General features: G+C 69.5%; 48 protein-coding genes and 2 tRNA genes (1 of these 50 running past the window's edge). 30 read left to right on the forward strand and 20 right to left on the reverse strand.

The features are described from left to right. The 3 genes from ASD59_RS07980 to ASD59_RS07990 all read left to right on the forward strand — a co-directional run. A protein-coding gene (locus tag ASD59_RS07980; protein WP_055830569.1) for an autotransporter outer membrane beta-barrel domain-containing protein crosses the window boundary here: on the forward strand, nucleotides 1-2,985 show its 3' portion. Its footprint begins 201 nt before the window's first position; 2,985 of the gene's 3,186 nt are visible here — the last part of the coding sequence; the start codon falls outside the window, past its left edge; its stop codon occupies nucleotides 2,983-2,985. Nucleotides 2,986-3,001: 16 nt separating this feature from the next. After that, nucleotides 3,002-3,078, forward strand: a tRNA-Val gene (locus ASD59_RS07985). Between the two features lie 24 nt (nucleotides 3,079-3,102). Next, nucleotides 3,103-3,363 (forward strand): hypothetical protein, encoded by a 261-nt coding sequence (locus ASD59_RS07990; protein WP_055830571.1) that lies wholly within the window; start codon nucleotides 3,103-3,105, stop codon nucleotides 3,361-3,363. 1 nt (nucleotide 3,364) lies between these two features. On the opposite strand, the gene ASD59_RS07995 is transcribed toward ASD59_RS07990, so the two are convergent. The 3 genes from ASD59_RS07995 to queC are packed head-to-tail and all read right to left on the reverse strand — an operon-like array spanning nucleotide 3,365 to nucleotide 5,078. Next, nucleotides 3,365-3,733, reverse strand: coding sequence for a 6-pyruvoyl trahydropterin synthase family protein (locus tag ASD59_RS07995; RefSeq protein WP_055830573.1), 369 nt, complete (start codon nucleotides 3,731-3,733; stop codon nucleotides 3,365-3,367). Then, nucleotides 3,730-4,365 carry a 7-carboxy-7-deazaguanine synthase gene (gene queE, locus ASD59_RS08000; RefSeq protein WP_055830727.1) on the reverse strand — a complete coding sequence of 212 codons (636 nt, stop codon included), beginning with the start codon at nucleotides 4,363-4,365 and terminating at the stop codon, nucleotides 3,730-3,732. The genes ASD59_RS07995 and queE overlap by 4 nt, the downstream gene beginning before the upstream one ends. Then, nucleotides 4,362-5,078 (reverse strand): 7-cyano-7-deazaguanine synthase QueC, encoded by a 717-nt coding sequence (gene queC, locus ASD59_RS08005; RefSeq protein ID WP_055830575.1) that lies wholly within the window; start codon nucleotides 5,076-5,078, stop codon nucleotides 4,362-4,364. Before queC ends, queE begins: the two co-directional genes overlap by 4 nt. Nucleotides 5,079-5,272: 194 nt before the next feature. On the opposite strand from queC, the gene ASD59_RS08010 reads away from it, so the two are divergent. Continuing rightward, entirely contained in the window at nucleotides 5,273-6,904 is a 1,632-nt protein-coding gene (locus tag ASD59_RS08010) for a response regulator (protein WP_055830729.1), read from the forward strand. Here ASD59_RS08010 and ASD59_RS08015 read toward each other — a convergent pair. Further along, complete coding sequence (locus ASD59_RS08015) at nucleotides 6,901-7,932, reverse strand: ligase-associated DNA damage response exonuclease (protein WP_055830733.1); 1,032 nt, start codon at nucleotides 7,930-7,932, stop codon at nucleotides 6,901-6,903. The genes ASD59_RS08010 and ASD59_RS08015 overlap by 4 nt on opposite strands. A gap of 83 nt (nucleotides 7,933-8,015) precedes the next feature. On the opposite strand from ASD59_RS08015, the gene ASD59_RS08020 reads away from it, so the two are divergent. The 7 genes from ASD59_RS08020 (at nucleotide 8,016) to ASD59_RS08050 (ending at nucleotide 11,452) form a co-directional block, all read left to right on the forward strand. Continuing rightward, nucleotides 8,016-8,489, forward strand: coding sequence for a PaaI family thioesterase (locus tag ASD59_RS08020; RefSeq protein ID WP_055830577.1), 474 nt, complete (start codon nucleotides 8,016-8,018; stop codon nucleotides 8,487-8,489). Next, nucleotides 8,486-8,884, forward strand: a complete 399-nt coding sequence (locus ASD59_RS08025) for a PaaI family thioesterase (RefSeq protein WP_055830579.1) — start codon at nucleotides 8,486-8,488, stop codon at nucleotides 8,882-8,884. Before ASD59_RS08020 ends, ASD59_RS08025 begins: the two co-directional genes overlap by 4 nt. A gap of 64 nt (nucleotides 8,885-8,948) precedes the next feature. Next, nucleotides 8,949-9,362 carry a hypothetical protein gene (locus ASD59_RS08030; protein ID WP_055830581.1) on the forward strand — a complete coding sequence of 138 codons (414 nt, stop codon included), beginning with the start codon at nucleotides 8,949-8,951 and terminating at the stop codon, nucleotides 9,360-9,362. 38 nt (nucleotides 9,363-9,400) lie between these two features. After that, a complete protein-coding gene (locus tag ASD59_RS08035; RefSeq protein ID WP_055830583.1) occupies nucleotides 9,401-9,742 on the forward strand; it encodes a hypothetical protein in 342 nt (113 codons plus the stop codon). 88 nt (nucleotides 9,743-9,830) lie between these two features. After that, the gene (locus ASD59_RS08040) at nucleotides 9,831-10,262 is read left to right on the forward strand and encodes a hypothetical protein (RefSeq protein WP_156389184.1); all 432 of its coding nucleotides are present in this window, start codon (nucleotides 9,831-9,833) and stop codon (nucleotides 10,260-10,262) included. A gap of 37 nt (nucleotides 10,263-10,299) precedes the next feature. Then, nucleotides 10,300-10,728 (forward strand): hypothetical protein, encoded by a 429-nt coding sequence (locus ASD59_RS08045; RefSeq protein ID WP_055830587.1) that lies wholly within the window; start codon nucleotides 10,300-10,302, stop codon nucleotides 10,726-10,728. Nucleotides 10,729-10,816: 88 nt separating this feature from the next. Beyond that, nucleotides 10,817-11,452: a S24 family peptidase gene (locus ASD59_RS08050; RefSeq protein WP_055830589.1), complete on the forward strand. Its 636-nt coding sequence runs from the start codon at nucleotides 10,817-10,819 to the stop codon at nucleotides 11,450-11,452. 129 nt (nucleotides 11,453-11,581) lie between these two features. Here the strand turns inward: ASD59_RS08050 and ASD59_RS08055 are convergent, their stop codons facing one another. Together ASD59_RS08055 and ASD59_RS08060 are read right to left on the reverse strand one after the other, a co-directional pair. Beyond that, nucleotides 11,582-12,058, reverse strand: a complete 477-nt coding sequence (locus ASD59_RS08055) for an SH3 domain-containing protein (RefSeq protein ID WP_055830592.1) — start codon at nucleotides 12,056-12,058, stop codon at nucleotides 11,582-11,584. A 133-nt stretch (nucleotides 12,059-12,191) separates the two neighbouring features. Continuing rightward, on the reverse strand, nucleotides 12,192-13,862 hold the full coding sequence (locus ASD59_RS08060; RefSeq protein ID WP_055830593.1) for a lysine--tRNA ligase: 1,671 nt from the start codon (nucleotides 13,860-13,862) through the stop codon (nucleotides 12,192-12,194). Between the two features lie 161 nt (nucleotides 13,863-14,023). On the opposite strand from ASD59_RS08060, the gene ASD59_RS08065 reads away from it, so the two are divergent. Next, the gene (locus ASD59_RS08065) at nucleotides 14,024-14,293 is read left to right on the forward strand and encodes a hypothetical protein (RefSeq protein ID WP_055830595.1); all 270 of its coding nucleotides are present in this window, start codon (nucleotides 14,024-14,026) and stop codon (nucleotides 14,291-14,293) included. A 20-nt stretch (nucleotides 14,294-14,313) separates the two neighbouring features. On the opposite strand, the gene ASD59_RS08070 is transcribed toward ASD59_RS08065, so the two are convergent. Continuing rightward, nucleotides 14,314-15,753, reverse strand: a complete 1,440-nt coding sequence (locus tag ASD59_RS08070; RefSeq protein ID WP_055830597.1) for a response regulator — start codon at nucleotides 15,751-15,753, stop codon at nucleotides 14,314-14,316. Between the two features lie 81 nt (nucleotides 15,754-15,834). Here ASD59_RS08070 and queA point away from each other — a divergent pair, with 81 nt between their 5' ends. Both queA and tgt read left to right on the forward strand, forming a co-directional pair. Continuing rightward, nucleotides 15,835-16,926: a tRNA preQ1(34) S-adenosylmethionine ribosyltransferase-isomerase QueA gene (gene queA, locus ASD59_RS08075; protein WP_055830599.1), complete on the forward strand. Its 1,092-nt coding sequence runs from the start codon at nucleotides 15,835-15,837 to the stop codon at nucleotides 16,924-16,926. 146 nt (nucleotides 16,927-17,072) lie between these two features. Further along, entirely contained in the window at nucleotides 17,073-18,188 is a 1,116-nt protein-coding gene (gene tgt, locus ASD59_RS08080) for a tRNA guanosine(34) transglycosylase Tgt (RefSeq protein WP_055830601.1), read from the forward strand. Here the strand turns inward: tgt and ASD59_RS08085 are convergent. Continuing rightward, nucleotides 18,185-18,739: a hypothetical protein gene (locus ASD59_RS08085; RefSeq protein ID WP_055830602.1), complete on the reverse strand. Its 555-nt coding sequence runs from the start codon at nucleotides 18,737-18,739 to the stop codon at nucleotides 18,185-18,187. The two genes, tgt and ASD59_RS08085, sit on opposite strands and share 4 nt — an antisense overlap. 284 nt (nucleotides 18,740-19,023) lie before the next feature. Beyond that, nucleotides 19,024-19,100, reverse strand: a tRNA-Lys gene (locus tag ASD59_RS08090). Between the two features lie 109 nt (nucleotides 19,101-19,209). Here ASD59_RS08090 and ASD59_RS08095 point away from each other — a divergent pair. The 4 genes from ASD59_RS08095 (at nucleotide 19,210) to ASD59_RS08110 (ending at nucleotide 26,744) form a co-directional block, all read left to right on the forward strand. After that, nucleotides 19,210-20,292, forward strand: coding sequence for a CaiB/BaiF CoA transferase family protein (locus ASD59_RS08095; protein WP_055830604.1), 1,083 nt, complete (start codon nucleotides 19,210-19,212; stop codon nucleotides 20,290-20,292). A gap of 132 nt (nucleotides 20,293-20,424) precedes the next feature. Next, nucleotides 20,425-20,685, forward strand: coding sequence for a hypothetical protein (locus ASD59_RS08100; protein WP_055830606.1), 261 nt, complete (start codon nucleotides 20,425-20,427; stop codon nucleotides 20,683-20,685). Between the two features lie 147 nt (nucleotides 20,686-20,832). Continuing rightward, nucleotides 20,833-22,524: an autotransporter assembly complex protein TamA gene (locus ASD59_RS08105; RefSeq protein WP_235561759.1), complete on the forward strand. Its 1,692-nt coding sequence runs from the start codon at nucleotides 20,833-20,835 to the stop codon at nucleotides 22,522-22,524. Further along, nucleotides 22,521-26,744, forward strand: a complete 4,224-nt coding sequence (locus tag ASD59_RS08110; RefSeq protein ID WP_055830610.1) for a translocation/assembly module TamB domain-containing protein — start codon at nucleotides 22,521-22,523, stop codon at nucleotides 26,742-26,744. The genes ASD59_RS08105 and ASD59_RS08110 overlap by 4 nt, the downstream gene beginning before the upstream one ends. Before the next feature lie 3 nt (nucleotides 26,745-26,747). Here the strand turns inward: ASD59_RS08110 and ASD59_RS08115 are convergent, their stop codons facing one another. Next, nucleotides 26,748-27,281, reverse strand: a complete 534-nt coding sequence (locus ASD59_RS08115; protein ID WP_055830612.1) for a hypothetical protein — start codon at nucleotides 27,279-27,281, stop codon at nucleotides 26,748-26,750. A 109-nt stretch (nucleotides 27,282-27,390) separates the two neighbouring features. Here ASD59_RS08115 and ASD59_RS08120 point away from each other — a divergent pair, with 109 nt between their 5' ends. From ASD59_RS08120 to ASD59_RS08145, 6 genes are all read left to right on the forward strand, one after another. After that, nucleotides 27,391-28,641, forward strand: a complete 1,251-nt coding sequence (locus ASD59_RS08120; RefSeq protein ID WP_055830734.1) for a hydrolase — start codon at nucleotides 27,391-27,393, stop codon at nucleotides 28,639-28,641. A gap of 5 nt (nucleotides 28,642-28,646) precedes the next feature. Beyond that, nucleotides 28,647-29,654, forward strand: coding sequence for an arginine N-succinyltransferase (locus ASD59_RS08125; RefSeq protein WP_055830614.1), 1,008 nt, complete (start codon nucleotides 28,647-28,649; stop codon nucleotides 29,652-29,654). An 11-nt stretch (nucleotides 29,655-29,665) separates the two neighbouring features. Continuing rightward, nucleotides 29,666-31,084, forward strand: coding sequence for a succinylglutamate-semialdehyde dehydrogenase (gene astD, locus ASD59_RS08130; protein WP_055830735.1), 1,419 nt, complete (start codon nucleotides 29,666-29,668; stop codon nucleotides 31,082-31,084). A 151-nt stretch (nucleotides 31,085-31,235) separates the two neighbouring features. Then, on the forward strand, nucleotides 31,236-32,573 hold the full coding sequence (astB, locus tag ASD59_RS08135) for an N-succinylarginine dihydrolase (protein WP_055830617.1): 1,338 nt from the start codon (nucleotides 31,236-31,238) through the stop codon (nucleotides 32,571-32,573). A gap of 3 nt (nucleotides 32,574-32,576) precedes the next feature. Next, nucleotides 32,577-33,107 carry a GNAT family N-acetyltransferase gene (locus ASD59_RS08140; RefSeq protein WP_055830619.1) on the forward strand — a complete coding sequence of 177 codons (531 nt, stop codon included), beginning with the start codon at nucleotides 32,577-32,579 and terminating at the stop codon, nucleotides 33,105-33,107. 30 nt (nucleotides 33,108-33,137) lie between these two features. Further along, nucleotides 33,138-34,457 carry an MFS transporter gene (locus ASD59_RS08145; protein WP_055830621.1) on the forward strand — a complete coding sequence of 440 codons (1,320 nt, stop codon included), beginning with the start codon at nucleotides 33,138-33,140 and terminating at the stop codon, nucleotides 34,455-34,457. Here ASD59_RS08145 and phhA read toward each other — a convergent pair. Further along, nucleotides 34,424-35,299 carry a phenylalanine 4-monooxygenase gene (gene phhA, locus ASD59_RS08150; protein ID WP_055830623.1) on the reverse strand — a complete coding sequence of 292 codons (876 nt, stop codon included), beginning with the start codon at nucleotides 35,297-35,299 and terminating at the stop codon, nucleotides 34,424-34,426. The two genes, ASD59_RS08145 and phhA, sit on opposite strands and share 34 nt — an antisense overlap. 81 nt (nucleotides 35,300-35,380) lie before the next feature. Then, nucleotides 35,381-35,695: a heat shock protein HspQ gene (hspQ, locus tag ASD59_RS08155; RefSeq protein ID WP_055830625.1), complete on the reverse strand. Its 315-nt coding sequence runs from the start codon at nucleotides 35,693-35,695 to the stop codon at nucleotides 35,381-35,383. Nucleotides 35,696-35,840: 145 nt separating this feature from the next. On the opposite strand from hspQ, the gene ASD59_RS08160 reads away from it, so the two are divergent. Further along, nucleotides 35,841-36,983 carry a Ppx/GppA phosphatase family protein gene (locus ASD59_RS08160; protein ID WP_055830628.1) on the forward strand — a complete coding sequence of 381 codons (1,143 nt, stop codon included), beginning with the start codon at nucleotides 35,841-35,843 and terminating at the stop codon, nucleotides 36,981-36,983. Here ASD59_RS08160 and ASD59_RS08165 read toward each other — a convergent pair. The 5 genes from ASD59_RS08165 to gyrA form a co-directional block, all read right to left on the reverse strand. Beyond that, nucleotides 36,976-37,869 (reverse strand): peptidylprolyl isomerase, encoded by an 894-nt coding sequence (locus tag ASD59_RS08165; protein ID WP_055830630.1) that lies wholly within the window; start codon nucleotides 37,867-37,869, stop codon nucleotides 36,976-36,978. The two genes, ASD59_RS08160 and ASD59_RS08165, sit on opposite strands and share 8 nt — an antisense overlap. 21 nt (nucleotides 37,870-37,890) lie before the next feature. Beyond that, complete coding sequence (locus ASD59_RS08170) at nucleotides 37,891-38,745, reverse strand: peptidylprolyl isomerase (protein ID WP_055830632.1); 855 nt, start codon at nucleotides 38,743-38,745, stop codon at nucleotides 37,891-37,893. Nucleotide 38,746: 1 nt separating this feature from the next. Beyond that, nucleotides 38,747-39,229 (reverse strand): pantetheine-phosphate adenylyltransferase, encoded by a 483-nt coding sequence (gene coaD, locus ASD59_RS08175; protein ID WP_055830634.1) that lies wholly within the window; start codon nucleotides 39,227-39,229, stop codon nucleotides 38,747-38,749. Between the two features lie 48 nt (nucleotides 39,230-39,277). Next, on the reverse strand, nucleotides 39,278-40,078 hold the full coding sequence (locus ASD59_RS08180; RefSeq protein ID WP_055830636.1) for an aminotransferase class IV: 801 nt from the start codon (nucleotides 40,076-40,078) through the stop codon (nucleotides 39,278-39,280). Nucleotides 40,079-40,224: 146 nt separating this feature from the next. Continuing rightward, nucleotides 40,225-43,014: a DNA gyrase subunit A gene (gene gyrA, locus ASD59_RS08185; protein WP_055830638.1), complete on the reverse strand. Its 2,790-nt coding sequence runs from the start codon at nucleotides 43,012-43,014 to the stop codon at nucleotides 40,225-40,227. A 125-nt stretch (nucleotides 43,015-43,139) separates the two neighbouring features. Between gyrA and ASD59_RS08190 the strand changes: the two genes are divergently transcribed. Continuing rightward, the gene (locus ASD59_RS08190; protein ID WP_055830641.1) at nucleotides 43,140-43,715 is read left to right on the forward strand and encodes a superoxide dismutase family protein; all 576 of its coding nucleotides are present in this window, start codon (nucleotides 43,140-43,142) and stop codon (nucleotides 43,713-43,715) included. Between the two features lie 3 nt (nucleotides 43,716-43,718). Here the strand turns inward: ASD59_RS08190 and ASD59_RS08195 are convergent, their stop codons facing one another. Then, nucleotides 43,719-44,276, reverse strand: coding sequence for a hypothetical protein (locus ASD59_RS08195; protein WP_055830642.1), 558 nt, complete (start codon nucleotides 44,274-44,276; stop codon nucleotides 43,719-43,721). A gap of 57 nt (nucleotides 44,277-44,333) precedes the next feature. Here ASD59_RS08195 and ASD59_RS08200 point away from each other — a divergent pair, with 57 nt between their 5' ends. The 3 genes from ASD59_RS08200 to ASD59_RS08210 all read left to right on the forward strand — a co-directional run bounded on the left by ASD59_RS08200 (nucleotide 44,334) and on the right by ASD59_RS08210 (nucleotide 45,240). After that, nucleotides 44,334-44,729 carry a DUF5990 family protein gene (locus ASD59_RS08200; RefSeq protein ID WP_235561760.1) on the forward strand — a complete coding sequence of 132 codons (396 nt, stop codon included), beginning with the start codon at nucleotides 44,334-44,336 and terminating at the stop codon, nucleotides 44,727-44,729. Nucleotides 44,730-44,801: 72 nt separating this feature from the next. Further along, a complete protein-coding gene (gene rpmG / locus ASD59_RS08205) occupies nucleotides 44,802-44,969 on the forward strand; it encodes a 50S ribosomal protein L33 (RefSeq protein ID WP_055830646.1) in 168 nt (55 codons plus the stop codon). Between the two features lie 76 nt (nucleotides 44,970-45,045). Then, complete coding sequence (locus ASD59_RS08210) at nucleotides 45,046-45,240, forward strand: hypothetical protein (RefSeq protein ID WP_055830649.1); 195 nt, start codon at nucleotides 45,046-45,048, stop codon at nucleotides 45,238-45,240. A 6-nt stretch (nucleotides 45,241-45,246) separates the two neighbouring features. Here the strand turns inward: ASD59_RS08210 and ASD59_RS08215 are convergent, their stop codons facing one another. Together ASD59_RS08215 and ASD59_RS08220 are read right to left on the reverse strand one after the other, a co-directional pair. After that, complete coding sequence (locus ASD59_RS08215; RefSeq protein WP_055830651.1) at nucleotides 45,247-46,611, reverse strand: PleD family two-component system response regulator; 1,365 nt, start codon at nucleotides 46,609-46,611, stop codon at nucleotides 45,247-45,249. A 6-nt stretch (nucleotides 46,612-46,617) separates the two neighbouring features. Next, nucleotides 46,618-46,983 (reverse strand): response regulator, encoded by a 366-nt coding sequence (locus tag ASD59_RS08220; protein WP_055830736.1) that lies wholly within the window; start codon nucleotides 46,981-46,983, stop codon nucleotides 46,618-46,620. A gap of 294 nt (nucleotides 46,984-47,277) precedes the next feature. Between ASD59_RS08220 and ASD59_RS08225 the strand changes: the two genes are divergently transcribed. Next, a complete protein-coding gene (locus ASD59_RS08225; protein WP_055830737.1) occupies nucleotides 47,278-48,522 on the forward strand; it encodes a DNA polymerase IV in 1,245 nt (414 codons plus the stop codon). The last annotated feature ends 205 nt before the right edge of the window (nucleotides 48,523-48,727 follow it).

The raw sequence follows: 48,727 nt of genomic DNA on the forward strand, positions 1-48,727 counted from the left end.
AGCGAAAACTTCACCCTCGACTCGGGCGGGGGGATCAACATGACCCCGGCGGCCGACGGAGCGACCGGGCTTCTGGTCAATCCCGGGGTGACGTCCAATGTGACGATCAACGGCTCCATCGCCCTCATCGACACCATCGACACCTATCCGGACACCGACAGCGACGGGGACATCGACGGTCCCTGGGCGACGGGAAGCGGCCGCTATGGCGTCCGGTACGCGGCGGGCGCGCCCGTCACCGGCGATCTGGTCGTCGGCTCGACCGGCGTCATCAGCGTGGACGGGAACAACTCGTACGGGATCTCGATCGAGTCCGGACTGAGCGGAAAACTCCAGACCCAGGGCACGATCCGGGTGTTCGGAGACAATTCGGTCGCCATCCGCACGCAGGGCCCGATCAACGGCCCAGTGACCCTGTTGGGGACGATCAGCGCTCGCGGGGCAAACACCTCCGCCATTTCAATCGGCGGCGACGTGGGCGGCCGTGTGTCCCTCCAGGGCGAGATCAGCGCTTCCGGCTATCGTTATACGACGCTGGGGAACGACACGTTCGAAGGCAAGCTGGACGCCGATGACAAGCTGCAGGGGGGCGCGGCCGTAATCATCGCCGGCAACGTCGCCGGCGGAGTCATCGTTGATCGCGCGCCCGTGGACGCCGATACCGCCAATGCGGACGAGGACGGCGACGGCATTCCCGACGTCAACGAGACCCAAGGCACGATCAACAGCTATGGCGCGGCGCCGGCGATCCAGGTCGGGTCCGTGACCCGGTCGATCACGCTCGGAGCGGTGGGGACGGGCGACAACCAATTCGGCTTCATCAACCGCGGAACGGTCAACGGCCAGGGCGTCTACGCCGGCGTAGACGCCAACGCCATCGTGTTCGGCGGCAACCCCGGCCAGACGGTCACTATCACGGGCGGCGTCCGAAACGAGGGCACGGTGGCGGCTCTCGCCTCCGACGCCAACGCCACCGCGATCCGGCTCGGCACGGGAACCACGGCGCCCCAGATCTTCAACTCCGGCGCAATCACCGGCGGCGTCGCCAGCGAACTGGCGTCCGCGACGGCCACGGCGATCCGGATCGACGCCGGCGCCTCGGTCTCGAGCTTCGTCAACAATGGCTCGATCCTGGCCTCGGCCGGCGGCGGTACGGCGACCGTCACAGGCGTTCTGGACCTGAGCGGCAGCCTCACCTCCATCAACAACACCCGGTCGATCCAGGCGACGCTCAATCCGAATGCGGCCGGCGATCCGCTGACGGGCACGACGACGGCCATCGACGTGAGCGCGAACACGACCGGCGTGACCCTGATCCAGACCGGCGTCGCCGCCACGGCGACCGCGGCGAACCCGGACACCGATGGCGACGGCGTGCCCGATGGCAATGAACCGATCATCGCGGGTGCGATCAAGCTGGGATCGGGAGCGGACACGGTCGACATCAGGAACGGCCTGGTCCTGGGCGACATCGCATTCGGCGCCGGCGCCGACCGTCTGTCGATCTCCGGGGGCGGCGTCGTGCGCGGCGCTCTCGCCGACGCGGGCGGCGATCTCGCCATCGACGTCTCCAACGGCACGCTCGACGCGCGCCAGGTGACGCGGACGAACATCACCAGCCTGAACGTCGGCGCGGACGGCGACCTGATCGTGACCATCGATCCGGCGAACAGCACCGCGGGCGGGTTCAATGTCGCGGGAACGGCCACCCTGGCTAACGGCGCCGGCCTTGGCGTTCGCTTCACCTCGCTTCTGGCGGCGCCCAACCGGTTCACCCTGATCGACGCCGCAACGCTGAATTTCGGTGCGATCGATCTGGATTCGATCGAGTCCAATTCCCCGTATCTCTATGTGGTCGAGGCGGGCGCCAATGTCCCCGCCGGCGAGGTGTTCGTCGATGTCCGTCAGCGGACCGCGGCCGAAGCCGAGCTGATTCCGGTCGAAGCCGCATTCTACGACGCCTTCTATGCCGCGATCGGCGACGCCGATGCGCTGAGCATCCGCAACGCCTTCCTGGCCCAGGCCGGCCGCGAGGAGTTCATCAACCTGTACGAACAGCTGCTGCCCGACCATTCGGGCGGTCCGCTGGTTTCCCTGGCCTCCGGCGTCGACGCCGTGACGCGGGCCCTGACCGGCCGCAACGCCTCGGCCGCGCCGGGCGAGACCAGCGCCTGGGTGCAGGAGATCAATTTCTACGCCGACAAGGACAAGACCGACACCTACGGCTTCCGTTCCGAGGGCTTCGGCGTCGCTGGCGGCATCGAGCGGGGCAGCGGTCTGGGCAATATCGGCATCTCGGCGGCCTTCACCTCGTCGGACCTCGAGGATCCCGAGGCCGAGGCTGAGGAAGTGCTGTCGGCGAACCTGCTGGAACTGGGCCTCTACTGGCGGGCCCAGGGCCAGTACTGGACGACCTGGGCGCGCGCCGCCGCCGGCTATGCGACCTTCAACTCGGAGCGCCGTTTCGTCGGGGCTGGCCTGAACCTGTCAAATGAATCGGACTGGAACGGATTCACCCTCGCCGCGGCCGGCGGCGCTTCCTACGAGCGCTCCTATGGACGCTTCAGCATCCGCCCCGAGATCTATGCCGAGTATTTCTCGCTCAGCGAGGACGGCCACGTCGAAGAGGGCGGGGGCGATGGCTTCGATCTGGAGATCGACGATCGCGAAGGACATCTGTTCTCGGCGACGGCCGCCGTCAATCTCGGCATGGGGATGGGCGAAAACAGCTGGCTGCGGCCGGAGCTGCGCGTCGGCTGGCGTCAGAACATCTCGGTTGATCCGGGCGAGACCATCGCCCGCTTCCGCTCCGGCGGGCCGGACTTCACCCTGGCCGGCGGTTCGATCGAAGGGGGCGGGCCCATCGTCGGCTTCCGCCTGAACGTGGGCAATGAACTGGGCATGCTGTCCATCAGCGCCGACGCCGAGATGATCGAGGACTATGTCCGCTATATGCTGTTCCTGCGGGCCAGCTTCCGGTTCTAGGCCGGCGAAAGGGATCGGGCGGCTAGCTCAGCTGGTCAGAGCACCTCGTTTACACCGAGGGGGTCGGGGGTTCGAACCCCTCGCCGCCCACCATTCCGCCGATATCAGGAGGCCCAGATGACGACCCTGTTCAAACGCTCCGTCGCCCTTGCCCTCGTCGTCGGCGCGTCGGTGGGGCTGCAAGGCTGTCTTGTCGGCGCCGTGGTCGGGACCGGGGCCGCCGTGGTCGGAGCCGGCGCGGCCGTGGTCGGCGCGGGCGTCGACGCCGTCACCACCTCCGACGAGGAGACGAAGGCCAGGCGGGAGCGTGAACAGCGCGAATACGAACGCGAACAGCGCCGCTGCGAGCAGCGCCAGCGGCAGGGCCGCGACTGCTGACCTAGAGGGTCAGCACGCAGCGTTCGTGAATGGTCGGCCGCGCCACCTGGATGCGGCACAAACCCGGCCACTCGGGTTTGAGGCGGCGGGCGAACCACAGGCAAAGGTTCTCCAGGCTCGGCAGCTCCAGGCCCGGCTTCTCGTTCAGCATGCCGTGATCCAGTTCTTCGGCCGCGGCCTTCAGGGCGCGGTCCAGCGCGCCGAGGTCGGCGACCCAGCCATGCTCAGCGTCCAGCACTTCCGAACGGACGGTCGCCTCGACCGTGAAGGAATGGCCGTGGATGCGGCGATAGATGCTGCCCTCCGGCTCGTGCGGGAAATGATGGGCCGCGTCGAAGGTGGCCGTCTTGGTGATCTCGAAAACGCTCATCTTACGCCGATGTATTTGTGGGTCTGGACGCTGAGCCGCCACTTCGGGTGGGTCAGGCAATAGTCGATGGCCGCCGCCGTATTGGCCGCCTGGTCGGGGCCGTCCATGGGCTGCAACCAGAAGCGTTCGAACGGCAGATGCTCGAACCGGTCCGGCATCGCCTTCGGCTGCGGATAGACCAGCTTCAGCTCCTGCCCCGAGGTCTGGACCACGGGCGCGTCGGCCTTGGGGCTGACGCAGATCCAGTCGATCCCGGCCGGCGCGGGAAGCGTGCCGTTGGACTCGATGGCGACCTCGAAGCCGCGGACATGCAGGGCGTCGATCAGGGCCGGGTCCAGCTGCAGCAGGGGCTCGCCGCCTGTGCAGACGACCAGCCGGGGGTCCCCCGCCCTGCCCCGCCACATCGACTGGACATGGTCGGCCAGGGCGTCGGCGCTGGCGAATTTTCCGCCGCCGTCGCCATCCGTTCCGACGAAGTCGGTGTCGCAGAAGGTGCAGACCGCCGTCGCCCGGTCGCGCTCGAGCCCGTTCCACAGATTGCAGCCGGCGAAGCGCAGGAAGACGGCCGGCCGCCCGGCCTGGCCGCCCTCGCCCTGCACCGTCAGAAAGACTTCCTTGGCGGAATAGGTCATGCGGCCGCCCATTCCGCATGGCCCGCCGCCCGCAGTTCGCAGGCCGGGCAGTCGCCGCAGCCATAGCCCCAGGGATGGCGGTGCGCACGATCGCCGCGATAGCAGGTGTGCGACGCCTCGACGATCAGCTCCACGAGCGCCGGGCCGCCGATACGGTCGGCCAGAGCCCAGGTTTCGGCCTTGGTCAGGGTCATCAGCGGCGTGTCGATCACGACCGGCCTGTCGAGCCCCAGACTGAGCGCCGCCGCCATGGCGTCGATCGTGTCGCGGCGGCAGTCAGGATAGCCGGAGAAATCCGTCTCGCACATTCCGCCGACCAGAACCTCGAGGTTCCGCCGGTCCGCCAGGGCGGCCGCGCAGGTCAGGAACACCAGGTTCCGCCCCGGCACGAAGGTGCTGGGCAGGCCCCGTGCGTCCATCTCGATCGCCCGGTCCGTCGTCAGGGCGCTCTCGGATATTCGTCCATAGCCGGTCAGGTCCACGACATGGTCGGGGCCCAGACGGGCGGCCCACCGCGGCAGGACCGCCAGCATGCCTTCGCGCACCTTCAGGCGCGCCTCCATCTCGACCGCGTGGCGCTGGCCGTAGTCGAAACCCACGGTCTCGACGCGCGAAAACCGCTCCAGCGCCCAGGCCAGGCAGGTGGCGCTGTCCTGCCCGCCCGAGAACAGGACGAGGGCCGTTTTTTCGCTGGCGGGGCCGGAATCGCTCATGACAAACCTGCGGTCGGCCTGTCGGCCGCGCGCATAAACAAGGGGGATGGGCCGCCATCGTGGCGGGGCGGGCCTTCTACACCAGCCGCGGATACAGAGCAAAGACGGCCCGGAAATGACGGTTTCCGCTCTTAACTCTTCGGCAAAAGCTTGTCGGCCACTGTCTGCCGGTGACAGTGGAGTTGTGGCCGGACATGCCGACCATTGAAGTCTTGACCGAGCGCGCCGAGGCAGTGTCGCCCGAGACGCCCGGCAGCGCTGTCTTCTCGCGCTTCGAGCGTGAACCCGACACCCTGGTGATCGCCGTCGTCGAAGGCGGTCGGCCGGTCGGCCTGATCGAACGCAACGCCTTCCTGCTGAAGATCGCCGCCCCCTTCGGACACGCGCTCTACGCCGGACGGCCGGTGCAGCACCTGATGGACGCCGAGCCCGCCGTGGTCGAGGCGGGCGTCAGCATCGACACCTTCTGCGACATCCTGTTGAAGAGCGGCCCCGGCGCCCTGATGCGCGGCTTCATCGTCACGCGGCAGGGCCGGTATCACGGCGTCGGCACGGCGGTGTCCCTGCTCCGGGCGGTCAATGACCTGCAGCGGAGCCAGAATGCGGAACTGGCCGAACAAACCCGGGTCCTCAGCGACACCCGCAACCAGGCGCTCGCCTCGGCCCGCGCCAAGAGCCAGTTCCTCGCCATCATGAGCCACGAACTGCGCACGCCGATGAACGGCGTGCTGGCCGTGGCCGACCTGTTGCGGCGCCAGCCGCTGAACGCCCAGGCCCAGGCGCACGTCACCACCATCGTGGATTCCTCCGAGACCCTGCTTCGCATCCTGCAGGACGCCCTGGATCTCTCGCGCGCCGAAGCCGGGGAATTGGAGCTGCATCCGGAACCGACGCCCCTGCGCGCCCTGATGGACGACATCCAGGCCCTGTGGACGCCCCGGGCGTCGCAGGACAATGTCACCCTGATGGTGAGCTATGAGGGCGACACCGAGCTGGCCGGCCTTGTTGACGGGGTCCGGCTGAAGCAGGTCTTCAACAATCTGGTCAGCAACGCGCTGAAGTTCGCGCGCAACGGTGTCGTCGAGGCCCGGCTGAAAGCCGTGGCCTCGGGCACCCGCATCCGGCTGGAAGCGCGGGTTCGCGATGACGGTCCCGGCGTGGACGCCGATCGCGTGGACGAGATCTTCGCCCCGTTCGTCCATGGATCCGGCCCCGACGGCGCCGGTCTCGGCCTCGCCATCTGCCGTCAGATCGTCGATCGGATGGGCGGACGCATCTGGGCGGAAAACAATCCCGGCCACGGCGCGACCTTCGCCTTTGACATCGAGGTCGGGCGCAGCGAGGTCGAGGCCGCCGCCCCGTCCAACGTCGAGAGCATCGGCGACGGTGAACTCCTGACCAATCCCCACGTCCTGATCGTGGACGACAACGCCACAAACCGCGTGGTGGCCCAGGCGCTTTGCGAGATGTTCGGCTGCACCTCCGAAACGGCCGAGGACGGCGTCGAGGCCTTGGAGGCCGTGCAGGAACGCCGTTTCGATCTGGTCCTGATGGACATCAAGATGCCCCGCATGGACGGAGTCCAGGCCACCCTGGCGATCCGCGCCCTGGAGGGTCCGGTCAGCGCCCTGCCGATCGTGGCCCTGACGGCCAACGCCGATCCGGACGACGCGCGGAAATATGTGGAAATCGGCATGGCCGCCGTGGTCGAGAAGCCGATCAAGCCGGAACGCCTGCGCATGGCCATGAACCTGGCTCTGGAACAGGCCGCCGCCGCATCCCGGTCCGCCCCCGGACCGGGCGCGGCGAAGCGATCCGCCGCCTAACCGGAATCCGCCGCGCCGGCCTCGTCATCCTCCTCCTCATAGCCAACAAGCCGCAGCGCCCTCGCCGGCTGGTCGTTGAGCTCGCACCAGCGCAACAGGCCTTCCTCGCGGCCATGGGTGATCCACACCTCTTCGGGCTTCAGCTCGGTGAAGGTCGCAACCAGTTCGGGCCAGTCGGCGTGATCCGACAACACCAGCGGCAGCTCCACCCCGCGCTGGCGCGCGCGGGCCCGGACCAGCATCCAGCCCGAGGCGAAGGCCAGGACCGGGTCGGCGAACCGGCGGGCCCACCGGTCCTGGGTCGCCGACGGCGGCGCGATCACCACCTCGCCCCCGAGGGCGTTGGCCTTCAGCCCCGTGGCCGGCAGGATCGGCCCCAGATCGACGCCCTCCCGCTCGTACAGGCGATTCAGGCGCTCCAGCGCGCCGTGAACATGGATCGGCCGCTCCCACCCCGCCTCCCGCAACAGCCGGATGACCCGCTGGGCCTTGCCCAGGGCATAGGCGCCGACCAGATGCGCCCGTTCGGGAAACTGGCCCAGGGACTGGACCAGCCGGCCGATCTCCTCGCCGTCGGGCGGATGGGTGAACACCGGCAGGCCGAAGGTGGCTTCCGAGATGAAGACGTTGCACGGGACCGGCTCGAACGGCGCGCAGGTCGGGTCGCGGCGGCGCTTGTAGTCGCCGGAGACGACCATGGTGATCCCCTTCCAGCGGATCACGGCCTGGGCTGAACCCAGGACGTGACCGGCGGGCGCCATGCCGATCTCGACGCCCCTGTGCGAGGCCGTATCGCCGTAGCCCACGCCCTGCCGATGCGTGGCGAAGGCCTCGCCATACCGTTCAGCCATGATGGCGAGGGTCTGCGGCGTCGCCAGCACCGTTCCGTGCCCCGAACGGGCGTGATCGGCATGGCCATGGGTGATCACGGCGCGATCCACCGGCTGGACCGGATCGACGTAGAAGTCGCCGGGCGGGCAATACAGACCCGCGGGCGTCGGCCGCAGCAGGTCTTCGAACCGGATCATGGAGGGCATATGGCGGTCATGGCGCATCTGACAACGCGCTCGACGGACTTGCGCTCATTCCGTACCCGACCCAGAAGCGGAGCATGACGTCCTCGATCCTCGACATCCTGCCCCAGCTGGCCGGCGGCGCCGCCCACACCCACGCCCTCGGCTTCGTCTACGACGGCGTGGACGGGGACCGCGTCCGCATCCGCGTGCCGTGGCGCGAGGACCTCGTCGGCGATCCCGAAACCGGCGTGCTGTCCGGCGGACTGGTCACCACCCTGCTGGATCATGTGGGAGGCCTGGCGACCTGGGTCGCGCTGGGACGGTTCGAGACCATCGCAACCCTGGACCTGCGGGTCGACTACATGCGCGCGGCCGAGACGCGCCGGGACCTGATCGCCGAGGCGCGCTGCTATCGCCTGACCCGGTCGGTCGCCTTCGTCCGCGCCTGGGCCTTCGAGGACAGGGCCGAGGATCCCGTCGCGGCGGGCCAGAGCGCCTATATGCTGGGTTCGGGCGGCGGCCGGGGCGCGGGCGTCAATCTCCGTCCCGCGGGGGAGGCGCCGCAATGAGCGATCTTCTCGACCGCCTCCCCTATGCGCGGTTTCTCGGCCTGGTCACCGAGGCCGAGGGCGACAGCCTGACCGTCACCATGCCCTTCGCCGAACGGCTGATCGGCAATCCGATCCTGCCGGCGCTTCACGGCGGCGCCACCGCCGCCCTGCTGGAACTGACGGCGGTCGCCCAGGTGGCTGCCCTCTATCCGCGGCTGCGCCTGCCCCGCCCCATCAATGTCAGCGTGGCGTATCTGCGGTCGGGCCGGCCTGTCGACGTCCACGCCAGCGCCCGAATCAGCCGCGCCGGGCGTCGCGTCGCGCACGTGCTGGCCGAGGCCTGGCAGGACGACCGCGCCCAGCCCATCGCCGCCCTGACTGCACACTTCCTACTTGCGGTAGACGACCTGTAGTTGTCTTCTAACGGGCCGCATGTTCGGCTTCCTTCGGTGACGTTTCGGTCACCGGAGGAAGATCATGACCAGACAATCCATCGGCGAAAGCCTGGCCGCCCGGCTGTATGCGGCCGAAACGGCCATCGACCTCGCGCTCATTGAAACGGCGACCCTGGCGGCGATGCTGCCGGCGGCCCGCGCCGACGCCTACCTCTCCGCGGTCACGGGCCAGCGGGCCTTCGACGGCGCCGCCGGGGCCGTCAGCGCCCTGTCGGCCGCTCGCTCCCACATGGTCCAGACCCATACCGCCCTCGCCGCCCTGGCGCGCAAGCTGGGCCTCGACGCCCTCGCCGTTGGGCCCATCGACAAGCCGGGCGACACGCCCCCGGTCGGCGGCGGAGGTGGAGACGGCGGTGGCGTTCAACCCGAAATGGTTAACAATGTGATAGCAGACGTGATGAACAAACCTCTACCGTACATAGCGGAACCATGTTAATAGCTTGTTCACCAGTTTACTCCGTGGGAGAGCTTTCCGTGACCAAGACCGAAGTTATCGCCAGCGTCGCCGGCGATCTTTATGCGACTGAACAAGCCATCGACGCCGCCATCGCGCGGGCCACGACCTTGGTGCAGTCGATGATCGGAGGCCGCACGGCGCTTAACATCTCGCCGGTCGTCGGCGCAGAGTCGCAAGCCCGGGCGCTGGAAGCGATCGCCGCCTTGGGCGTCGCACGCCAGGCCATGATCGCCTGCCATGAGGAACTCGGCAAGGATCACCGGCGCATGGGCTACGGCATCTACGCCGAAGAACCCCAGGACAAGGGTCAGGGCCCGAGGCCAGCGACCATCGGCGAACACCGGCTGCGCGCGGTTTAACTTAACGTAATGTAAGCCGCCGGACATTTCCCCGGCGGCGGGCTTCAGGCATTATCGCCCCCATGCTTTGCGGCATGGGGGCGATTCTGTGTTTGAGACTATTTATTCGCAAGTCCTCACAGGGTTCCTCGTCCTCGTCGTGGGATTTGCGCTGGTCAAGGGCGACGAAACCGAGCGGATAGGCGGCGCGGCCTATGCGCTTGTCATCATCGCCGGCGTCATGACCTCGGACAACAGCAGCTTCAGCCTCTCGCGATGGAGCGCCTTTGCCCTTGACGTGGTGCTGCTGGCCACCTTCCTCGGCCTGGGTTGGCAAAGTCGCCGATCCTGGCCCATGTGGGCCGGCGCTTTTCAGGCCTTGATCGTCACCGGCCACATTATGGTGCTGGCCAATCTCCGCCCCCCGGGCGACGCCTTCGCCGCCGTTAACAACATGGCCAACTACGCACTGCTGATATCCTTGGCCGTGGGGACCTTCTGGGCATGGCAGGAACGACGCGCAGCCGGACTGAAGGCCTGAGCCGCGCGCGTGCGGCCCGTCAGCAAAGGCGAAGCGATTGTTTGACACCCTCTATTCCCAGATCGGGGCGGCGATCTCTGTGGCGGTCGTCGCCTTCGCTTTCCTGAAGGGCGACGAGCCCGAGCGCGTCGGCGCCGGGGCCTATGCGCTGGGCCTGCTCGCCTCGCTGCTGCTGCAGTTTGACGGCGAACTGTCCGGCCCGCAGTGGGGCCTGTTCGCGATAGACGCCGTCATGCTGGGCGTCTATGCGGCCCTCGCCTGGAAAAGCCGGCGGTCATGGCCGGTCTGGGCCAGCGCCCTGCAGGCCCTGATCGTCATGAGCCACCTCCTGATCCTCATCGATCTGCGCCCGCCGCTTGCGGCCTTCTACGCCGTGATCAACCTGGCCAGCTACGGGATTCTGCTGGCGATGGCGGTCGGGACCTTCTGGTCCTGGCGGGACCGGCGCGCCGCCGGACTGGAATAGATTGCCCGCCCCGCGGCCCAGGTAGATATTCCTATCCACCCCTGTAGACTTCATCCGAATCGGCCCCGTCCGGCCCCGGTGAGGCGCCATGCCCCTGTCACATGTCCAGCTGTGGAAGGCGATCGACGGCCTGGCCCGGCGCGAAGGCCTCAGCGCGTCGGGCCTGGCGCTGCGGGCCGGCCTGGATGCGACCAGCCTCAATCCCTCCAAACGGTTTGGCCCCGGGGATCCGCCCCGCCCGCGCTGGCCCTCGACCGAGAGCCTGACGCGCATCCTCCAGGCCACCGGCGTGTCGCTCGGCGATTTCGCGGCGCTGGCCCTGGACGCCCCCGACCGGCCCGCGACCGCCCCCCTGCTCGGCATGGCCCGGGCGGGCGAGGACGGCTTTTTCGACGATGCGGGCCTGCCGACCGGCGATGGCTGGGAAGAGACTGACCTGCCGCGGCCGAAAGACACCCTGTTCAGCCTCCGCATCAACGGGGATTCCATGGCTCCCCTGTACCGCGAGGGCGACCGGGTGCTGGTCGATCGCGACACGACACGGGTGCGCAAGGGCGACCGCGTCGTGGTCCGGACCGCGTCGGGAGAAACCCTGGCCAAGGAGCTGGCGGCGATCACGGCGCGGTCAGTGACCCTGTCGTCGATCAATCCCGCCTATGAGCCCCGCACCCTGCCGCGCGCCGACATCCTCTGGATGGGCCGCGTGCTGTGGGTCAGCCAGTAGGCCGGTCCCCCGCTCGGAACGCCACGACGGAACAAGACCGCGCTCCCGGCCGGCGCCGGCGACGGCGGCTGAACGAAAAAGGCCGCCCCTTTCGGGACGGCCTTCCGCTTCGTTCGTGTCGGATCGCGCCTAGTAGGCGGTGACGTAGTTGGCGTTCACCCACCCGCCGCCGGCGATCTGGACCCATTCGCCCTGCGAGCCGATGGCGGCGAAGGGCTGGCCGGCGCGCAGCGAGCCCGCCTGGCGATAGTTGGTGCCGGGGCCCGAACGGATGCGCAGGTTCGAGGTGGCGCGGTACTGGGCGCCGCTGCTGGCCGTGGATGCAGCCCGGGCGCGCTGCTGGTTGCAGCCGATGTAGGAACCGGCGGCGGCGCCGGCGCCCGCGCCGGCCACGGCGCCGAGGGTGCGTTCATTGGACGAAATCCGGCTGCCGGCGAGGCCGCCGATGACCGCGCCGATCAGGGCGCCGGTGCGCTGACGTCCGCCGGGCGCGTCGCAGTTGGTGATGCCGTTGGCCTGCTGGGCCATCGAAACGGTCGGGACCGCGGTCACCAGCGCAGCCAGGGCGGCGGCGGTAGCCAGGGTGGTGTTCATGAACTTCGACATGGTCTCTCCAATTCATCGAGGTTGGTCGATGACAGGCACAATGCGCCACGCCGGATGAAGGCTCCCGGAGCCTCGCCGTTATATTCGGTTCATTTAGGTTGCCGGCCTTCCCGGGCGACGCGTGGCGGGTCGGCTACGACGCCAGCTCGCCGTTCGCGCCCGCCTCGATCAGCCGGGTCGTCTGCGGCAGGCCGTAGATCGCGGCGAACGAACCGAACCGCGGTCCCTGGGACGCGCCCAGCAGCACCTCGTACAGCGCCCCGAACCACCCACGCAGCGGCTCGAACGCATGCGCCTTGCCCACGGCGTAGACCTCGCCCTGGATCAGTTCGCCGTCGGTCGTGTCGGCCGGCAGGGCCCTCAGCCGCCCCGCCAGGTCGAGCAGCGCCGCCTTCTCCCGGTCGTCCGGCAGGCGGTACGACTTCGTCGGCTTCACGAAGTCCTCGTAATAGTTCAGCGCCCGCTCCATCAGCTGGTCCAGCAGCGGCTCGGTCTGCGGCGTCGCCTCGGGCAGGTATTTGGCGAAATAGGCCCACAGCTGGTCCTTGTCGGACGCATTGGCCACGCCGACCAGGTTCAGCAGCAGGGCGAAGGACACCGGCGAGGTGTGTTCCGGCGGCGCGCCCGAATGGATCGACCAGACGGCGTTGTCGATCCGCTTCGCCGGTTCCTGCGTCTTCCAGGCCTCGATCGCCGCCAGATAGTCGTCGATCGCCCGCGGGATGACGTTGAAGTGCAGGCTCTTGGCCGATTTCGGCGACTGGAACATGTACCAGCTCAGCGACTCCGGCGTGCCGTACCGCAGCCACTGCTCCATCGTCAGGCCGTTGCCCTTGGACTTGGAGATCTTCCGGCCCTCGACGTCGAGGAAGAGCTCGTAGTTGAAGCCCTCGGGCGGCGTGCCGCCCAGGGCGCGGCAGACCTTCGAGCTCTCGCGCACGCTCTCGATCAGGTCCTTGCCCGACATTTCATAGTCGACGTCCATCGCGGTCCAGCGCATCGCCCAGTCAGGCTTCCATTGCAGCTTCACATGGCCGCCCGTGACCGGGACCTCGGTGCGGCCGCCGGCGGGGTCGTCGAATGTGATGGTCCCCTTCTCCACGTCCCGCTCCAGGGTCGGGACCTGCAGGACGTGGCCCGTAAGGGGGCTGACCGGCAGGAAGGGCGAATAGGTCGCGCGGCGCTCCTCGCCCAGGGTCGGCAGCATGATCGCCTGCACCGCCTCGAACCGCTCCAGAAGGGTCAGCAGCGTCGCATCGAACCGGCCGGACCGGTACTGCTCGGTCGAGGACAGGAATTCGTAGTCGAAGCCGAAGCCGTCGAGGAAGGCGCGCAGGCGGGCGTTGTTGTGGGCGCCGAAGCTGTCGTGGGTCCCGAACGGGTCGCGCACCACGGTCAGCGGCTTGTGCAGGTCCTCGGCCAGCATCTCCGGGTTGGGAATGCCCTCCGGCACCTTCCTCAGCCCGTCCATGTCGTCGCTGAACGCGATCAGCCGGGTCTGCCAGTGATCGCCGGTCAGGGCGCGGAAGGCGTTGCGGACCATGGTCGTGCGCGCCACCTCGCCGAAGGTCCCCATGTGCGGCAGGCCCGACGGACCGTAGCCGGTCTCGAAGATCACCGGCTTCTGCAGAGCCTCGAAGGTCGCCAGCGCCTCGTCCGCCTTGCCGGCGTCGATCAGCAGCTTCGCCGTATTGCGCTCGGCGTCCGACAGCCGCTTCTTCAGCACATGGGCCAGAAGATTGCGGGCCTGTTCGAACGGCCAGGACCTGGCTTCGCGCGCGAGGGTTTCGAGGTTCTGCAGCATGGGCGGGGTTTGGCCTGTCAGAGGCCACGGGTCAACGATAGGCTCGATCGCGAAGAAGGCGTCCCGGGGGTGTCCGGAGCCCGAACTGGAGAAAGACTGAGGCGTCTGTTGCAACCGCCTCGGTGTCGGACGGTTGTCTCAGTCCCGGCCCGGAGAGCCCCATGACCGACCAACTGACGTTCAGCCTCGACGAAGCCATCAAGGCCCAGCGCGCCCTGCGTGAGGCGCTCGACCTCGGCGAGGAGCGCTTCGAGGTCTCCGAATTCGTCGAGATGATCAGCGACGAGATCGAGCAGATGCGCGACGCCGGCAAGACCAATGACGACATCGCGGCCATCGTCACGGAGGCCACCGGCCACCGCATGGACCCGTCCGACCTGGATCGCCATTACATCGCACCCGAAGACCGTCACGGCGGCCAGGATCGGTAGGAGCCGACCGGTCGTGGGACTCAGCCCGCGGCGGAGGGCTCCCCGACCAGGGCTTCGCGCCAGCCGCAGCCGCCCCAATAGGCGACCTTTCCCAGCAGTTCCGCCATGTCGACGGGCTTGGCGACCAGATCGTCCATGCCTGCCTCGACATAGGTCTCGACCTGGCCGGCGAGGGTGTTGGCGGTCACGGCGATGATCGGCACCGCGCCCGCCTCGCCGCCGAGGGCGCGGATGTGACGGGCTGCCTCCACCCCGTCCATGACCGGCATCTGGATGTCCATCAACACGACATCCCAGTCACCGGCCGCGGCGGCCGTCAGCCCGAGGGACCCGTTCTCCGCCGTCTCGCAAACCATACCCTGCCCGGACAGCATGGCGGTCAGCAGCATGAGATTGGTCTGGTTGTCGTCGACGCAGAGCACCCGAAGCGGCTTGCCGCCGCCGGGCCCGGCCATCGCTTCGGGATCCGGGGCCGCCGGAAGCTGCACCTCCGTCCCGACAGGCGCGGCGGCCGGATCGCCGTGCTGCTCCGACAGGTCGATCATCTGGTTGACGACCGTCAGCAGCTTCTGGCCCGCCTGATGGATCCGCCGGGCCTGTTCGCCCTGCGCCGGGGCCAGACCGGCGCCGGACAGCAGTTCGGAGAAGCCGATCACCGCGTTCAGCGGCGTCCGCAGCTCATGCGACATGTCGGTGAGGAATTTCTGGCGAGCCTCGGCCATGGCCGTCTTCTGCTCCGCCGTGGCCTGCGCGCCTTCGGCCTCGACGCGGGCGGTGACGTCCTGCTCGTTGAGAAGCACCCCCAGGGCGCCCGTCACCGGATCGGACACCGGGCGGGCATCCACCTCGTGCCAGCGGCGCCCCGCCGTGGTCTCGACCTCGCACAGGCGGCTCGCCACCTTGCCGGTCCGGACCTGGTCCAGGAACCAGCGGCCCCGGTCGGGATCCACGAAGCGCGGCGCCAGCCCGGCGTCGCCGGGGCCGTAGGCGGCGTAGGCCGCCGGGTTGGAGAACAGGATGGCGCCCGCGTCGTCCAGCAGGGTGATCAACGCCGACGTATGCCGCAGGGCCTCGACCGCCCGGGCTTCCTCGGCCTCGACGTCGAGCGGAGCGGCCTCGAACAGCAGGACGGCGCGACCGTCCTCCATCCGGAAGGTCGAGATCGTCGCCTGCACGGTCACGGGCCGACCATTGGGGTAGAAGGTCCAGCGTTCGCTGAGCTCGCTGCCGTCCGCGGTGGCCTCCCTGAGACGGTCGGTGCGGGCCCGGACCGCGGGCGACAGGTTGGAGAAGTCGCGCGCCAGCAGCTCGTCCAGGGTTTCCGCGCCCCACAGCCTCAAGGCCGGGGCGTTGGCGTAGACCCCGCGCGCGCTGACCGGATCGTACATCCAGACCGGACGGCGCAGCCGGTCCCAGCCGCGCACCGCCGATGACAAATCCGAATTGGCCTCAGGGCTCATGCCCGGGTGATAGCGGGATCACCTGAAGCAACGTTTAACCGCCTTGACCCCGCCCCTGCCCCATGGCCTTTGCCCCGCCTGATGAAGACCGCCGATTTCGACTTCGACCTGCCGGACGACCGGATTGCGCTCCGCCCCGCCGAGCCGCGCGATTCCGCCCGCCTGCTGGTGGTGCGGAACGGCGCGCTCGAAGACCGGATCGTCCGCGACCTGCCGGACTTCCTGCGGCCCGGCGACGCCCTGGTGTTCAACGATACGCGGGTGATCCCGGCGCGGTTGTCGGGCGTGCGGGAGCGCATCGGACCCGAGGGCGAGACCCTGACCGTCGCGGTCGAGGCCACCCTGCATCATCGCGACGCCCCCGACGTCTGGTCCGCCTTCATGAAACCCGGCAAGCGCATCAAGGCGGGGGATCGCATCCGCTTCGGCGCCCAGGCCGACGGCGGCTGTCTGCTCGGCCGCCTCGACGCCACCGTGACCGGCAAGGGCGAGGACGGCCTGGTCACCCTGCGCTTCGACCTCGACGGCCCGTTCCTCGACGAGGCCATCCGCGACGTCGGGGTCATGCCCCTGCCCCCCTATATCGCGGCCAAGCGGGCCGAGGACGATCGCGACCGGTCGGACTACCAGACCATGTTCGCCCATTGGGACGGTTCGGTCGCCGCCCCGACGGCGGGACTGCATTTCACGCCGGCGCTGATGGCGGCGGTCGAGGCGAAGGGGGTCTCGACCCATGCCGTCACCCTGCACGTCGGGGCCGGCACCTTCCTGCCGGTCAAGGCCGACGACACGGCGGACCACAGGATGCATTCCGAGTGGGGCGAGGTTTCCGTCGCCACCGCCGCCGCCCTCAACGCCGTACGCGCCGCCGGCGGGCGCATCGTCTGCGTCGGCACCACCTCCCTGCGTTTGCTGGAGAGCGCCACGACGCCCGAGGGCGAGGTCCGGCCCTTCCATGGCGACACGGCCATCTTCATCACCCCCGGCTACCGCTTCCGCGCCGCCGACGTCCTCCTGACCAATTTCCACCTGCCGAAATCGACCCTGTTCATGCTGGTCTCGGCCTTCGCCGGGCTGGAGACCATGAAGGCGGCCTATGCCCATGCGGTGCAGGACGGTTACCGCTTCTATTCCTACGGAGACGGGTCCCTGCTGTTCCGGAACGACGCGTAACTCTATATTCCGCTCATCCCGGCGAAAGCCGGGACCCCGTTCTTCGGGCGATCGGTCCAACCGGTTTCGCCTCCCCGTCAATCCCGACCATCGTGCTCAACGACAGCACTGGGTCCCGGCTTTCGCCGGGATGAGCGGAGCAAGCTTTGCCCTTTCCGTTTCATATCCAGAACACCGAAGGCCGCGCCCGCACCGGCGTGCTGAGGACGCCGCGCGGCGACATCCGCACGCCCGCCTTCATGCCCGTCGGCACCGCCGCCACGGTCAAGGCCATGACCGTCGACCAGGTCGCGCAGACCGGCGCCGACATCATCCTGGGCAACACCTATCACCTGATGCTCCGTCCCGGCCCCGAGCGGATGGAGCGGCTGGGCGGGCTGCACAAATTCATGGGCTGGAACAGGCCGATCCTCACGGACAGCGGCGGCTTCCAGGTCATGTCCCTGGCCGGCATCTCGAAGGTGAAGGAGGACGCCGTCACCTTCGCCAGCCACATCGACGGCTCGAAACACGTGTTGAGCCCCGAACGTTCGATCGAAATCCAGGCCGACCGCATCGGCGCGGACATCTCCATGCAGCTGGACCAGTGCGTCGCCTGGCCCGCCGAGGAGCCTGCCGCCCGCGCCGCCATGGAGCTGTCCGCCCGCTGGGGCGCGCGCTCGAAGGCCGCCTTCGGGACCCGCGAAACCCAGGCCCTGTTCGGCATCCAGCAGGGCTCGACGTTCGAAAACCTGCGTCGCGAATCCTCCGAGCGGCTGCGGGAGACCGGCTTCGACGGCTACGCCATCGGCGGCCTCGCCGTCGGCGAGGGCCATCAGGCGATGTGCGAGGTTCTGGACTACGCGCCCGACATGCTGCCCGCCGACCGGCCCCGCTATCTCATGGGCGTCGGCAAGCCGGTCGATCTGGTCGAGGCCGTGTGGCGCGGCGTCGACATGTTCGATTGCGTCCTGCCCACCCGCGCCGGCCGCCACGGTCAGGCTTGGACGTGGGACGGGCCGATCAACCTCAAGAACGCCCGCTTCGCCGAGGACCAGGACCCGCTGGACCCGGCCCTCGCCTGCCCCGGTTCATCTCAATATTCAAAAGCTTACCTGCATCACCTGATCCGCGCTGACGAGATTCTCGGCAAGGTGCTGCTGAGCTGGCACAACATCGCCTTCTTCCAGGCCCTGATGGCGGCGATGCGGGCGGCGATCGCCGAGGGCCGGTTCGAGGCCTTCCGGCGCGACTTCCACGCCCGGCACACATCGAACGGCTAGCGCTGGCTGCGGCCCCTCGGCCGGAACCAGGCAGGTGCGGCGGGGGGCGGGCAATTGCGCTGCATCCCCGTGCCCTTCAGGAAGGCGCGGCGCATTCGCCCCGCCTGGATCGCTGACTGCACGTGTCGGCTGTGCTGCTCCGCGCCCGACAGCCGGCGGATCCAGCTGCGGCCCGGGATGAAGTCCGTCGTGGCGTCCCGTATGCCGTCCAGCGCCGCCGCCGCCGCCGCATCCGCCGCGCGCTCGCTCAGGAAGGAGCCGTCCGCGGGCGGAGGCTCGTCGGTGTCGGGCCCCAGGGCCTCGTTCAGGCGCGCGATCTCGGCGCCGATGGTCGCGCACTGGTTCAGATTGCGCAGGTCGTAGGGATTGGCCTCGGCCTGCAGAAGGACGGTCGGAATGGCCTGCCGCCTCAGATTCAGATCATCGAGCGGCGCGGTCGCCGCGGCGCCCAGTCCCGCTCCGAACTGGCGCGCGCCGCCCATGGCGGAATTGCCGGCCTGGCACCCGGCGAGGGCGGTCGCAGCGACAAGAATGAGCGAGGTCCGGCGCATGGCCTCTTCAACCACGCCCCACGCGGCGGGGAAAGCCGCCTCATCGCCGATCAGGCTGGCCAGAACAGCGCTTCACCCCGGCGAAAATCCGGCTAGGGTCCGTCCCATGATCGAGTTGCTCAAAACCTGGTTCGCGCAGCAGCGATGCAAGCACGATTTCAAGTACAGCCGCACCAGACCGGGCTCCCTGGTCTGCAAGAAATGCCGTGCCCGCCGGCCAAAGCCCCGCTGACCGCCGCGACGGACCGGCGCGAGCGCTGCGGCCCGGGGTAGCAAAAAAGGGGTGGTACGTCCTCTCGGGCTCGAACCGAGGACCCTCTGATTAAAAGTCAGATGCTCTAACCAACTGAGCTAAGGACGCACACCTGCAGGATCGCGCTCGCGACCCGGCGACGCGCCTTCTCTTGCAATCCGGCGTCCGGGTCAAGCGCCGGGTCGACGGATTGAGGACGTCGGGCTAGGCATCGGTCATGAAACCCTTGTCCGGCCTGCGCATCCTCGAGTTTGACGGCCTGGGTCCCGTGACCTTCGCCGGCATGGTTCTGGCCGACCTGGGCGCCGATGTTCTGCGCCTGACCCGCGGCGCAAGCGCCGGCGCGCCGGTCTTCGCCGACGTGGGCGGCGGAATTCTGCATCGCGGACGGTCGTCCCTGGCCGTCAATCTGAAGGATGCCGGCGACCGGACACGCGTCCTGGACCTGATCGCCGCGGCGGACGGCCTGATCGAGGGTTTCCGGCCGGGCGTCATGGAACGGCTGGGGCTCGGCCCCGAGGACTGCGCCGCGCGCAATCCGCGGCTGGTCTACGGCCGCGTCACCGGCTGGGGGCAGACGGGCCCCAAGGCCGGCGAGGTGGGGCACGACATCAACTATATCGCCCTCAGCGGGACGCTCCACGCGATGGGCGAGCCTGACCGGCCGCCCCGGCCGCCGCTGAACCTGATCGGCGACTACGGCGGCGGCGCCATGATGCTGGTCACGGGGGTCCTCGCGGGCCTGATCGAAGCGCGGCGTACAGGCGCGGGTCGGGTTGTGGACGCGGCCATGACGGACGGCTCGGCCCTGCTGATGAGCCTGTTCCATGCGCTCGGGGCCCGCGGCCTCTGGAGCGACGCGCGCGGGGCGAATCTGCTGGATGGCGGCGCGCCCTTCTATCGCTGTTTCGCCTGCCGCGACGGCCGCTTCGTCGCCGTGGGAGCTCTGGAACCGCAGTTCTACAGCGCCCTGCTGACCGGCCTCGGTCTCGGCGAAGCCGAGGCGCCTCAGTACGACACGGCGAAATGGCCGGCGCTGCACGCGCGACTGGAAGCGGTTTTCGCGACACGGGACCGCGACGACTGGGCCGCCCGGTTCGAAGGAACCGACGCCTGCGTCACGCCCGTGCTGTCGCTCGCGGAGGCCCCAGGCCATCCGCATAACGCGGCCCGGAACACCTTCGTCGGGTCGGGCGGGATCCAGCCCGCCCCGGCCCCGCGATTCGGCGGCTCGGAGCCTCGTCCGGAGCCCGAGGGCGCCGCAATGACGTTCGACGGGGCTCTGGCGCGCTGGCGCTGAGACGCCGTCCATGCGCCGGATCGCAAATTCGTCCCGATCACGCTCTGGCGTGGTGACCATCCGCCCGTTCAGGGTTATGGAACGGGCGAACCGGTCGCGCGTTGGAAGGCCGATCCGGGGGAGACGCCATCCATGAAACGACTGATTGCCTGTCTGGTCCTGTCCAGCGCCCTCGCCGCCGCGGCCTGCGACGATCCGCGCGAGTCGAACGAACCGGAAACCGCGGACGTCGCCATGGAAGCCCCGGTGGCGCCCGCCGCCGAGGACGCGGGCGTCCCCGTCGCAGAGCCCAGCGCCGTAGACACCCCTCCCGCGGACTCGACCACGGTTCCGCCCGAGAAGCGGTCTTCGGAAGAGTCGGTCAAACCCGAGAGCGAAACCCTCTTCTACTGATCTGTCCGTTGATCGGCGGCGGTCGACCGCCCTGACGAAAGTTCCAGTTTGACGCCAAGGCACGCCCTGTTTCTCGTCAGCACGGCGGGTCTCGCTCTTCTCGCGTCCACCGCCCATGCAGACCCGCGCGCACAGATTCGCGGCGAGATGGACGCGGAGCTTCGCGAACAGCTGGTCCGCGCCGTCGGCGAGGTCGATGCGCCGCCTTCCAACCGGTTCGAGGCCCGCCGCCGCGCCCGCGGCGCCATGGAGGCCGCCGAAGCCCTGCTGAGGTCCGAAGGCTACTACCAACCCGTGCTGGAAGATGCGGTCGAGGGCGAGGAAAGCCCGGTCGCCATCGTCAACGTTACGCCCGGGCGGCGGTTCGTGCTGACAGACCCCCGGGTGCAATGGACCGCCCCCGCGCCGGACGCCCTGTCCGAAGCCGCCGCGCTCGACGAGATCAGCGTCAAACCGGACCAGGCCGGACGCGCGAGCGACGTTCTCGCCGCCGAGGGCCGTGTCGTCGCAACCCTGACCCGCCGGGGATATGCCGACGCGGCGGCCGAGCCCCGCCGTGTCGTCGTCGACCATGCGACCTTCACCGTCCAGCCCAACTACCGGATATCGTCCGGCGCCCTTGTGCGTCTGGACGGCGTGCGGCTGGAGACGCGCGGGCCGACCAATCCCGCCTGGGTGACCGGCCTGGCGCCCTGGACCGAAGGCGACGTCTACGATCCGGATGATGTCGCGGAACTGGAGCGCCGGCTGCTCGAGACGGGCGTCTACGACGGCGTGGGCGTGGCCCTCGCGCCGCGCGAGCAGGGTCTGACCAATGGCTACCGGCCGGTCGTCGTCACCCTGACCGACCGGCCACGCCGGATTCTCGAGGCGGGCGCGACCTTCTCGACGGCCGAGGGGTCGGGCCTCGATCTGATCTGGACCTGGCACAACCGTTTCGGACGCGCCGACACCGTGGTCTGGCAGGCCCGCGCGGCCGATGTCGACAGCCGGCTGGGCGTCAACCTCAGCCTGCCGCACTGGCGGCGTCCGGGCGAGACGCTGAGGCTCTCCGCCGCCGTCCTGAACGAGGACACGGACGCCTATCGCCGCACGGCCCTCGCCGTGGCCGCCGACCTTCAGCAGCGCCTCGGCAAGACGTCCTGGATCAGCTACGGCGTCGGCCTGGACGCGGGCAAATACGATGAGAACCGGTTCGATCCGGTCACGCAATTGCCGATCAATTTCGACCGTGACCTGGTCATACTGACCGGACGGGCGAGCGCCTATCTGGACCGGTCGAACGACCCGCTCGATCCGACGACGGGCTGGCGGCTGTCGGCCTGGGCGCAGCCGACCGCGGTGTCGGGCGAGGATACGATCATCTTTCTGCGGAGCGAGGCCCAGGTCACCGCCTATCTGCCGCTTCAGGATGGCGCGAAGACCGTCCTGGCCGGCCGCGCCCGCCTCGGCTCCATTGTCGGCGGCGCGGAACTGACGATACCGTCTGACCGGCTGTTCTATTCGGGCGGCGGCGGTTCGGTGCGCGGCTTCGAATACCAGGGCGTCGGGCCGCGTCTGCCCGACAACACGCCCCGCGGGGGGTTGAGTCTCGTCGAGGCCTCGGTCGAGATCCGCCGCGACGTCTGGCGCAGCTTCCAGGTCGTGGGCTTCGTCGACGCCGGCGCGATCGGGTTCCAGGAGACGCCCGATTTCGGCAACCTGCGGTACGGCGCCGGCTTCGGGGTCCGGTACAAGCTGCCCTTCGGGCCGATCCGGGCCGACATCGCCTTCCCGCTGGATCGCCGGGACGGCGACGCTGATTTCCAGGTCTACGTCAGCATCGGACAGGCGTTTTGACCGGCGCCCCGCCGCCCGTGGAACCGCCCGACACGCCCGCCGAAGCGGCGAAGAAGAAGCGCACCCGGCTGCAGGCCATCGCCTTCTTCGGCGGCATGGCCGCGGCGATTCTCGCCGCCATCCTGCTCGTCGGTCTGGTGGGCGGGCGGATGTATCTCCTGTCCGGCCCGGGACGGGAACTGGTGACCAGTTTCGTCGCCGGCAAGAAACTGGGTCGCTATGGCCGGATCAATGTCGAGGGCGTGCGCGGCGACCTGTTCGACGATTTCACCATCGACCGCGTCACCGTCACCGACGCGAAGGGCGTCTGGCTGGAGGCGCGCAAGGTCCATATCGACTGGGACTGGTGGCCGCTCATGGCCCGCGAGTTCCACGCCACCAACGTCGAGGCCGAGGTCATCCGCCTGATCCGCCGGCCCGAGGTCGAGCCCACGACCACGCCCCCGGGGCCTCAACCCCTTTCGGTGGACATCGACCGCTTCTCCGCCGACGTCGAACTGCTGGAGGGCTTCAGCCGCGAATACGGCCGCTGGCGGCTGTCGGGCGAAGCCGACGCGCCGCGCAAGGGTCCGAAGAAGGCGATCGTGAACGCCGCCAGCAACAGCCGGCCCGGCGACTATCTGCGCGTCAACGCCACGCTCGGGGCGACCATCGCCGATCTGCGCCTTAACCTGCGCGCCGAAGAGGCCCGGGGCGGCCCTCTCGCCGGAGCCTTGGGCTATTCGCCCGACCGCCCGTTCTTCGCGACGGCGATCGTCAACGGCTCGGTCGTCGACGCCCTGGTGCGGACGGGCGACTTCGTGCCGCTGGTGATCAAGGGACGGTACGGGAAGGATCGGACCCGGATCGCCGGCTTCGCCGACTTCTCCGGATCGGACCTGCTGGCGCCGTTCGCGCAGCGGATCGGCCGCACGGCCCGGTTCGGTTTCGCCACCTCGAGCGACAGCGACGACGACGGCCTGCATGGCGTCGGCTGGCGGCTGATCGCGGACAACCTCAACGCCAGCGCCAGCGGGGACGTAAGGCTCAGCGATCGTAGCAGCCCCGACGGGATCGCTGTCGAGGTCTCGACACCGTCCCTGTCGCGGCTCGTCGGCCACAGCGCCGCGGGCCCCTCGGCGTACAAGGGCGTGTTCAGGGGCTCCCCCTCGGACTGGACCCTGACCGGGTCGGCGGACCTGCTCGGGGTCGAGGTTTCAAGCTATCGGGCGCAACGGGTCCGCGGCCCCCTGAATGCGCGCATGCGTGCGGGACGGCTGGATCTGGACGGCGATCTCCGCGCCGCCGGGGGATCGAGCGCCGGGATCGTCGGCGGTCTTCTGGGCGGCCAGCCGCGCATCACGTTTGAAGCCGCCCGGCTGGCGGACGGCGCCATCCTGCTGGAACGGGTGCAGGCGACCGGTCAGGCCCTGACCCTCTCCGGCTCGGGCGGACGCAGCCTGACGGGCGGCCTCGGGTTCCGGGGCCGGGCCGAGATCACCGATGTCTCCCGCCTTCGCAAGGGCGCGCGCGGCGCGTTCGGAGGTCCGATCACGGCCTCGATGACGCGCGCGGGCCAGCCATGGCGAATCACCTTCGATGCCCGCGGCCGCCGGCTGGCGACCGGAATGGCGGAGCTGGACCGCCTCCTCGGGCCCGTCCCGCGGCTCCAGGCGACCGGCGCCCTCAACGGCGGACGGATCGAGGTCGAGCGGGCGCTGCTGACCGGCGCCCAGGGCACCGCCGGCGCGCGCGGCCTCATCGAGGGCGACGGGCGGCTAAGGCTGGCCCTGAACTGGAATGCGCAGGGACCCTTCGGGGTCGGCCCTGTCGCCATTGACGGAGCCATGACGGGCGACGGCGCCCTGACCGGAACCCTGGCCCGACCGCGCGCGGATCTGACGGCCCGGTTCGGCAGGCTGAGCGCGGGGGCGCTGGTTTTGACCGACGCAGACATGGTGCTGAGTTTCCGGCGCGGCGCGGACGCCTCGGACGGACGCATCGCCCTGACCGCCGGATCCAACTACGGGCCGGCGCGGGCCAGCGGAAACTTCTTCCTCGGGGGCGACCGCATCCGGCTGACGGACGTGGATCTGGACGCGGGCGGCGTCACGGCCCAGGGCGCGATCGCCCTGTCCAACAGCTTCCCGTCCAGCGCCGACCTGACGTTCACCGCCCGGCCCGGCGCCTTCCTGGCCTCCGGAACCGCCGACGGCCGGGTTCGCCTGACCGACGGCGCCGGCGCCGAGACGGCGATCCTGGATGTGACCGGCCGCAATGTTCGCCTGACGGGATCGACCTGGACGATCCGGACGCTCGACCTGAACGGCCGCGGGACCCTGTCACGCCTGCCCTTCACACTGAAGACGGACATCGGCGGCGCGACCCCCGTGTCGTTTGATGGAACCGGGGTCTATTCCCGGAACGGGGGCGCACAGTCGGTGGTGCTGGAAGGATCCGGCCGGGTCCGCGAGATCGCCTTCACCACGCGCAATCCCGCTGTCGTCGCCCTGTCTGGCGACGGACGCGTCGTGCGGGTCGATCTCGGCATCGGCGGGGGCGTGCTGCTCGGCGAACTCCGTCAGGACTCCCGGGCGTCCATCATCGAAGCCAATCTGACCAGCGTCGATCTGGGAACCGTGGTCCGCGACATGCGGGGATCCGTGACGGGCCAGCTGTCGTTGCGGGGAGCCGGGGACGACCTGTCGGGCTCGGCCAACCTCGCGCTGCGGGAGATTCGCAGCATCGACGCGCCGCGCGGTCTGGCGGTCGACGGCACGCTGAATGCGATTCTGGTCAACGACAGCCTGCGCGTTCAGGCCCAGGCCAACGACGGCGACGCGGTCCGGGCCACGGCGGACGTCACCCTGCCTGTGGAGGCCTCGGCCGTGCCCCTGCGTCTGGCCATCGTGCGGACGCGGGAAATGTCCGGCGACATCTCCATCCAGGGTCAGATCCAGCCGATCTGGGACCTGCTCGCCGGCGGCGAACGGTCCCTGACCGGGCAGGTGGACGCCCGCGCGAGCCTGGCGGGTTCGCTGGCCGCCCCGCGGATCAACGGACGGCTCGACCTGCAACAGGGGACGTTCCGCGACAGCGCCACCGGCGTGCGGCTGGAAAACGTCACCCTCGCCAGCCGGTTCGACGACACCACGGGCCTGGTCGAAGCCTTCAGCGCCGTGGACGGGGCCGGCGGCTCGGTGACGGGCAACGGCCGCATCGGGCTGCGCCAGGGTTCCGGATCCAGCTTCCAGCTGCTGCTGAACCGGTTCCGCATCATCGACAACGACATCGCCGAAGCCCGGGCGTCCGGCCCCCTGACGGTGACGCGCGGCCAGGACGGCAACATCACCCTGACCGGCGAGATGGACATCGACGAGGCGCGCATCGAGGCCAATCCGCCGGGTTCGAACGGCATCGTCCGCATGGAGGTGATCGAGATCAACAAGCCCGGCGGCGATGTCCCCGAGGAAGAACAGAACCGCCAGCGCGGCCTGCAGTTCGGACTCAACATCGGTCTGCGCTCCCCGGGCGGGGACGTGCGCGTCGTCGGCCGCGGCCTGAACGTGGAGATGAACGTCAACGCCCGCGTCACCGGCACCATCAGCCGGCCGATCCTCAGCGGCACGGCGCGGGTCGTGCGCGGCGACTACGACTTCGCCGGCAAGCGTTTCGTGTTCGACGAGCGCGGAACCGTCAGTCTGTCGACCAACCCCGAACTCATCCGGCTGGACCTGACGGCCACCCGCGACGACCCGGCGCTGACCGCCACGATCCGCGTCACGGGCACCGCCGCCCGGCCCGAGATCGCCCTGACCTCGACCCCCGCCCTGCCGCAGGACGAAATCCTGTCACAGGTGCTGTTCGGACGCTCCGCCTCGCAGCTGTCGGCGTTCGAGGCGGCGCAGCTGGCGGCCGGCGTCGCGGCCCTGGCCGGCGGCGGCGGCTTCGACGTGATCGGCAACCTGCGGGAGCTCGCGGGCCTGGATCGCCTCTCGTTCGGCGGCGAGGCGTCCGGCCTGACCGTCGCCGGCGGCCGCTACATCAATGACAATGTCTATGTGGAGATCATCGGCGGCGGCGAGAACGGCGCGGCCGTGAACGTCGAATGGCAGGTGCGTCGCAACCTGACCATCAGCTCGAAATTCGGGGGACAGGGCGAGGCCAGCCTGTCGATCCGCTGGCGCCGCCAGTCCCGGCAGCCGGGCGCCGGTCGCGAGGACCCGCGCCCGAACCGCTAGGGACTAGTAGGTCTGGGCGGCGGCGAAGCGCAGCTTGTCCAGCTTTTGCGCCCCGCGAATGCCGGCGACGTGCAGGACCATCTGGACGACCAGGATCACCAGTCCGCCCCAGGTCTGCCATGCCGGAGGGGCGACGGCGGCGGAGGTCTCGGGCTGACCCACGCCGAAAGCGGCCATCAAGCCCGTGATCAGGCCGAAGGCCACCAGAATGGCGAAGATGATCGGGATCACGATGTTGGGCTTGAACCACTGCACCAGCCCGATAATCAGCTGGATGACGACCAGGCCGATCGACAGCCCCAGGAGTCCTTGCGCCATCATGGCGGCCATGCCCGCGGTTTCAGGATTCTGGGCGGTGGCCTGGGCGACCGCGGCGTCCATCAGCGCCTGCCCCGCCGTCATCAGATAGACAATCCCGATCACGCCCCAGAGGACGCCGAGAAAAATGGCGATGGCGCTGGCCCTTGCCGCAGCGATCGCTTCGCCCTCGGTCGTGATCGGCGTCGTCGGATTGGATGCCCGGATCCAGTCAGTCATATGGTGTTCCTCCCTCGATGGTGGGGCAGCCTAGCGCGTGCGTCCGGCGGTGGAAACGGGCTAGCGCTCGCCTTCACCTTTGCCGTCCGCCCGGCTAGGGTCCGCCGGCATGCGAATTCACCCCTCCGACCAGCTCGTGCTCGACCATGTCGCGGCGCGCGAAGCCGCCATCGTCGGTCGCGCGATCGACTGGTCCGGCGTCAATTCGGGCAGTCGTAACGCCGAAGGTCTGGCCCGGATGCTGGAGAGGCTGGAGACCGAGGCCCGGCGTCTGCCCGCCGAGGTCCGGCGAATAGCCACGCAGGACTCCGCCTCCGTCGGCGACGACGGCGCGGTGCGGACCGAGGCCCACGCCGACGCCCTGAAGATCACCGCCCGGCCCGATGCGCCGATCCAGGTCGTGCTGACCGGCCACTATGACACCGTCTTCCCCGCCGACAGCGGCTTCCAGACCGTCTCCACCCGGCCGGACGGCGCGCTGAACGGTCCCGGCCTCGCCGACATGAAGGGCGGGATCAGCGTCATGCTGGCCGCCCTGGAAGCCTTCGAGACCCATCCCGACCGCGAACGCGTCGGCTGGACTGTGCTGCTGTCGCCCGACGAGGAGATCGGCTCCCCCGCCTCGGCGCCCCTGCTGGCGGCGCTGGGCGCGCGCGGCCACATCGGCATGACCTATGAGCCCGCCCTCGCCGACGGAACCCTGGCCGGGGCGCGCAAGGGCAGCGGCAACTACCATCTGATCGTCAGCGGCAGGGCCGCCCACGCCGGCCGCGCCTTCCACGAGGGCGCCAACGCCGTCGCCGGGGCGGCCATCCTCGCCGCCCGCCTGCACGCCCTGAACGGCCTTCGCGACGGCGTCACCGTCAATGTCGCGAAGATCTCAGGCGGCGGAGCCCTGAACGTGGTGGCCGACAACGCCGTCGTCCGCTTCAACGTCCGCGTCCCTGACAGGGCGGCCTCGGACTGGATCGAGGCCGCGGTGCGCGAGATCGCCGCCCACGCCCCCTTCCCCGGCCTGACCCTCGACCTGCACGGCGGCATGACCCGCGCGCCCAAGCCGATGGACGCGTCCCAGACGGCCCTGTTCGAGGCGGTGCGCGACACCGGCGCCCTGCTGGGCCAGACCGTGGCGTGGAAGCCCTCCGGCGGCGTCTGCGAGGGCAACAACCTGCACGCCGCCGGCCTGCCCAATGTCGACACCCTCGGCGTCCTCGGCGGCGACATCCATTCGGACCAGGAGTTCGCCTGGCCCGCCAGCTTCGTCGAACGCGCCCGGCTCAGCGCCCTGATCCTGTGCAAGATCGCCTCGGGCGAGATCGATGCGCTGAAACTCAAGTCCCTGCGTCTGGAGACGATGTAACCCCCATGCTCGTCGTCCGACCCGCCGCGCCCGCCGACCTCGACCACCTGCTGGAACTCGCCATCCTCAGCGGCCCCGGCTTCACCAGCCTGCCCGAGGATCCCGACCAGCTGGCCGAACGCCTGGACCTCAGCCGCGACAGCTTCTCGGGCGATCTCGCGCCGCAGGAACGCTGGTACACCCTGATGCTCGAGGAGTCGGAGACCGGCGACGTCGACGGCATCGGCTCGGTCAAGGCCGCCGTCGGCCTCCACCGGCCGTTCTTCTCGTTCCGGGTGGTGACCAACACCCAGTCGTCGCCTTCGCTGGGCGTCCGCCTGGAGCAGAAGACCCTCGTCCTGGTCAACGAATGCACCGGCTGGACCGAGGTCGGCTCCCTCTTCCTCAAGGCCGACCGGCGCAAGGGCGGCGCCGGCCGTCTGCTCAGCCAGTCGCGCTACATGCTGATCGGCGCCCAGCCCGAACTGTTCAACGAAAACGTCCTGGCCGAGCTGCGCGGCGTCTTCACCCCCGACGGCGCCTGCCCCTTCTGGGACCATGTGGCGCACAAATTCTTCCCGATGGATTTCGACGAGGCCGACCGCATGACGGGCTCGACCGACAAGCAGTTCATCGTCGACCTCGCTCCGCGCCACCCGATCTACATCGACCTGCTGCCCGAGCCGGCGCGCGCCGTGATCGGCAAGGTCCATCCGCAGGGCGTGCCCGCCATGGCCCTGCTGGAGAGCGAGGGCTTCCGGCCCAACGGCCTGATCGACATCTTCGACGCCGGCCCCACGGTCGCCTGCGGCCGGGACAACATCCGCACCGTCCGAGACGCCCGCCGCCTGACCGTGGTCGTTGCCGCCGAGGTCGACGCCGAATTGCCGGCGCTGATCTCGACCGACAGCGTCTCCGACTTCCGCGCCGTCCGCCAGCGCGCCCATATCGAGGGCGACGTCGCCACCCTGACCGCCGAAACCGCCGACGCCCTCAGGGTCGGCGCCGGCGACACGGTGCGGGTCAAGGCCTGAGCCCCATGACCATGCCCCCGTTCAAATCCATCGACCCCGCCACCGGCGAAACCGTCTGGGAAGGCCCCGCCGCCTCGCCCGCCGAGGTCCAGGCCGCCGCCGACCGCGCCCGCGCCGCCTTCCCCGACTGGGCCGACCGCCCGCGTCAGGACCGCATCGACGCCGTCAAACGCTATCAGGCCGTGCTCCGGGACCGCGCCCCGCGAATGGCCGAGGCCATCAGCCGCGAAACCGGCAAGGCCCTGTGGGAGACCACGGCCGAGCTCGGCGCCATGGCGGGCAAGGTCGACATCTCGATCCGCGCCTATGACGAACGCACCGGGGAGCGCACGGCGGAGACCGGCTTCGGCCACGCGACGCTGCGCCACCGCCCCCACGGCGTGGCGGCGGTGCTGGGGCCCTTCAACTTCCCCGGCCACCTGCCCAACGGCCATATCGTCCCGGCCCTGCTGGCCGGCGACACCGTGGTGTTCAAGCCGTCTGAGGAGACGCCCCTGATCGGCCAGCTGATGGCCGAGGCCTTTGTCGAGGCGGATCTGCCGACGGGCGTGATCAATGTCGTCCAGGGCGGGCGCGACACGGGCGCCGCCCTGCTGGACAGCGGCATCGACGCCCTGATGTTCACCGGCTCGGGCGCGGCCGGCGCCCATTTCCGGCGCAAATTCGCCGACGATCCGCATGTGATCCTCGCCCTCGAGTTGGGCGGCAACAATCCGCTGGTGGTCTGGGACGCCGCCGACGCCGAGGCCGTGGCCGGCATCGTCGTCCAGTCGGCCTTCGTCACCACCGGCCAGCGCTGCTCCTGCGCCCGTCGCCTGATCGTTCCAGAGGGCCCGCAGGGCGACGCCATCGTCGAGGCCGTCGCCGCCTTCGTCGACCGGCTGATCCTCGCGCCGTGGAATTCGACCCCCGAACCCTACGCCGGCCCCCTGATCTCGCAGAAGGCCGCCGAGGCGGCGCTGCAGGCGCTGCAGGACCGTATCGCCATGGGCGCCAGGGTCATCCGCGCCTCCGGTCCCGTCGACAACCTGCCCGGCGCCTTCGTGAAGCCCGCCATCATCGACGTCACCGGCGTGGCCGTCCCGGACGAGGAGATGTTCGCCCCCTTCCTGTCCGTGACCCGCGTCGGCAGCTTCGACGCCGCCATCGCCGAGGCCAACGCCACCCGCTACGGCCTGTCCGCCGGCCTGGTCAGCGACGACCCCGCCAACTGGGACCGGTTCATCCGCCGCATCCGCGCCGGCGTCGTCAATTTCAACCGCCCGACGACCGGCGCGGCCGGCGACATGCCCTTCGGCGGCCTCGGCGCCAGCGGCAATCACCGGCCCAGCGCCTGGTATGCGGCCGACTACTGCGCCTATCCGGTGGCCAGCTTCGAGGCTGGCGCGGTCAGGAACATCGAAAGCGAGATCAAGGGGCTGCGCCCGTGATCATGCACCGCGCCTCTCCCTCCCCTTCATGGGGAGGGTCGTCGGCGCGAAGCGGCGACGGGGTGGGGTGCGTCGGTCCGCGCTCCGGCGCCTTCGAGCCCCACCCGGATCGCTGCGCGATCGTCCCTCCCCATGAAGGGGAGGGAGAGCCGTGACTTCCGCCGTCGAAGCCAATGCCGACGGCCTGATCGGGCCGACCCACTCCTACGCCGGCCTCTCGCCCGGCAACCTCGCGTCCAGCCTCAACGCCGGCGAGGCCTCCAACCCCCGCGCCGCCGTCCTGCAGGGGCTGGACAAGATGAAGCGGCTGGCCGACCTCGGCCTGCCGCAATACGTCCTGCCGCCGCACGAGCGGCCCGAGATCCCCTTCCTGCGCAGCCTCGGCTTCACCGGCTCCGACGCCGCCGTGCTGGAAGCCGCCTGGAAGACCGCGCCCTCCTTCGCCGCCGCCGCCTGTTCGGCCTCGCCGATGTGGGCCGCCAACGCCGCCACGGTGACGCCGTCCGCCGACGCCGCCGACGGCCGGGTGCATTTCACCCCCGCAAACCTGGTCACCAACCTACACCGCTCGCTGGAGCACCGGCAGACGAAGCGGGCGCTGGACGCCCTCTTCCCCGACCCCGACCGTTTCGCCGTCCATGACGCCCTGACCTCGGTCGCCCACCTCGCCGACGAGGGCGCCGCCAACCACGTCCGCCTGTGCGCCGACCACGGCGAGCCCGGCGTCAACCTGCTGGTCTGGGGCCGCGAAGCGTTCGAGCCCTGGTCCGGCGCCTTCCCGGCCCGCCAGACCCGCGAGGCCTCGGAAGCCGTCGCTCGGCGGCACGGCGCTTCCGGCGTCGTCCTCGCCCGCCAGTCGAGGGCCGCCATCGCCGGCGGCACCTTCCACAATGACGTGGTCTGCGTCGGGGCGCTGGAGACCCTGTTCTTCCACGAGCTGGCCTTCGAGGACACGGAGGCCACCAAAGCGGCCGTCCGCGCCGCCGCCGGCGGCCTGTTCGAGCCGATCTTCGTCGAGGTCGGGACCGCCGACCTGCCCCTGACGGACGCCATCTCCAGCTATCTGTTCAACTCCATGCTGGTGCGGATTCCGGGTGAGGATCGCCTGACCCTGATCTGCCCCACCGAGACGCGCGACAACCCGCGCAGCCACGCCGTCGCCGAGCGGCTGGCCGCCTCCAACGGCCCCATCGGCCGGGTCGAATACGTCGACGTGCGCCAGTCGATGCGCAACGGCGGCGGCCCCGCCTGCCTGCGCCTGCGCGTGGTCCTGACCGAGGCCGAACAGGCGGCCGCCAATCCCGCCATGCGGTTGACCGACGCCCTGCACGCCCGGCTGTCGAGCTGGGGCGAGGCCCACTACCGGGACCGCCTGACCCCGGCCGACCTGGCCGATCCGGCCCTGCTGGACGAGAGCCGGAGGGCGCTGGACGAACTGACCGGCCTGCTCGGCCTCGGGGGCGGCTTCTATCCGTTCCAGCGGGGCTGAGCCGTGGTCGCCTTCACCCATCGGATCGCGACCGAGGCCGACATACCGGCGCTGGTGGCCCTGATGGACCGGTCGATCGCCGGCCCCTTGGCCGCCTTCCTGACGCCTGACCAGATCGCCGCCAGCCGCCAGCTGATGGGGATCGACAGCCAGCTGATCGCCGACCGCACCTATGTCATCGTCGAGGCTGACGGCGTTCCGGCCGGCTGCGGCGGCTGGAGCGGGCGGATCACCGAATACGGCGGCGACCACACCCCCGGCCGAGTCCCCGCGCCCCTGACGCCGGGCGTCGACGCGGCCCGCATCCGCGCCATGTACACCGCGCCCGAGTTCGTCCGGCGCGGCGTCGGTCGCCGGATCCTCGGCCTGAGCGAGGCCGCCGCCCGCGCCGCGGGCTACGACCGCGCCGAATTGGTCGCCACCCTCGGCGGCGAGCCTCTCTACCGCGCCGCCGGCTATGCCGAGATCGAGCGCTTCGAGGACGACCGCGGTGGCGCGCCCGTGCCTCTGGTGCGGATGGGCAAACCGCTCTAGCCCTTCTCCCATGACGCCGAGGGGGATTGGATGACCGAAGCAGCGATGACCCCCGCCCGCCGCCTGCGCAACATCATCGGCGGTTCGGCCGGCAACCTGGTCGAATGGTTCGACTGGTACGCTTATGCCGCCTTCACCCTGTATTTCGCCCCCGTCTTCTTCCCCGAGGGCGACAGCACCGCCCAGCTGCTCAGCGCGGCGGCCGTCTTCGCCGTCGGCTTCCTGATGCGGCCGGTCGGGGCCTGGGTCATGGGGGTCTATTCCGACCGCCGCGGCCGCAAGGCGGGGCTGACCCTGTCCGTGACCCTGATGTGCACCGGCAGCCTGATCATCGCCTGCACCCCGGGCTACGCCGCCATCGGCATCGCCGCCCCGGCCCTGCTGCTGTTCGCCCGCCTGCTGCAGGGGCTCAGCGTCGGCGGCGAATACGGCTCGTCGGCCACCTATCTGTCGGAGATGGCCACGGCGAAGCACCGCGGCTTCTGGTCCAGCTTCCAGTACGTCACCCTGATCTCGGGCCAGCTCCTGGCCCTGCTGCTCCTGATCGTGCTGCAGAAAACGATGAGCGAGGCCGATCTGGCGGCTTGGGGCTGGCGCATCCCCTTCTTCGTCGGCGCGGGGCTGGCGGTGGTCGTCTTCTGGCTGCGGCGACGGCTGGACGAGACCTCGGCCTTCATCGCCTCGGACGCCGGCGAAGCGCCGAAATCCAGCGCCCTGCTGCTGATCCTCAAACATCCCAAGGAGGCGCTGATGGTCCTCGGCCTGACCGCCGGCGGGACCGTCGCCTTCTACACCTACACCACCTATCTGCAGAAATTCCTCGTCAACACGACCGGCTTTTCGAAGACGACCGCGACCGAGGTCAGCGCCGCGGCGCTGTTCGTCTTCATGCTGCTGCAGCCCGCCGTCGGCGCCCTGTCGGACCGGATCGGACGACGCCCCGTGATGATCGCCTTCGGCGTCATGGGCGTGCTGTTCACCGTGCCGATCATGACGGCCCTGTCCGGGGTCGAGAGTCCCTTCGTCGCCTTCCTGCTGGCGATGGCGGCTCTGATCATCGTCAGCGGCTACACCTCGATCAACGCCGTGGTGAAGGCCGAGCTGTTCCCGGCCCATATCCGCGCCCTCGGCGTCGCCCTGCCCTATGCGATCGCCAACGCCCTGTTCGGCGGCACGGCGGAATACGCCGCCCTGTGGTTCAAGGGCGAAGGCATGGAGAGCGCCTTCTTCTGGTACGTCACCGGCCTGATCGGCGTGTCGCTACTGACCTATATCCGGATGCGGGACACCGGCCGCAACAGCCTGATCACCCACGATCAGGCGGCGAACCGCCCGCCCCGCGCCGCATAGGCCTGGGTGCCGCGGGTGAAGACCCGGTCGGTCGGCAGGACGGCCTCGATGGCGATGGCGTCGGCGCCCTTCAGCCGGTCGTAGATCGGGCCGAAATCCTTCAGCGTCTCGGCCTTCAGCTGCTCGATGGAATCGATGACGAAATAGACCTGCTGGAAGTCGTCGATCCGGTACAGGGTCCGCATCACCCGCTCGAGGTCGAAGCCCAGCCGGTTGGGCGACGGGTCCTCCAGCGAGAAGACGCTCTCGGTCGCCGACGACACGATCCCGGCGCCGTAGATGCGCAGGCCGCCCGCGTCCTGCATCAGGCCGAACTCGACCGTGTACCAGTACAGCCGCGCCAGATTCTGCAGCATGCCCAGCGACGCGGCCCGCTGCCCGCCCTTGCCATAGGCCTCCATATAGGCGGCGAAGTCGGGGTCGGTCAGCATCGGCACATGGCCGAAGACGTCGTGGAAGATGTCCGGCTCCTGCAGATAGTCCAGCTGGTCCGGCTTGCGGATGAACTGACCCGAGGGGAAGCGGCGGTTGGCCAGGTGGTCGAAGAACACCTCGTCCGGCACCAGTCCCGGCACGCAGACCACGGTCCAGCCGGTCAGGGCCTGGAGCTTGGGGTTCATGACCGCGAAATCGGGGATGCCGCCGGTGTTCAGGTCCAGCGCGGTCAGCCCCTTGAGGAAGACGTCGGCGGCGCGGCCGGGCAGGATCTTCATCTGCCGGGCGTAGAGGGTGTCCCAGGTCCGGTGCTCGACCTCGGTGTAGGACGCCCATTCCTGCGGAATGGTCCAGTCGGCGGCCGCGCCCTCGGGCGGCTTGTCGAACACATGCTCGAAGTCTGACATGGACGGCTCCTGCGACCTGCGGGCTCTGACTGGCCCTTGCCTGGCAATCTAGGCCTCCGGCGACGCGCGCGCCAGCCGGTCTCAGTGGATGGCGTGGGACAGCGGCGCGTGCCGACCCTGGGCGTCGACGGTGAACCAGCGGCGCTCGGCGTCCTCGGTCAGGGCCGACAGTTCGGGATCGTGCTCCAGCGCGGCCTCTGCGGCATAGGCGATGAAGCCGCCGTCCGGCCCGATGGCGAGGACCTGATAATAGGGCTGGTCCGGCGCCGTCTCGCCCGTTTCGGCGGGATCGCCGGCGTAGCTGGGGTCGATGTCGATCACGACGCCGCGGAAGGCGGCGTCCCGATGGCGGACGATCTGGCCGAGGCCGAATTTCGCGACGGATTGACGGGTCATGGCCGCAGAATGCCCGACCCAACCTGAGCCTTATCGACCCCCTCCCGTTCATTTTCGCGTCACATGGTTGGCGCGGACGGTTCGCCGGTCCTAAGGTGCCGGGGACGGGCGCCGTATCGGACCGCCCACCTTGAAAGTTCGGCCCATGCCGGAGACCGACGGCGCGCCCCGGCGCGACGAGCGGTCCCAGCTCCCGAGGCCCGATCGGCAGCGCGCCCGGAGCGGCGCCGTCGGCGGCCCCGGGGCGTCAGGTCGCGAGGCGCCCGTGTATGGCGCGCTCGATCTGGGGACCAACAACTGCCGGCTGCTGATCGCAAAGCCGGCCCGCGACGGCTTCCGTGTCGTCGATTCCTTCAGCCGCATCGTCCGCCTGGGCGAAGGTCTGTCCCGCACGGGGCGGCTCGACGACGGAGCCATGGACCGGGCCTATGAAGCCCTCGCCTTGTGCGGCGAGCGAATCGCCAGGAAGGGCGTCGACTCCGCCCGGCTGATGGCCGTCGCGACCCAGGCCTGCCGCCAGGCCGACAACGGCGAGGCCTTCATCGAGCGCGTCCGCCTGGGCACCGGACTCAAGCTCCGGATCATCGACCCGGTCGAGGAGGCCCGGCTGGCGGTCGAAGGCTGTCTCAACCTGTTCGACCCGTCGGCCGAGGCCGTCCTGGTCGTCGACGTCGGCGGCGGATCGACCGAGCTCAGCTGGCTGAAACGGCGGAGCCGGGGAGATTTCGGGCTTGAGGGGTGGATGTCGGCGCCCGTCGGTGTGGTGACCCTGGCCGAACGTCACCCCGAGCCCGAGGCGGGGCTGGACCACTGGTACGAAGCCATGGTCGCGGACATGGGCGACGCCCTCGCCGCCGCGCCGGTCAGCCCGGCCCTGCGCGACATCTTCACCGGCGGACGCGGCCACATGATCGGCACCTCGGGCGCCATCACCAGCCTCGCCGGAATCCACCTCGGTTTGCGCCGGTACCAGCGCAACCTCGTCGACGGCCTGTGGATGACCAGCGGCGACTGCGAAAGGGCGGCCGAAAAGCTGATGGCCATGGGGCCGGCGGGTCGGGCCGCGGAATCCTGCATCGGACCGGATCGCGCCGACCTCGTCCTGGCCGGCGCCGCCATCATGGAGGCGGTTCAGCGGGCGTGGCCGTCCGAACGCGTCCGGGTCGCGGACCGGGGCCTGCGCGAAGGCCTGCTGCTGCAACAGATGCGCGCCGCCCGGCCTCCGACCCGACGCCGTCGCCGCGGACGCGGACCGAACGGCGCCGTCCGGAGCGAACCGTCTAGTTGACCACCTGAACCGGCAGGACGACGTCGCAGACCGAGAAGTCCGCGCCCCGCGCCGCCCGGGTCTCCTCGACCAGCGCCCGGAAGCGCGGCGAAGCCGTCGCCAGCACCTGCACCGAGGGTCGTTCAGCCTCGGGGATGTCGGCGGCGATCCGCACGCGGGTCATCCGATCCGGCTGGGCCTGGGTCATCATGCCGTTGTCGCCGTCGCCGACCTGGAGCGATCGCACCACGTCCAGACCCGACACCGTCACGCCCCAGATGGTGTACCGCTTGTCCAGCGCCGGATAGGCCTGGCGCATGAGGAAGAACTGACTGTTGGCCGTGTCATTGCCCTCGTCCCGGGCCATGCCGGCGACGCCGGGGCAGTACAGCCCCCAGGCGTGGACCTTGCCGTCGGCGGTCAGGGCGAAGGCGGAATCGGGCTGGGTCTGGACCGGCAGCGAATGGAAGAAGCCGACCCGCGCCCCGGCCGGCTCGGCCACCGCGGCGAACGGCATCGTCGCCTCGCGGCGGAAGGTGAATTCGGCCTTCAGATCGGGATAGGGGCTCTGGCCCTCGCCATTGCCGAGGGGGTCGCCGGTCTGGGCCATGAACCAGTCGATCACCCGGTGCCACAGGACGCCGTCGTAGAAGCCCCGGCGCGCCAGCAGCCTGATCCGCTCGACGTGCAGCGGCGCCACCTCCGGCGTCAGTTCGACGAGGATGCGGCCCTTGGTCGTGTCGATGACCAGCAGGTTCTCGGCCGGCGCGGTCCGCCACTCGGGCGCCGCGATCGTCGTTTCCGGAGTAGGCGGCGGCGGCGGGGCCGGCGTGCCGCCCGCATCCTGGGCGTTCGCCCCGCCGGCCGTCATCACGGCCAGGGCCACAAAACCGAGAAACTGTCGCATCGCCTTCCCCCTCATTTCAGATCAGCCGCCGGTCACTTCAGCGGGCGGCTGCACGTCGCAGACTGTGAAGCGCGCGCCCAGTTCGGCCCGTTTCTGCTCCACCAGGGCCGCGAACGCCGCACTGCGCGGCGTCATCACGCGTACGGCCGGACGTTGCCCCTCCGGCAGCGCCGACGCCGTGCGGACGCGCGTCATGGCGTCCGGATCGGCGACCTGGCCGTTTTCGGCCTCGCTCCCCGCCTTCAGCGCCTTGACTACGTCCAGCCCCGCCAGGACGCGGCCGAAAGGCGTATAGAGGCCGTTCAGGTTCTCGTTCACGCCGGTCATGAGGAAGAACTGGCTGTTGGCGCTGTTCGGGTCCTGATTGCGGGCCATGCCGGCGACGCCGGGGCAGAACAGGGCCTGGGCCGCGGCCCTGAAGTCGGCGGTGACCATCATCTGGGCGTCCGGCTGGGTGAAGATCGGCATCGAACCGGCCACGCCCATCTGCCCGGTCGGGGCGGCGACCAGATTGACGAACCCCTGGTCCCGTCCGCGCCGGAACTGGAATTCCCCCGGAACGTCCGGCAGCTCGCTGCCGCCGGCGCCGGTGCCCAGGGGGTCGCCGGTCTGGGCCATGAAGCCGGGCAGGACGCGATGGAATTTCAGCCCGTCGTAGAAGCCCTGATCGGCCAGGGTCCGGACCCGTTCCACGGACAGCGGCGCGACCACGGGATCCAGCTCGACCAGGATTCGGCCCCTGGCGGTGTCGATGACCAGAAGGTTTTCCGCCGCCACGGGGCGCCATTCGGCGGCGGAGGCCTGGGCCGCCGCGGGCTGGCCGGCGGCGAACAGGGCCATCGAAAACACGCCGATGGTTGCGATCCTGAAGTTCATTCTATCCCTTGACCTTGTCCCGGACCGCCTTGGCGACGGCCGGGCTGACGAAACTGTCGATCGCGCCGTCCAGACGGGCGATCTCCTTGACCAGCCGCGAGGCGATCGCCTGGTGCCGCGGGTCGGCCATCAGGAAGACCGTCTCGATGTCGGCATTGAGGCGCTGGTTCATCGCCGTCATCTGGAATTCGTATTCGAAGTCGGCCACGGCGCGCAGGCCGCGCACGATGATGCTGGCGTCCAGCTCCTCGGCGAAATGCATCAGCAGGCTGGAAAAGGCCCGCACCTCGACCTTGCCGCCCAGATGGGCGACCTCGGCGCGGACCATCTCGACGCGTTCGTCGGTCGTGAACAGCGGACCCTTGTCGTCGTTGCGGGCCACCCCGATGACCAGCCTGTCGACCAGCTTCACCGCCCGGCCGATGATGTCCATATGCCCGTTGGTCACGGGATCGAACGTGCCCGGATACAGGCCGATGCGCATGCAGTCCTCCCCGCTTTCCAGAGGTTTAGCAGCCGCCGCCGTCACAGCCTAGATCGGTTGCACCGGGTTCGACGCCCACGCCGCCTTAAGCCGGTCGATCATCGCGCCCGGAGTCGCGAAGGCCCGATCGCCGATCGACGCGACGGCGCAGGCCGGGGTGGCGCTGTTGCAGATGAAGGCGCCGTCGAAGCCGGCGAGATCATCCACCTGGACCGGAGTGATCCTGCCCGTCAGGCCGGACTGGCCGAGACCTCTCTGCACCAGCGCCTGTGCGACGCCCGCCAGCATCGGCGCCTGAGGCCAGATCACTTCGTCGTCGCGGATAAAACCTATATTCCAGAGGCTTCCCTCTGAAAGCTGGCCTTCAGTATTCACGAACAACGCGTCATCAAAGCCCGCGACCCGGGCGATCCGGCGCGCGCGGATCAGGCCGAACGTGGCCACATGCTTCAGATGCGGGGCCTCGCGGGCATAGGTTTGCACCTGCAGGCGCACGCTGTCCGCCAGCGGCGGAGGCGGCGGCGACGCTGCGATCATGACCTTTGGCCGGCCGCTCCAGTCCGGCGTCCGCGGCCCGATCTCCGGCGAGAACAGACTGACCCGCAGCCAGCAGGCCTCGCGCCCCGCCACGGCCGTCCGCATCAGGTCGCGCAGGCGCGCCTCGCCGACCGGTTCGCCGAACAGCTCGACCGCCTCGGCCTCGAGCCGCGCCAGATGCAGGTCAAGCCCCCGCGCGCCGCCCTCCTCCACCCGGAACGAGGTGTAGGCGCCATAGTTGACCAGCGCCACATGGGTCAGGTCGTCCGGGGTGGCGGGTTGACCGTCCACCGACAGCTCAGCGAGGGACATCAGATACTCCGCTCATCCCGGCGAAAGCCGGGACCCAGTGCCTTGGGCGATCCGGCGCCGCCGGGTTTCGCTGAGATCGATCCCATGCAGCCTGCCTCGCGAAAGGACCGGGTCCCGGCTTTCGCCGGGATGAGCGGCTTTAAAACTCAGCCTTCGGTTTCTGCGCCGTCCGCCTCATCCTCGACCGCGCCGTCCTCGCCCCCGCCGCTGTCCGGCAGGCGTTCGACCGACACGACCCGCTCGCCCTCGGCGGTGCGGAAGATGGTCACGCCCTGGCTGGAGCGGCCCACGATGCGGACCTGCCCCACCGGGGTGCGGATCATCTGTCCGCCCGAGGTGACCAGCAGCAGTTCGTCGCCGTCCTCGACCGGGAATGAGGCCGCCAGACGCGTGCCCGCGCGGCCGCCCAGGCCGTGGGCCGTCAGCCCCTGCCCGCCCCGGCCCGTGCGCCGGTATTCATAGGCCGAGGATCGCTTGCCGAAGCCGGTGTCGGTGACGGTCAGGATGAACTGCTCGGCGGCGCCCAGTTCGGCGATACGCTCGACGCTCAGGGCCGCGGCGTCGGCGGAACCTTCGCCGCCCTCGTCGTCAGCCTCGACCGTCGGCGCGTCCTCGTCGCCCTCGCCCGTCGCCCGGCGCATGGCCGAGGCGTGTTTGACATAGGCGGCCCGCTCGTCCGGCGTCGCGTCGACGCGGCCCAGCACGGCCATGGAGATGACCTCGTCGCCCTTCTGCAGGCGCACGCCGCGCACGCCGGTCGAATCCCGGCCCTTGAACACGCGCACGTCGTCCGCCTTGAACCGGATGGCCCGGCCCAGGGCGGTCGTCAGCATGACGTCGTCCTCGGCCGTGCACAGGGCCACGCCCACCATGTGGTCGCCGTCCTCCAGCTTCATCGCGATCTTGCCGGCCCGGTTGACGGTGGCGAAGTCGCTCAGCTTGTTGCGGCGCACGTCGCCCGACCGGGTCGCGAACATGATATCGAGGTTGCCCCACTCCGCCTCGTCCTCGGGCAGCGGCAGGACGTTCATGATCGAATCGCCCGGCTCGATCGGCAGCAGGTTGACGAAGGCCTTGCCGCGCGACTGCGGATTGCCCAGCGGCAGCCGCCAGGTCTTCAGCTTGTAGGCCTTGCCGTTGGTGGCGAAGAACAGCACCGGCGTGTGGGTCGAGGCCGAGAACACGCCGACGACGGCGTCGTCCTCCTTCATCGCCACGCCGCTGCGGCCCTTGCCGCCGCGATGCTGGGTCCGATAGGCGTTCAGCGCCACCCGCTTGACGTAGCCGCCGTGGGTGACCGTCACGACCATGTCCTCGCGTGGGATCAGGTCCTCGTCCTCAAGCTCGAAATCGCCCTCGCCTATGATGGTGCGGCGCGGAACGGCGAACTCTTCCCGGACCAGCAGCAGATCCTCGCGGATCACCGCCAGGATGTTGGCGCGGTCGCTCAGCAGGGTCAGATGGCCCTGGATGGTGTCGGCCAGGCCGCGCGCCTCTCCGAAGATGTCGTCGCGGCCCAGGCCGGTCAGGCGGCTCAGGGTCAGGCCCAGGATGGCGCGCGCCTGTTCGTCGGTCAGGTTCAGCTTGTCGCCGTCGACCAGCATGGAGCGCGGGTCGGCGATAAGCTCGATCAGGGCGATCATGTCGCCCACCGGCCAGCTCTTGGCCTGCAGCCGCTCGCGCGCCTCGGCCGGATCGGCCGAGCTGCGGATGATGTGGATGACCTCGTCGATATTGGCCACGGCCACGGCCAGGCCGACCAGCACATGGCCGCGGTCGCGGGCCTTGGCCAGTTCGAACTTGATGCGGCGGACGATCACCTCTTCCCGGAACTCCAGGAAGGCTTCCAGCAGCTGGCGCAGCCCCATTTGCACCGGGCGGCCGTGGTTCAGCGCCAGCATGTTGACGCCGAACGAGCTCTGCATCGCGGTGAAGCGCCACAGCTGGTTCAGCACCACGTCGCCGGACGCGTCGCGCTTCAGCTCGATCACCATCCGCATGCCGTCGCGGTCGGATTCGTCGCGGACGTCGGAAATGCCCTCGATCCGCTTCTCGCGGACCATTTCGACGATGCGCTCGATCAGGGTCTGTTTGTTGACCTGATAGGGCAGCTGGGTGACGACGATGGCCTCGCGGTCCTTGCGGATCGTCTCGATCGTCGCCTGGCCGCGCACCATGACCGAGCCGCGGCCGTCGCGCAGGGCGTTGCGAGGCGCCGTGCGGCCCATGATCTCGCCGCCGGTCGGGAAGTCGGGACCGGGCACGATGTCCAGCAGGGCGTCGTCGCTGATGTTCGGATCGTCCAGCAGCGCCACGCAGGCGTCGACGATCTCGCCGAGGTTATGCGGCGGGATGTTGGTCGCCATGCCGACGGCGATGCCGCCCGCGCCGTTGACCAGCAGGTTGGGGATCCGCGCCGGCAGGACGACGGGCTCCAGCTCCTTCTCGTCGTAGTTCGGCTGGAAATCGACCGTGTCCTTGTCGATGTCGGTCAGCAGGGCCGAGGCGGCCGGGGCCATCCGGGCCTCGGTGTATCGCATCGAGGCCGGCATATCGCCGTCGACCGAGCCGAAATTGCCCTGGCCGTCGACCAGCATCAGCCCCATCGAGAACGGCTGGGCCATGCGCACCAGCGCCATATAGACCGAGGCGTCGCCGTGCGGGTGGAAGCGGCCCAGCACGTCGCCGACCACGCGCGCGCACTTCGAATACGGCCGGTCCGGCGTCATCTTCAGATCGTGCATCGAATACAGGATGCGGCGGTGCACGGGCTTCAGTCCGTCGCGCGCGTCCGGCAGGGCGCGGCTCACGATCACGCTCATGGCGTAGTCGAGATACGAGCGCCTCAGCTCGTCTTCGATGGTGATGGTCGAGATGTCGCCGCCGCCGCCGCCCGAGGCCGGGGGAAGCGCGTCGTTATAGCTGTCGTCAGTCAAGGAAATCAGGCTTTAAATGGCCGGAATCGGAACGTGATCCGCGAACGGGTTTTCTAGCATCCAGAGGCCCCCGTGGCAAAGCCGGGCCGCCCGGAGACGCTCCGTCCAGACAAGGATTCCAGACCATGCGCCTCCCCCGCCTCTCCGCCCTCGCCGCCCTGCCCCTGATCACGCTCCTGGGAGGCTGCGTCACCGTCACCGCGACCGAATACGGCGAGGAGTCCGGGCGCGCCGCTCCGGGCGATTTCGGCGAGGCGACGCTGACGAATCCCTCCGGCGCGCGCGTCGGCCGGGCCATCCTGACGCAGGGGCCGACCGGCCTGCTGATTCGCATCGAGGCGGAGGGCCTGACCCCCGGCTGGCATGGCGTCCACATCCACGCCACGGGCCAGTGCGCCGCGCCCTTCACCTCGGCCGGCGGGCACATAAACCACGGCGACCCGAAGGCGCCCCATGGCCTGCTCAACGCCGGCGGACCCGACGACGGCGACCTGCCCAACGTCTTCGCCGACGCCCGGGGCCGCGTGAACGCCGAGGTCTTCACCACCCGCGCCCGGATCGCCCGCGAAGGCCCTGGCCAGTGGCTGTGGGACGCCGACGGCTCGGCCCTGGTCATTCACGCCGGGATGGACGACCAGACCAGCCAGCCCATCGGCGGCGCCGGCGACCGCGTCGTCTGCGGCGTGATGGCGGCCGGCTGACGCCTATTCGGCGACCGGCCGGGTCAGGTCGAACTCGACCCGCAGGTAGCGATTCGGCCGCCGCAGTTCATAGGCGAAGATTTCCGCGGGCCGGACCTCGACCGCCCAGACATTGGTGTTCGAGACCGTGGCGTTGCGGCGTGTGAACAGGTCCTTCGAGAATTGGTCGACCGGAAACTCCTGCCGCGTCGCCGTGCCGGGCGTGACGGTGTCGCCGCCGTACTGGCTCAGTTCGTCCTCGGTCCCGTCCTCGTGCCGGTGATCGTGCTTGAGGCGCAGGCCGTCGGCCGTTCGGGTGATCACCCAGGTCCGCGACCGGTTCTCGCCCACCCAAAAGGGAATCCGCACCTCGTTCGCCGAACAGTCCCGCACATGCATTAGCAGCCGCGACCGGGCGAAGTCGGCGTCGGCGGCGTCCGTGGTCGCCACCCGCCCCTCGAACCTCTGGCCGCACAGGGCCTTCAGATTGGCGAAGAAGGCGTCCTGCGGCGAGACCGGCGCGGGCGCCGTGGCGCAGGCGGACAGGGCGATGGCGGCGGCCAGAACGACGATCTGTTTCATGGGCCCAGCTTGGCACGACCGGCTCCCCTCGCCTAACCTCCACCCATGGCCTCTGCCGTGACGCTTCGCCTCATCATCGACGATCCGGTCCCCGGGGTGCGCTACAGCCTCCAGAGTGACGACCTGCCGTTCGAGCCCGTCACCGCGGGCGACGGCCCGATCTCGTTCGACGTCCCGATCACCCTGCATCCCGACGGCCGCATGACCGGCCCCTTCGTGCGCCGGGAGGGACCGACGCGCCGCTTCGTCTACATCCGCATCGGCACGTCGGCGGGCGACCACGCCAGCCTCTGGAGCCGCCGCGCCAAGATCGACATCCACGACATCCCGCCGGCCCTGCTGACCCCCGGCGCCGTTCTGGAGGTCCATCTGCCCGGCCGCGGCAAGGACGGTTCCCCCGCCTGCGCCACCGTCCGGCCCCTCGGCGCGTGGAAGACCGCAAGTCGTCGTTGACTTCCGGTCGCGCCTGAGTATGTTCCGCGCCTCTTATTTTAGCGGCTTTCGCCGTCGCAGAGGTAATTCCCGATGGCCAAACCGGCTTCCATCAAGATCCGCCTGAACTCCTCGGCCGACACCGGCTTCTTCTACGTCACCAAGAAGAACGCCCGTACCATGACCGAGAAAATGGTCGTCAAGAAGTACGATCCCGTCGTGCGCAAGCACGTCGAGTTCAAGGAAGGCAAGATCAAGTAGGGTTCACGCCCTGCTGGATACGAAAACGCCCGGTGGAAACGCCGGGCGTTTTTCGTTTGCGTGCTAGATTGTCCCGATGAGTGACCCGACCGACGATCCGAAGGACTCCGCCGCTGCGCCCTCGCCTCCCGAGAGCCCCGTCCAGCGCGCCCTCCGCCTCAAGCAGGCCGCGATCGAGGCGCGCGAGAAGCCGCCGCGTGGCGGCCGCTTCCAGCGCGAACAGGCCGCGCGCATCGCCACCGGCAAGTCCAAGCCCTGGATGAGCCGCTGACGCCCCTCAGGCCGCTCTTGCGATGACCTGGTTCCGCCCGTGGGCCTTGGCCTCATAGACGCCCTCGTCGGCCCGCTTCAGCAGGGCGTCGGGCGTGTCGCCCCCGCCGGCGCTCGCCGCCACGCCCACCGAGACGGTGATCGTCAGCCCCTCGGCGCCGCCCATGATCGGGAACGGCTGGGCCGCGACGTCGCGCCGGATGCGGTCGGCGACGCGCGCGGCGTCTTCCAGGCTGGCGCCGGGCATCACCACCACGAATTCCTCGCCGCCCAGACGGCACGGCAGATCGATGGCGCGCACATTGGTCGCCAGCCGCACCGCGAACTCGCGCAGGACCTCGTCGCCGGCGTCGTGGCCGAAGCCGTCGTTGACCAGCTTGAAGTGATCGATGTCCATCATCAGCACGGCGACGGGCTCGCCGCCCTGGCCCGCCCGGGCCATCAGCCCCTGCAGCTGCCCGGCCATGTAGCGGCGGTTGTGAAGCCCCGTCAGGGCGTCCGTGACCGCCATCTCCAGGCTGTAGTCCAGCTTTTCCTTGAGGAAGTCGGCATAGCGTTTGCGCTTGATCTGGGTCCGCGCCCGCGCCTCCAGCTCCTCCGGGTCCACCGGCCGGGGCAGGATGTCGTTGACGCCCAGCTCCAGCGCCTTCAGCAGCCGCGGCCTGTCGGCCTGATCGACGACCGCCAGGATCGGCAGACGGCGCGAGGCCTCGGTCGACCGCACCTGGGCCACGAAGCGCAGGCCGTCGAACTCCGAACTCGACACATTGACGATCATCAGATCGACCGGCCCGCGCGCCGCGATCAACGCCGCCGCCGGATCGGCCTCCACCGTCGGCCGGTGTTCGCCGGCCAGATGTTCGACCATCTTCTCGGCCTGTCGGGCGTTGTCGTCGACGATCAGCACCCGCCCGCCCGATCCGCGCAGCCGCCCCGCGCCGTCGGTGTCGACGCCGATGCGGCGGCCGGTCTCCTCGCGCTCGCGCAGCTCGTCCATCACCGATTTCAGCCGCACCAGCGATTTCACACGGGCGAACAGGACCACGTCGTCGATCGGCTTGGTGACGAAGTCGTCGGCCCCGGCTTCCAGGCCCTTGATCTTGTCCTCGCGCCCGTCCAGCGCCGTCACCAGCACCACGGGGATGTGGCGGGTCACCGGATCGGCCTTCAGCCGCCGGCAGGTCTCGAACCCGTCCATGCCGGGCATCATCACGTCCAGCAGGATGATGTCGGGACGTTCGTCCGATGCGATCTGAAGCGCCGTCGCGCCGTCGCAGGCGGTCAGCACCTCATAATACTCGAGCGTCAGCTTGGCCTCGAGCAGGCGGACGTTCGGTTCGACGTCGTCAACGACCAGAATGCGCGCCGTCATCGGTCCCTACCCCAGATGTTTCCGAACCACGTCGAGGAAATGCATCACCGAGATGGGCTTGGAGATATAGGCCTCGCACCCGCCCTGGCGGATGCGCTCCTCGTCGCCCTTCATGGCGAAGGCGGTGACGGCGACGACGGGGATGTGGCTCAGCTCCTCGTCGTCCTTGAGCCATTTGGTCACTTCCAGGCCGCTGATCTCCGGCAGCTGGATGTCCATCAGGATCAGGTCGGGCTTGTGCAGGCGCGCCAGGGCGAGGGCCTGGAGCCCCTCGCGGGTCTGCAGGGTCTCGTAGCCCTGGGAATCGAGCAGATCATGAAAGAGCTTCATGTTCAGCTCGTTATCCTCGACGATGAGGACTTTCTTGGACATCATCACCTGGCCTGTCGCCCCATGGAGTGCGGCTGCACGGAGGCTTGTCGCCTTCTTCGTGCACTGTGGCCCGGCGGGTCTTAAGTTGGGGTGAAGCCCCTCTCCGCCGGCGCAGCCGGCCTTCAGACGGGTTCATCACAAGGGACACAAAGGCCCCCAAAGGGCACAATGAGGCCGGGCCGCTTCCGGGCCTTCTTCGTGGTCTTCGTGCCTCTTCGTGTCCCTTGTGATGAACCTCCCTCGGCGCCGCCTCCCGGATGACGGATATTGGACCGCCATGGCCCCTTCCTGCGCATGAAAGCCATCTGCCGCGACTGCCTGTGGACCGGCGACCACCAGGTCGACCGGTGCCCGGTCTGCGATTCGCGCCGCGTCGTCCGCCATGACGAACTGGACCGGCTGACCATCGCCCATCTGGACTGCGACGCCTTCTACGCCTCGGTGGAGAAGCGCGACCGGCCCGAGCTGCGCGACAGGCCGGTGATCGTCGGCGGCGGCAAGCGTGGCGTGGTTTCCACCTGCTGCTACGTCGCCCGCCAGTACGGCGTCCATTCGGCCATGCCGATGTTCAAGGCGTTGAAGGCCTGCCCCGAAGCCGTCGTCATCAAGCCCGACTTCCGCAAATACATCGCCGCCAGCGAGGCCATCTTCGGCGCCGTGGGCCGGCTGACGCCGCTGGTCCAGACCCTGTCGCTCGATGAGGCCTGGATCGACCTCGCCGGCACCGAACGGCTGAACGGCGGGCCTCCGGCCTTCCAGCTGATTCGCCTGCAGAAGCAGATCGAGGAAGACACGGGCCTGACCGTCTCGATCGGCCTGGCCCCCAACCGCTTCCTCGCCAAGGTGGCGTCCGAACTCGACAAGCCGCGAGGCTTCTCGGTGCTGGGCGCCCGGGCGAAGGACCTGCTGGCCCCGAAACCGATCCGCATCCTGCCCGGCGTCGGCCCGGTGTTCGCGAAAACCCTGAACAGCGACGGCTTCGCCACCGTCGGCGATCTGGCCGCCGCCGACGTCCGCGACCTGGTCAAGCGCTATGGCGAGACCGGCCTGCGGCTGCACGATCTCGCCCACGGCCGCGACGCCCGGCTGGTCAATCCGACCCATGACCGCAAGGGCATGAGCGCCGAAACCACCTTCAACGAGGATCTGACCTCGGCTGAGGATCTCGAGGCCGAACTCTGGCCCCTGTGCGAGAAGCTGGCCTCCAAGGCCCGCCGCGACGGCGTGGCCAGCCGGGTTCTGGTGCTGAAACTGCGCCGCACGGACTTCAGGATCGTCACCCGTCGCATCTCCCTGCCCGAGCCGGTCCAGACCGCCCGCGCCCTGTTCGCGGCCGGCCGGGCCCTGATGACGCCCGAACTGGGCCGACCCTACCGCCTGATCGGCATCGGCATGGCCGAGGTGGTCGACGCCGTCGACGCCCCGGCCCTGTTCGAGACGACCGAGGCGCGCGCTCTCAAGACCGAAACCGCCATCGACGCCCTGCGGGCGAAATTCGGCGCGAAAGCCGTGGTGGCCGGGCGGGCGCTGAAGGACTGACCGTAACGTCTGCTCCCACATCGTGGGGAGGGGGACCGCCGCGCTACCTCCCATCCGCGATGGGGAGAAGACAGTCCCCCCTCCGTGCATCCCCGCGAAGCGCGTGACGCTGCTCGCCGGATCTATAGTCGGGTTGGCGGGAAAATATCCTGCCGGTTCAACATCTTCCGCTTTTCTCAAACTCTATTGTCAGCACCGCCCCCCG

This window comes from Brevundimonas sp. Root608 (genome assembly GCF_001427825.1).
Classification (GTDB): Bacteria; Pseudomonadota; Alphaproteobacteria; order Caulobacterales; family Caulobacteraceae; genus Brevundimonas.

Bases quoted from the DNA above. Each gene is read 5' to 3' on its own strand.
- astD (WP_055830735.1), top strand. From the start codon at position 29,666: ATGCCCCCGTTCAAATCCATCGACCCCGCCACCGGCGAAACCGTCTGG.
- ASD59_RS08220 (WP_055830736.1), bottom strand. From the start codon at position 46,983: ATGTCCAAGAAAGTCCTCATCGTCGAGGATAACGAGCTGAACATGAAG.
- ASD59_RS08120 (WP_055830734.1), top strand. From the start codon at position 27,391: ATGCGAATTCACCCCTCCGACCAGCTCGTGCTCGACCATGTCGCGGCG.
- ASD59_RS08055 (WP_055830592.1), bottom strand. From the start codon at position 12,058: ATGTCGAAGTTCATGAACACCACCCTGGCTACCGCCGCCGCCCTGGCT.
- ASD59_RS08160 (WP_055830628.1), top strand. From the start codon at position 35,841: ATGCCGGAGACCGACGGCGCGCCCCGGCGCGACGAGCGGTCCCAGCTC.
- ASD59_RS08070 (WP_055830597.1), bottom strand. From the start codon at position 15,753: ATGAGCCCTGAGGCCAATTCGGATTTGTCATCGGCGGTGCGCGGCTGG.
- ASD59_RS08165 (WP_055830630.1), bottom strand. From the start codon at position 37,869: ATGCGACAGTTTCTCGGTTTTGTGGCCCTGGCCGTGATGACGGCCGGC.
- ASD59_RS08190 (WP_055830641.1), top strand. From the start codon at position 43,140: ATGCGCCTCCCCCGCCTCTCCGCCCTCGCCGCCCTGCCCCTGATCACG.
- ASD59_RS08025 (WP_055830579.1), top strand. From the start codon at position 8,486: ATGAGCGATCTTCTCGACCGCCTCCCCTATGCGCGGTTTCTCGGCCTG.
- ASD59_RS08215 (WP_055830651.1), bottom strand. From the start codon at position 46,611: ATGACGGCGCGCATTCTGGTCGTTGACGACGTCGAACCGAACGTCCGC.
- rpmG (WP_055830646.1), top strand. From the start codon at position 44,802: ATGGCCAAACCGGCTTCCATCAAGATCCGCCTGAACTCCTCGGCCGAC.
- coaD (WP_055830634.1), bottom strand. From the start codon at position 39,229: ATGCGCATCGGCCTGTATCCGGGCACGTTCGATCCCGTGACCAACGGG.
- ASD59_RS08095 (WP_055830604.1), top strand. From the start codon at position 19,210: ATGAAACCCTTGTCCGGCCTGCGCATCCTCGAGTTTGACGGCCTGGGT.
- ASD59_RS08195 (WP_055830642.1), bottom strand. From the start codon at position 44,276: ATGAAACAGATCGTCGTTCTGGCCGCCGCCATCGCCCTGTCCGCCTGC.
- hspQ (WP_055830625.1), bottom strand. From the start codon at position 35,695: ATGACCCGTCAATCCGTCGCGAAATTCGGCCTCGGCCAGATCGTCCGC.
- queC (WP_055830575.1), bottom strand. From the start codon at position 5,078: ATGAGCGATTCCGGCCCCGCCAGCGAAAAAACGGCCCTCGTCCTGTTC.
- ASD59_RS08180 (WP_055830636.1), bottom strand. From the start codon at position 40,078: ATGTCCCTCGCTGAGCTGTCGGTGGACGGTCAACCCGCCACCCCGGAC.
- ASD59_RS08060 (WP_055830593.1), bottom strand. From the start codon at position 13,862: ATGCTGCAGAACCTCGAAACCCTCGCGCGCGAAGCCAGGTCCTGGCCG.
- ASD59_RS08170 (WP_055830632.1), bottom strand. From the start codon at position 38,745: ATGAACTTCAGGATCGCAACCATCGGCGTGTTTTCGATGGCCCTGTTC.
- ASD59_RS08065 (WP_055830595.1), top strand. From the start codon at position 14,024: ATGACCGACCAACTGACGTTCAGCCTCGACGAAGCCATCAAGGCCCAG.
- queA (WP_055830599.1), top strand. From the start codon at position 15,835: ATGAAGACCGCCGATTTCGACTTCGACCTGCCGGACGACCGGATTGCG.
- ASD59_RS08115 (WP_055830612.1), bottom strand. From the start codon at position 27,281: ATGACTGACTGGATCCGGGCATCCAATCCGACGACGCCGATCACGACC.
- ASD59_RS08030 (WP_055830581.1), top strand. From the start codon at position 8,949: ATGACCAGACAATCCATCGGCGAAAGCCTGGCCGCCCGGCTGTATGCG.
- phhA (WP_055830623.1), bottom strand. From the start codon at position 35,299: ATGTCAGACTTCGAGCATGTGTTCGACAAGCCGCCCGAGGGCGCGGCC.
- ASD59_RS08085 (WP_055830602.1), bottom strand. From the start codon at position 18,739: ATGCGCCGGACCTCGCTCATTCTTGTCGCTGCGACCGCCCTCGCCGGG.
- ASD59_RS08105 (WP_235561759.1), top strand. From the start codon at position 20,833: ATGGACGCGGAGCTTCGCGAACAGCTGGTCCGCGCCGTCGGCGAGGTC.
- ASD59_RS08010 (WP_055830729.1), top strand. From the start codon at position 5,273: ATGCCGACCATTGAAGTCTTGACCGAGCGCGCCGAGGCAGTGTCGCCC.
- ASD59_RS07990 (WP_055830571.1), top strand. From the start codon at position 3,103: ATGACGACCCTGTTCAAACGCTCCGTCGCCCTTGCCCTCGTCGTCGGC.
- ASD59_RS08050 (WP_055830589.1), top strand. From the start codon at position 10,817: ATGCCCCTGTCACATGTCCAGCTGTGGAAGGCGATCGACGGCCTGGCC.
- ASD59_RS08020 (WP_055830577.1), top strand. From the start codon at position 8,016: ATGACGTCCTCGATCCTCGACATCCTGCCCCAGCTGGCCGGCGGCGCC.
- ASD59_RS08145 (WP_055830621.1), top strand. From the start codon at position 33,138: ATGACCGAAGCAGCGATGACCCCCGCCCGCCGCCTGCGCAACATCATC.
- ASD59_RS07995 (WP_055830573.1), bottom strand. From the start codon at position 3,733: ATGAGCGTTTTCGAGATCACCAAGACGGCCACCTTCGACGCGGCCCAT.
- ASD59_RS08015 (WP_055830733.1), bottom strand. From the start codon at position 7,932: ATGATCCGGTTCGAAGACCTGCTGCGGCCGACGCCCGCGGGTCTGTAT.
- ASD59_RS08210 (WP_055830649.1), top strand. From the start codon at position 45,046: ATGAGTGACCCGACCGACGATCCGAAGGACTCCGCCGCTGCGCCCTCG.
- ASD59_RS08100 (WP_055830606.1), top strand. From the start codon at position 20,425: ATGAAACGACTGATTGCCTGTCTGGTCCTGTCCAGCGCCCTCGCCGCC.
- queE (WP_055830727.1), bottom strand. From the start codon at position 4,365: ATGACCTATTCCGCCAAGGAAGTCTTTCTGACGGTGCAGGGCGAGGGC.
- ASD59_RS08225 (WP_055830737.1), top strand. From the start codon at position 47,278: ATGAAAGCCATCTGCCGCGACTGCCTGTGGACCGGCGACCACCAGGTC.
- ASD59_RS08125 (WP_055830614.1), top strand. From the start codon at position 28,647: ATGCTCGTCGTCCGACCCGCCGCGCCCGCCGACCTCGACCACCTGCTG.